Below are 44,355 nucleotides of genomic sequence, written 5' to 3' on the forward strand. Positions count from 1 at the left end.
GTGCCACACCGCCCGCGTCCCCATCGCGGCCAGCGCACCGATCCCGATCCCGGCCAGGACGTCGCCGGGGTAGTGGGCGCCGGTGTACACGCGGGCGAACGCCACCGCGGCGGCCGTCGCCGCGACCGGCACGGCCACCGCCCGCGGGGCCTCCAGCGCGACGCCCGTCGCGAAGGCGGCGGCGGACGCCGAGTGGCCGGACGGGAAGGCGTGCGACGTCGGCAGCTTCCAGCGGATCCGGATCGGCGGCACCAGGTCCACGACCGGGCGCTTGCGGCGGAACGCGTGCTTGCCCAGGAGGTTCACCGCCGGGCTCGCCACCGCGATCGCGATCGAGCCGCGCAGCGCCGCGCGCCGCAGCCGGGGCCGTCCGGCGGCCCCCAGCACGCTCGCCGTCGTGAACCACAGCACACCGTGGTCGGCGAACCGCGACAGCCTCGGCAGGACGTACTCCAGCCCGCGCAGCCGCGCGGCCGCGACCCGGTCGAACGCCCACCGGTCCGCCCGTCCCAGCCTCCGCAGCGGAGGGGATCGCAGCAGGCGGGGCCGGCTCCCCCGGTGGTGCGGTGCACGATGGTCCGGTGCCTGGTGACGGCGGCGCCCTCGGACGGGCCGTGACGGCGCGGCGCGGCGCCGGGAGTGGTTGACGCGCATGACCGGGGTATCCCCAGGGACGGCCACATGATTCCGCAAAGATCTCAAATGGGGGTCACATGCGGGCAGACGGCACGCCGGACTCACCGACTGCAATAAGCTTCCGGCCATGAGTCACCCGGAACGGCTCGGTTCCTCGGGTGGCGAGTCGGTCGGAACGATCGCGGAGCCTCTTCACGTGAACGAGACGCTGGCCGACTACGCCGCACGGCATGGGCTGAGGCAGAGCGCGGCGCGCCCCCCGCTGCCCAAGTACCTCAAGGATGTGTGGGCTCGACGGAACTTCATCTGGGCGTTCGCGTCCGCGAAGAACGTCTCGAAGCACAGCGACTCCCGCCTCGGCCAGGTATGGCAGGTCCTGACACCGCTGCTGAACGCGGCCGTCTACTACCTGATCTTCGGGCTGCTGCTGAAGCTGAGCCGCGGCATCCCGGACTTCATCCCGTTCCTGGTGACCGGCGTGTTCCTGTTCGGCTTCACCCAGCGGTCCGTCACGTCCGGGTCCAAGTCGGTCGGCGACAACCTGTCGCTGATCCGGGCGCTGCACTTCCCGCGGGCGACGCTGCCGCTCGCGTACGCGGTCGTGGAGCTGCAGCAGCTGCTCGCGTCGCTCTTCGTGCTGTTCGCCATCATCCTGGCGTTCGGTGAGCCGCTCAGCTTCTACATGCTGCTGTTCGTCCCCATCCTGCTGCTCCAGCTGATGTTCAACGTGGGCATCAGCATGGTCATGGCGCGGCTGGGGGCGTTCAACCGCGACATCACGCAGCTGCTGCCGTTCGTCATGCGGACGTGGCTGTACGCGTCCGGCGTCATCTTCAGCCTGCCGCAGCTCATGGAGCGCAGCGACCTGCTGAACAACCACCCGTGGCTCGGCACCGTCCTCGAGGCGAACCCCGCGTACGTTTTCCTGGAGCTGAGCCGGTACGTCCTGCTGGGCGAGTACCGGGGATACGTCCACTCGAGCCTCGGCGTGACCTCCGTGACGCATCTGTGGCTGCTCGCGGCCGGCTGGAGCCTGGTCATGCTGATCGGGGGGTTCATGTACTTCTACCGTGCCGAGGAGCGATACGGCCGTGGCTGACACCAAGGTCCGGGGAGCCGTCGAGATCGACCCGAACCGGGAGCCGATCGTCGTGGTGGACGATCTCCACATCGTCTACCGGGTGTTCGGCGCCGGCGGGAAGGGGAACGCCGCCAGCGCGTTCTCCCGGCTCGTCAGGCGGCAGAACCGCCCCACGATGACCGAGGTCCACGCGATCAAGGGCCTGTCGTTCATCGTGTACCGGGGCGAGGCAGTAGGGATCATCGGCACCAACGGCTCCGGCAAGTCGACGCTGCTGAAGGCGATCGCGGGGCTGCTGCCTCCGCACAGCGGCGGCGTCTACACCGACGGCCAGCCGTCCCTGCTGGGCGTGAACGCGGCCCTGATGAAGGACCTCACCGGCGAGCGCAACATCGTCCTCGGCTGCCTGGCGATGGGAATGACCCCGGCGGAGACCAAGGCCAAGTCCAAGGAGATCGTGAACTTCGCCGGGCTCAAGGAGGGGTTCATCCAGTACCCCATGCGGACGTACTCGTCCGGCATGGGCGCCCGGCTCCGGTTCGCGATCGCCGCGGCCAAGACCCACGACGTGCTGCTCATCGACGAGGCCCTCGCCACCGGCGACGCCAAGTTCAAGAACAAGAGCAAGCGCCGGATCGAGGAGCTGCGCAAGGAGGCCGGCGCGGTGTTCCTCGTCGCCCACCAGCTGGACGTCGTCAAGGAGACCTGCGACCGCGTCATCTGGATCGACGAGGGCCGGATGCACATGGACGGCGACCCGGACGAGGTCATCGCCGCCTACACCGAAGCCACCGGGAAGTAGAGCACACCGGCTGGGACCGATGAGGCTGGCGTGGCCGCCGAGGCGGATGTGACTCGGAGTTACCGGATCGTCTCTGGATGAAACGGCAGAGCCGATCTACTTTCGAGGGAGAACCTCAGCGGCGAGGGAGGCTCCCATGGCCGACCGGCTCACCCCCCGAGTGGAGACGACCCCCAGCACCCCGCAGACCGGCTTCCACGGAAGCGGCGGGCACGGGTCCAGCAGGCACGGGTCCGGCAGGAACGGATTCAGCAGGCGCGGTTTCCTGTCCTCCACGGCGCTCGCCGCCGGCGCCACCGGGCTCCTGGCGGGATGCGCCAGCGAGTCCAGCGGACCGCAGGCGGAAGGCTCCGGCGACGCCCCGAAGGAGGTGTTCACCTCCCCGGCGAAGAAGCTGAGCGGTTCGCTCAGCATCCTGATGTGGAGCCACTTCGTGCCCCGGCACGACAAGTGGTTCGACAAGTTCGTCGCCGACTGGGGCAAGAAGGTCGGGGTGGAGGCCCGCGTCGACCACGTCAACACCGTGGACGTCCCCCGGCGCACCGCGTCGGAGATCCAGGCGAAGCGCGGCCACGACCTCATCCAGCACATCGCGCCGTTCTCGCAGTACGAGCCGTCCGTCCTGGACATGGCCGACGTCGTCCAGGAGGCGAACCGGCGCTGGGGACAGCAGCAGGAGCTGTGCCGCAAGTCGAGCTTCAACCCCAACACCGAGAAGTTCTACGCCTACTGCCCCGGCTGGACGCCCGACCCCGGCGACTACCGCAAGTCGATGTGGCAGAAGGTCGGCATGCCGAACGGCCCGGCGAGCTGGGACGACCTGCTGCGCGGCGCGTCGGAGATCAAGAAGCAGACCGGGGTGCCGTGCGGGATCGGGCTGTCCCCCGAGACCGACTCCAACATGGCGGCGCGGGCGCTGCTGTGGTCGTTCGGCGGCTCCGTCCAGGACGAGAACGAGAAGGTCGTGATCAACTCCGACGCGACCGTCGCGGCCGTGGAGTACATGACCCGGCTGTTCAAGGAGGCCGAGACCAGCGAGGTCTTCTCCTGGAACCCGGCGTCCAACAACCAGGCGCTCATCGCCGGCAAGTCGTCCTACATCCTGAACTCGATCTCGGCGTGGCGGACCGCGATGGGCACCAACCGCGAGATCGGCGACGACATCCACTTCGTCCCCGCCCTGCGCGGCCCGAAGGCGTCGCTGGCGGCGCAGCACGTGATCCAGCAGTGGATCGTGCCCACGCACGCGGGGAACCCGGACGCGGCCAAGGAGTTCCTGCTGCACTACACGGCGAACTTCCCGGCCGTGACGTACCACTCCGAGATGTACGACCTCCCGGCGTGGCCGTCCCTGGTGCCGCAGCTGAACGGCTGGCTGGACGACGACCCGTGGGGCGCCAAGCCCGCGAACAAGCTCGGCTTCCTGAAGGACTCCGTGTCGTGGAGCGCGAACATCGGCTACCCCGGCCCGTCCAACCCGGCGATCGGCGAGACCTTCAACACCCACGTCCTGCCGACGATGTTCGGCCGCGCCGCCCGCGGCCAGTCGTCCGCCGCGGACGCCGTCGCGGAGGCGGAGGACAGCATCAACTCGATCTTCGAGAACTGGCGCTCCCGCGGCCTCGTCGGCGGCTGAGCCCGCGCGAACCCGCTGAGCGGAGGCGAGGCGATTGAACACCGTTGAGGTGAAGGGCCTGGTCAAGGCGTTCGACGGGCACCTGCGGGCGCGGCGGGGACGCTCGGAGCGGGTGCTGGCGCTGGACGGCGTGGATCTGGCGGCGGAGCCCGGGGAGTACCTGGTGCTGCTCGGGCCGTCCGGGTGCGGGAAGACGACGCTGCTGCGGACGATCGCGGGCCTGGAGCAGCCGACGGAAGGCGAGGTGCTGATCGGCGGGAACGTGGTGAACGGGCTCCCCCCGAGGGTCCGGCAGATCGCGATGGTGTTCCAGTCGTACGCGCTCTACCCGCACAAGACGGTGATGGACAACATCGTCTTCCCGCTGCGCGCGGAGGGGATGGAGAAGGAGGAACGCGACCGCAAGGCGACGTGGGCGGCGGAGCTTCTGGAGATCGAGCCGCTGCTGCGCCGCAAGCCGCGCCAGCTGTCGGGCGGTGAGCGGCAGCGGGTGGCGCTGGCGCGGGCGCTGGTCCGCGACCCGGCGGTGTTCCTGCTGGACGAGCCGCTGTCCAACCTGGACGCGAAGATGCGCGCGACGGCGCGCGACGAGCTGAAGCGCTTCCAGGAGCGGGTCGGGACCACCACGATCTACGTGACCCACGACCAGGCGGAGGCGATGGGGCTCGGTGACCGCATCGCGGTACTGGAGCAGGGCCGCGTCCGGCAGGTCGGGACGCCGCAGGAGGTGTACGACGACCCGGCCGACACGTTCGTCGCGACGTTCATCGGGTCGCCGCCGATGAACCTCGTCGAGCGCGGCGACCGGCTGGTGGGGTTCCGTCCCGAGCATCTGCTGCCCGTTGAGAACGTCCCGGCGAAGGACCGGGTGACGATGCCGCTGCGGGTCGACCGGATGGAGTACCTGTCGGGTGACCGGCACGTGTACGGGACGGTGACGGGGATCGGCGAGGAGACCCGCGTCATCGCCCGGCTGCCCGCGACGGTGGCGACGCCGCTGGAGGCCGGGGAGACCCGCGAGTTCGCGGTGCCCTCCGACCGGTTCCGGTTCTTCGACGCCGGCGCCGGGACCCGGACGGGCCCGGTGCCGGTCGGGGACGCCCGATGACGGACGCGAAGACCGAGCCCGAGCCGGCCGCGGACCGCAGGCGGCAGGGACGGTCGAAGGCCGGGCTCGCCGACCGCGACGGGTTCCTCGCGTGGGTGATGCTGCTGCCGTCGGTCGTCTACATCATCGCGCTGGTCGGCATCCCGTTCCTGCTGGCGGTCGCGTTCGCGTTCTCGGACGTGACGACCGGCGACCCGTCGTTCGACTTCGTCGGGTTCGCCAACTTCGGCGCCGTGTTCGACGACCCGATCTTCTGGCGCTCCCTGCGCAACACGCTGGTCTTCACCGCGGTGAGCATGGTGCTGATCGTCGTGTTCGGGAAGATCCTCGCGAACATCCTGGTCGCCGACTTCCGCGGCAAGTGGTTCGTCCGGTTCCTGGTCCTGCTGCCGTGGACGACGCCGGTGGCGCTGTCGACGGTCTCGTGGTTGTGGTTCCTGGACTCGATCTTCTCGCCGGTCGACTGGGTGCTGCGCAACGTCGGGCTGATCGACGCGAACGTCGTCTGGCTCGGCAAGCCGGGCACGGCGATGGCGTCGGTGATCGCCGTGCACGTGTGGCGGCTGACGCCGCTGGCCGCGGTGATCGTGATGGCCGGGCTGATCGCGATCCCCCGCGACCTGGACGAGGCCGCGCGGATCGACGGCGCCGGGTTCTGGCGGCGGATGTTCGAGGTGACGATCCCGCTGACGATGCCGGTGATCGCGGTGGCCGCGCTGTTCGGCGCGATCCTGACGTTCACCGACATGACCGTCCCGTACGTGCTGACGCGGGGCGGCCCGACGCACTCGACGGACGTGCTGGCGTCGTGGGCGTACTTCCGCGGCATCGAGGGCGGCGACGTCGGCCAGGGCGCGGCGATCGCGCTGTTCCTGTTCCCGCTGCTGCTCGCGGCCGCGGTCGCGATCCTGCGCGCCGTCCGACGCCTGGAGGCCCGATGACCGGCACCGAGTCCGCCGTCAAGGAGAGCGCGCCGGGGGCGTCCGCCGGCGAGATGAGGCGGCTGCGGCGGCGGTACGGGCGGCGGCACGTGGCCGCCCGGTGCGGGGTCTACGCGGCGGCGGTCACGGCGGCGCTGCTGTGCGCGCTGCCGTTCCTGTGGAGCGTGATCAGCGCGTTCAAGCAGAACCAGGACCTGTACGACCCGGAGAGCAACCCGTTCTTCTTCAACATGCCGGCGACGCCCGACCATGTGACGTTCCTGTTCACCGACACGCCGTTCCTGACGTTCGTGGTCAACTCGCTGATCGTCGGGGCGGCGGTGGTGGCGATCACGCTGGCGCTCGCGCTGCCCGCCGCGTACTCCCTGGCGCGCCTGGACCGCCCGTGGGGGACGCCGATGGGCATCGCGATCTTCATGGTGTACCTGGTGCCGCCGTCGCTGCTGTTCCTGTCCCTGACGCGCGTCGTGGTGGCGCTGCACCTGGAGAACACTCTCTGGTCGATGATCGTCGTGTATCCGACGATCACGGTGCCGGTGTCGGTGTGGCTGCTGATCGGGTTCCTCAAGGCCGTCCCCAAGGACGTGGAGGAGCAGGCCATGGTGGACGGCTACAGCCGTCTGGGGGCGTTCGTCCGGGCGGTGATGCCGCTGGTGTTCCCGGGGATCGTCGCGGTGGTGGTGTTCAGCTTCACGCTCGTGTCCAGCGAGTTCGTGTATGCGCTGGCGTTCGTGTCGGCGAGCCCCGAGATGGTGATCAGTACCGGTGTGCCGACGCAGCTGATCCGGGGGGACGTGTTCTTCTGGCAGTCGCTCCAGGCGTCCGCGGTGATCACGGCGGTGCCGATCGCGTTCTTCTTCAACCTGTTCCTGGACCGCTTCGTCACCGGGTTCACGATGGGGGCCGTCAAGACCTGACACCGCCTGATAGGGATGGAAGGGTTACGGACATCTGACGATCAAGCCCCTACCAGGAGGTCGACATGGCCGGCCAGCCGCCGCTTCCGCACGAGTACCTTCCCGAGGTCCCGTCCTTCACCGTCACCAGCGACGACGTCACCGAAGGCGAACGTCTCCCGAACGGGCAGGTGTTCGACGACTGGGGGTTCAGCGGCGACAACGACTCCCCGCACCTGCGCTGGTCGGGGTTCCCGGCCGAGACCAAGAGCTTCGCGGTGACGTGCTTCGACCCGGACGCGCCGACCGGCAGCGGGTTCTGGCACTGGGTGCTGTTCGACATCCCCGCGAACGTGATCGAGCTGCCCACCGGCGCCGGCTCCGTGGACTCCAAGGTCGGCGTCCACGCCCGCAGCGACTTCGGGATCAAGGCGTACGGCGGCGCCGCCCCGCCGCCCGGCGACCCGCACCGCTACGTGTTCACCGTCCACGCGCTGGACGTGGAGTCGCTCGGCGTCGACTCCGACACGATGCCGGCCGTGGTCGGCTTCAACATCACCGGCCACACCCTGGCCCGCGCCACGATCATCCCCGTGTACTGACACCCGGCTGCCGAAACGGCGACCCGGGCGCCGGCCGGTTCAGCCCGGCGCGGCGTCCGGGACGATCATCGGGGTGCCGGTGACCGGGTCGGGGACGATGACGCAGGACAGGTCGAACACCTCCTTGATCAGGGCGGTGTCGACGATGTCGGCGGGCGCGCCCTCGGCGACGACCCGGCCGTCGCGCATCGCGATGAGGTGGTCGGCGAAGCGGCACGCCTGGTTGATGTCGTGCAGCACCGTGATGATCGTCCGGCCTTCGTCGCGGAGCCGGGCCAGCAGGGCGAGCAGCTGGTACTGGTGCGTGATGTCGAGGAAGGTGGTGGGCTCGTCCAGGAGCAGGTAGGACGTCTCCTGGGCGAGGATCATCGCGACCCACACGCGCTGCCGCTGCCCGCCGGACAGGTTCTCCACCGGCCGCTCGGCCAGGTCGGTGACCCCGGCCGCGTCCATCGCCGCGGCCACCGCGCGTTCGTCCTCTCGCGACCACGTGGACAGCAGCGTCTGGTGCGGGTACCGGCCGCGGGCGACGAGCTGCCGCACCGCGATGTTCTCCGGCGCGACGAGCCCCTGCGGCAGGAACCCGACCTCGCGGGCGATGAGCTTCGGCTTGTAGTCGCGGACGTCGCGGCCGTCGAAGCTCACCTGCCCGGCCGACGGCGCCAGCAGCCGGGCGAAGGAGCGCAGCAGCGTCGACTTGCCGCAGGCGTTGGCCCCGACGACGGCGGTGAACGCCCGGTCGGGGATGTCGATGGACAGGTCCGCCGACACCACCCGGTCGCCGTAGGCGAGCGTGATTCCGGCGGCGTTGAGACGTCCGGTCGCGGCGTTCTCGTGCGCGGCCTTCTCGTGCGCGGCCTTCTCGTGCGTCACGGCTTTCTCGTGCGTCACGGCTTTCTCATTTCCATGATCAGCAGCCAGAGGAGGTAGGTGCCGCCGATCGCCGTGGTGACGACCCCGACGGGCAGCTGCACCGGGGCCAGCACGGTCTGGGCGGCCAGGTCGGCGGCCAGGAGCAGCAGCGCCCCGGTCAGCGCGGCGGGCAGCGCCGGCGTCCCGGCCGCGCCGGCGACGCGGCGGCCGATCTGCGGCGCGGCGAGCGCGACGAACACGACCGGCCCGGCCGCGGACGTGACGGTCGCGGTGAGCCCGACACCCACCAGGATGATCAGCAGCCGGTACCGGTTCAGCGCCACCCCCGACGTGGCGGCGACGTCGTCGCCGAGCGCGGCCTGCCCCATGCTGCGCGACAGCGCGGCCAGCACCAGCGCCAGCCCGGCGATGATGAGGAACGGCAGGCGGACCTCGGCCCAGTCCAGGCCGTTCAGGGAGCCGGCGCTCCAGCCGGTCGCGGCGATCGCGATGTCCAGGTCCACCCGCAGGATGATCCACGAGTTGACCGCGGTCAGCATCGCGTTCACCGCGATGCCGATCACGACGAGGCGCAGCCCGCTGAGCCCGGACTTCAACGACAGCACGTAGACGACGACGGCCGCGGCCAGCCCCCCGGTGAGGGACCCGGCGGCCAGTCCCCCGGCCGTCCCGCCGAACACGGTGATCGCGATCAGGACGCCGGTGTAGGCGCCGGCGTCCAGGCCGATCACGTCGGGGCTGCCGAGCGCGTTGCGGGTGACGTTCTGGAAGATCGACCCGGCGGCGCCGAGGGCCGCGCCGAAGACCAGTGCCGCGGCGACCCGGGGCAGCCGCCACTCCTGGACGACCAGCACCGCGTCCCCCTGCCCGGCCAGCGCCGCCAGGACCTCGCCGGGCGGGTCCCAGGAGTCGCCGCGGCACAGCGCGACGAACGCGAGCCCGAGCGCGAGGCCCGCCAGCACGAGCGACGCCACGGCCGTCCGCCGCTCGATCTGCGCGGACACCCGGCCCGCGCGCAGCACCAGCGTGCTCACAGCCCCACCGCCCCGTACCGGCGGACGACCCAGATCAGCGCGGGCCCGCCGAGGAACGCGGTGACGACGGCCACCGGGACCTCCCCGGTCGGGAGCAGGACCCGCGAGCCGATGTCGGAGACGAGCAGCAGGATGGGGCCGAGCAGCATCGTGTAGACCATCAGCCACGGGATCGACCCGCCGGCGGCGCGCCGCGCCAGATGCGGCACGATCAGCCCGACGAACGCGATCGGCCCGGCGATAGCGGTGGCGGCGCCGGCGAGGACGGTGACGAGCGCGAACACCGCCAGCCTGATCCGCGTGACGCGGGCGCCGAGCGCGTGCGCGACGTCCTCGCCGAGCGCGAGACCCGCCAGGGGACGGGTGACCAGGAGCGCCCCCGCGAGGGCGAGGACGATCACCAGCACCGGTATCTCGAACGGAGTCTGCTCGCGTCCGGCGAGCGAGCCGACCGACCAGAACCGGTACCGGTCCAGGACGTCCGGGTACAGCAGCCGCAGGGCGAGGGAGAGCCCCGACAGCACGAAGGTGAAGGCGACACCGGCGAGGACGAGCCGCAGCGGCACGCTCCTGCCGACGCCGTAGACGACCAGCGCCGCGACCACCGCCCCGGCCAGCGCGAGCGCCAGCCTGGCCGACTGCGACCCGCTGACCCCCAGCACCGTGCCCAGCGTGATCGCGAACCCGGCGCCGGCGGTCCACCCGAGGATGCCGGGCTCGGCCAGCGGGTTGCGGGTAAGCGTCTGGACGAGGGAGCCGGAGACGCCCAGGGCCGCGCCCACGCAGATCGCGAGGATCGTCCGCGGCACCCGGATGTCGCGGACGATCACCTGCTCGCTCGTTCCGGTGTAGTCCACCAGCGCCCGCCAGACCTCCGGCAGCGGGGCCGACCCCGCGCCGACGGCCAGGCTCGCGCCCGCGAGGACCACCATGAGCAGGACCGCCCCCAGCAGGATCACGACCCGCCGCGACACCCCGGACCGGACGGGACCGCCGGTCTTCGCCGAACCGGCCCGTGCTGGTTCTGCCCGTCCTGGCTCGGCCTGCCCTGCTTCGGCAACGGGCGGTAAGGCCGCCCCCCGACCGGTCGGTCGGGGGGCGGCCTTGGCGAGTCCGGCCCGCGGATCAATCCTCAAGATCTGCCACTCCGACTTTCCAGTAGCCGGTGAACAGCGCGTCCATCCCGCCGGCGCCCTCCCCGCCGGCGGCCTCTCCGCCGACGGCCTTGCGGTCCCGCGCCCAGGCGCGCAGCGGCTTGATCGCGCCCGTCTCCCCGGCGGCGAACAGGAACGTCCGGCGGTCGGGCAGGTCGAGCGACAGCACGGCGTCGGCCAGCGGGGACCGCCCGCCGTCCCGGACGAGCCAGGTGACCTCCACCCCGTCGCGGGCGGCGAGCGGGTAGGCGTGGTCGGCGGCGTCGGCGGTCTCGACCACGAGGTGCGCGGACACGTCCGGCGGGGACTCCTCCAGCCACCGGGCGGCGGCGGGCAGCGCGGTGGCGTCGACCGCGAACACGTAGTGGTCGTAGTTGTGCGGGAACGCCTTGGCTCCGGGCGGCCCGGCGATCGAGACGTCCTCGCCGGGCTGCGCTTCGGCCGCCCACGCCGAGGCGAGCCCGCCCGGGTGCAGGACGAAGTCGAAGTCGATCTCGCACGCGTCCGCGTCGTAGCGCCGGATGGTGTACCTCCGGCTGGGCGGCGACGGCTTCGGCCAGTCCAGCGACAGGTCGGGGGTGGGGACGGGCAGGCGCCGCGTGCCGTCCGCGTCCGGGAAGACGATCTTGACGTGGTCGTCGGCCTGGTAGGTGTGGAAGCCCGCCAGCTCCGGGCCGCCGACGGTCAGCCGCACGATGTTCTTCGTGACCTGCTCCCGGCGCAGCAGCCGCCCGGTCCGGATGCAGATCGGGTACCCGATGCGGCGGACCTCCGTGCCGGTCCGGTGGTGCCTCAGGACGCGGCCGCGCGGATCGTGGCGCTCGCTCAGCATGCTTCCCCTCTCATTTCTCCAGCAGCGGCGCGAGCGCCTTGTCGATCTCGTCCAGCGTCCGCATCGCGGACTCGTAGGTCGCCGCCTCGGTGTAGCGGATCCCGAAGGCCTTGTCGTCCTTGACCGCGGGCAGGTTCTTCCACAGTTCGGAGTCGAGGGCGTACTTCACCGACTCGCCGGGCTTGCCGTCCGGCTCCAGCGAGTAGGTGATGGCGTCGGCGTCGCCCAGGCTCTCCGGCAGTTCCTCCACGGACGGGGTCTCGCTGACGTCCTTCGAGCCCCCGCCCTTCTTCTTGACCTCGCCGTAGTAGGTCACGCCGATGTCCTGGGCGATGTTGGTCCCCCAGGACTTGCCGAACTCGCGCATGAACGTCCCGGCGGAGACGTCACCGTACTCGCCGACGTGGCCGAACTTCAGCCCGGAGAGGGCGTCCTCGTACTTGGCCTTGAGCTCGCCCGCCTTCTTCTCGTAGGCGGCCTTGGCCTTCGCGTGCTGGCCGGACCGGCCGGCGGCGTCGGACTGGCGGAACGACAGCTCGCGCCACGCGGACGGCACCGTCGGCCCGATGGCCACGGTCGGCGCGATCGATTCGAGGCGCTTCATGTCCAGGTCGCCGAGGACGGGCGCCGGGACGCCGATGACGATGAGGTCCGGGTCCGCCTTGGCGATGGCCTCGTAGTTGGTCTCGGCGGCCGTGTCTCCCGCGATCTTGTTCATGTCGTCGTAGGTCTTGCGGTCCTCCGGCGTCATCAGCGGCAGGCCGCGCTTCCAGGACGAGATCCCGACCAGCTCCGCCCCCGCCTCGATGAGGACCGGCACCGCGTACCCGGTCGCCACGACCCGCTTCGGCTCGGCGGGGATCGTGATCTTGCCGTTGTCGGCCTCGAAGACACGCGTTTCGGCGGACGCGCCGGACTCGGAGTCGGAGCCGGATCCGCAGGCCGTCGCGAGGACGAGCGAGGCGGCCACCGCGGCGGCGAGTCTCCAGGGCTTACGAGAGTGCATGGTCGCGTTCCTTCAAGGGTGTTCCAAGGGGATATCGGGGTCGGCACCCCGCTGACATGGTCCGACGCATAGTTAGGTTAGCCTTACTTAAAATCGCGCTCATATCGCTGAGAGGACATCCTGTGCCGCCCATAGGTCACGAAGGGAACGATCCGGAATCCTGCGAGGAGTACGGCTACGGCCTCGGCGCACCCGACGGGATCCTCGTGCTGAAGTACCGGTCGGCGGGCGGGCTGACGATGGGCGAGGGCCGCCAGGACTTCCTGCACCAGCTCTACTGGTCCCCGGACGGCGTGCTCGCGTTGCTGCACGGCTCCTCGACCCTGTTCGCGGGCCCCGGTGAGGCGTTCTGGGTGAAGCGCGCGGTGAGCCACGACGTGCACGCGGGCGACCGGCAGACCCTCTACCGGATCTGCCTGCGGGAGACACCGCCGGCCCTGAAGGGCCTGCGCGCGGGACCGGCCACGATCGACGTCGAGGCCGGACGCCTCATCGAGGCGATCTCCCGCCGCGGATGCGACGAGCAGACCGCCCTCGCCGCCCGGCCCCGCATCCTGACCGGGCTCCGCGCGGTGCCCGCCCCGCCGTCGGCCCGCTCGGCGTCCGCCGGACCGGCGTCACCGGACGTCCGCGGCACCGGCTTCGCGCTGACCGTCGCCCGCGCCCTCTCCCACGACCCCGCGGACCCGACCCGCCTCGACGAATGGGCCGAGCGGCTGCGCGTGAGCGTCAAGACGCTGCAGCGCGACTTCCTGCGCGAGTTCGGCATGCCCTACACCCAGTGGCGGACGCGCCTGCGCCTGCAAGCGGCACGCGTGCTCCTGGACTCCCACCCGGTCACCAAGGTCGCCCACCAGGTCGGCTACGCGAGCCCGTCGGCCTTCATCACGGCGTTCGCGAAGGAGTACGGCCAGACCCCCGGCGACTACGTCTCCCGGCCCGCACCGGCCAGGACGCCCCCAACGACCGTGCGGCGATAGCGGACGGACCCGCGTCTGCTCTCCGGCCTGGCGTGCATGAATACCCCGCGAACTGGACAATGTGGGCGTGACACTTAACCCGTTCCCGTCTAGCCCCATCGTCGCGGTGATGTAGCCGTGGACAGAGATATCCTGATGGTGCGCTTTATCCGCAGCGCCGCTGGGGCGATCTTCTTCCTCCTGGTCGGCCTCGGCATGGTGGCGGGCGCCGTCGGCGCACTCGTGGCGTACCTGCCCGACGGTGTCCGTGACCTGCGCGCGTACGAGGCCGCCACGCCCTGCCGCACCGTCCCGATCGAGCCCGCCGACTGCCTGTGGAAGCAGGAGTTCACGGTGACGGAAGTCGACGACCCTCGCGGACGGGGCAGGGGGCGGTACACGATCCTGACGGACGCGGACGGCGACCGGTGGAGGTCGACGTACGGCGACACCGTCCCGGTCTGGGGCGGACTCGCCGAGGGCGACCGTGTCACCGGCACCATCTGGCGCGGCACACTGACCGAGATCTCGAAGGGGGGCGCGACGCAGAGCACCAGTGAGGCCCCGGCCGACATGCGCGCGCGGAGCGCCGTACTCGCGCTGATCCTGCTACCGTCCGGCCTGAGCTTGGCGATCGTGTCCGGCTGGCGGTTTGCGCGGCGCCGCGCGTCCCCCACCCTGACGCCGGGCCAGAGCGCGAGCTTCTGGCTCTCGTTCGGGCTGTTGATGGCCGGCCTGATCTCCCCGATCCCCGCTGCCCTTCTCCCGTACGGCAGCGAGCTCGGGCACGCCGGGTTCACCGCGCTCGTCTGGCTGGCGATCGCCGGCCTCGGCGCGGGTCTCGCCCGCCTCCACACCGTCCGCGAGAGAAACCGTCAACCTGTGCCCTGACCGGATCGGGCCGATTCTCAGACCACCGCCCCGCCTCAGGGCGCGCCGGCGAGGACGTCGCCGACGGCCGTGCGGCGGTAGAGGACGGAGCGGCCGCTGCGCTCCTTCGTGACGAGCCCCGACGCGCGCAGCACCGCGAGATGGTCCCCCACCCCGCCGACGCTCAGCCGGAGTCGGGCGCTCAGCCAGGTGGTGGTGGCGGGTTCGGCGAGCAGGCGCAGCAGATCCGCCCGGGTACGACCGACCAGCCCGGCGAGGGCGTCCTCGCCGCGCGGCGTCCGGCCCTCCCACAGGGCCGCCACTCCCCTGGCCCGGTACATGAGCGTGTACGGCCAGTCCTGCTCGACGGCGAGGGCGAGTTCGGAGAAGACCACGGGCACGAGCATCAGCCCGGCGCCGCCCAGCCGGCGGGTGGCGTCGCCGCCGCCGCGGATGTCCACCTCGATCACGCCGTCGCGCCAGCTCACCTGACGGGACAGGCCGTCCAGCGCCTCGGCCCAGCCGTAGGCGGCCAGGCGTCCCGCACGGTGGACGATGTCGCTCTCCACGATCGACCGCACCACCGCCCAGTCCGGCTCCAGCAGGGCGGTCCACGCGGTCTCCAGGCCGACCGCGAGACGCTCCACCATGTCCGGCGCGTCCAGCAGGTCCCGGACGGCGCCATCCGGCTCCGGCAGGCCCACGAGGTTGCGGCCGATCTCTTCGCGCGCCTGGTCGAGGGGTGTCGCCCGCATCGTGGCGAGCTGTTCGGCGACGGTGAGGTTCGGCCGGGCGGGCGGCGGGCTGACGAAGTCGGCCATGTACCCGAAACGGCGGCGCAGGAACACCAGCGCCCGGATCGCGGGGTCGTCCGCGATCGGCGGGTAGCGGAGGCGGGCCCGTTCCACCCATGGACGCAGCGGGCCCGGCGGCACCCGGCCCGCGACCAGCCCCAGCGCGTTCAGGGTCTCCATCAGCGGCGCGAACCCGAACCGGCTGGCGGCCAAGTCGGCCTGGCCGACCTCGATCCGAAGCATGTTTCGTTCCTCCACGAAACATTGTCCCGGTGCCGCCCGGCCGCCGCAGAGTCTCCCCCATGACCGCTCCCCCACCGTCCGACCGACCACGGGCCGACCCACCACAGGCCGACCCACCACAGGCGTCCGCGCGGTACCGCGACGTCTTCGGCGTCCCGGAGTTCCGGACGCTGTTCTCCCTGCAGACGCTGCAAGTGGGCGGCGACTCGGTCCGCACGATCGCGCTGTCCGTGCAGACCTTCGAGCGGACGGGCTCCCCGGCCGCGGCGGCGCTCGTCTTCGCCGCGAGCATGCTGCCGTACGTGGTGGGCGGCGCGCTGCTGCTCTCGCTCGCGGACCGCGTCCCGGCCCGGCGGCTCCTCACCGGCTACCACCTGCTGCGCCTCGTGGTCACGGCCGTGCTGGCGCTCGGCGGGCTCCCGGTTCCGGCGATCCTCGCGCTGCTGTTCGCCGTGGGGCTGTTCGCACCGGTCGGGGGCGCGACCGTCCAGGCCAGGCTTCCCGTCCTGCTTCCCGGCGACGGCTACGTGCTCGGCCGGTCGCTGTTCACGATGACCAGCGCGGGCGCCCAGATCGCGGGCCAGGCCGCGGGAGGCCTGCTGCTGGCGGCGCTCGGCCCGGCCGGGACGCTCTGGCTGGCCACCGCGAGCGCCGCGCTGGCCACCGCGGTCGCCCGGTTCCGGCTCCCGGACACACCGGCGGTCGCGTCCCGGACGTCCTCCTCGGGTGCGGCGCGCGAGACCTGGCGGGTCAACCGCCTTCTCCTGGGCGACCGCACCACACGCGGGCTGCTGCTGTCCGCCTGGCTGCCGATCTCCCTGGCCGTCGGCGCCGAGGGCGTGGCCGTCCCGTACGCGGGAGGTCTGGGGAGCCCGGACGCGGCCGGGCTGCTGCTGTCGGCGGCCGCGGCCGGGATGTTCGCGGGGAACCTGGTCGTGGGCCGCTGGGTCCGCCCTGGCCTGCGCGAAAGGCTCACGCTGCCGCTGGCCACGCTGACCGGGGCTCCGCTTCTGGTGTTCGTGTTCGATCCGGGTCTGCCGCTGGCCTGCGCCCTGATGGCCGTGGGGACGTCCGGGCTGGCCTACGAGCTGACCGTCCAGCGGCGCCTGGTGGACGCTGTGCCCGAGCGGATCCGGGGACAGGCACTTGGGGTGTCCAACACCGGGCTGATGACGGGACAGGCCGCGGGCATCGGGGCGGCGGGCGCGCTCTGCGAGTTCCTGGCCCCGTCCCACGTCATCGTGCTGTGCGGCGCGGTCACACTGGCCGCCTGCCTGCTCCTGGCGCGCCATCTGCGATGACGGGGGGTGGCGTGCCCGCCGGGGAGGGCGGACACGCCACGGCGGGTTCTTACCGCTCCCAGGGGAAGTGGTCGGCGAAGGCCGGCTTCAGGCCGTCCAGCCACACCGCGTTAGGGTCGTAGCGGGCGAAGAAGGGCTTGCCGACCAGGTCGGCGTCGCGGCACTGGATGAGGTGCAGCGCGAACACCTTCTCCCCGGCCACGTCCACGACGCCGTCCACGCAGACCTTGCCCGGGGTCGCGGACATGGAGGGGCCCCGGACGGTGCGGGCGAGGCCGGAGACGTTCCTGTAGGCCTCCCGGTAGATCTCGTACGCCTCGGCGAGCGGCACCGCGAAGTAGTCCTGCGGGCCGGTGTCACGCTCAACGAACATGTAGTACGGGATGAGACCCATCCGGGTCTGGACGCGCCACATCGTCTCCCAGTCGGCGGCGTTGTCGTTGATCGTCCGGATCAGGGGCGCCTGGGTGCGGATGACGGCGCCGGTGTCGCGGATGCGGCGGCACGCCTCGGTGACCATGAGCGGTTCGAGCTCGCGCGGGTGGGTGAAGTGCGCCATGAACGCCAGGTTCTTGCCCGACTCGGTGACCTGCTCGAACAGGCGCAGCATGTCGTCGGCGTCGGGGTCGGTGACGAACTTCTGCGGCCAGTAGGCGAGGGACTTGGTGCCGATCCGGATCGATTCGAGCTGGTCCAGGTCCAGCAGCGGGTCGATGTAGCGGCGCAGCACCGACTCGCCCATGATCATGGCGTCGCCGCCGGTGAACAGGACGCTGGTCACCTCGGGATGCGCGACGAGGTAGTCGCGCAGCGCGGCGGGCTCGTCACCGGCCATCTTCAGGTCGGGCTCGCCGACGAACTGGGCCCAGCGGAAGCAGTACGTGCAGTACGCGTGGCAGGTCTGACCCTGCTTGGGGAAGTACAGGACGGTCTCGTCGTACTTGTGCTGCATCCCGGGGAGCTTGCCGTCGCCGAAGCTGGGGATGTTGAGTTCCATCTGCCCGGCGGGGTGCGGGTTCAGCTTCATCCGCACCGCGTGGGCGGCGGCCTCGATCTCGGCCTTGGGGGCCTCGCGGCTCAGGAGGTCCGACAGGTGCGCGACGTCCTCGGGCGGGAGCATGTCCTCCTGCGGGAAGACCAGCCGGTAGATCGGGTCGTCGGGCGCGGCCGACCAGTCGATGAGCTCCTCGATGACGTACGCGTTCGTCCGGAACGGCAGGACCGTGGCCACCGCCCGGGTCGCCAGCCGCTGCGCGGGCGACAGCCCGGCGCGCGCGGTGAGCTCGTCAAGGTGCTTCGCCGTGAAGGCGCGGAACTTGCGACCTGTGGGCCGCACTGCGGGCGCCGCGTCGTTCACCAGTGTCACGTGTTGGTACTCCTTGCTGTCAGCGGGGAACCGCACCCCCTGGGTGCGTCGTCACGGACCGTGATCAGGACTGCTCGGGACACCCCCATTCAACCCTTCAGGACGGGTTCATGCCGAATTGATACCCCCTGACCGGTGGGAAAAAAGCTGGTCAAGGGAGTATCCCGACAAATCGCCTGGACATCATCGTTGACGTTCCGCGCCTAGTACAACGACTACGGGACGTCAACTTCTCCGTCAGCGAACGGTGAAGACCGGCAAGGGAACGCCGGGGCGCGCGGTCGCGGCGGACGCTGCCAGTCTTCCCAACCGTTGGCGGTTGGGTGTTCATGGGTGTCGATAGCCGTTCATGAGTGACGTGAGGCGTGGCCATGGAGCCGGTGGAACGAGTGGCGCGCAGTGCTCGGTTCGCTGCGTGCCGGTGGCCGGAGGACATGTGGCGGGACACCAGCGCGACAGCCGCACGCGCAAGTCGATTGCATGTTCGAAGACGATGACTTAAAGTATCCGCCATGTCGCCGCCCGCCATCGTCAAAGGAGTGGACGCCGTCCCCGCGGCGGCCGACCCCGGCGTGGACGATGCCATCTGCCAGATCGGGCAGACCCCGGCACAGCCCGCAGGGCGGGGCGGGCGCCCGCGGCCCCTGCGGCCGATCGATGCGCCGTTCGTCGCGACCGGCCCGTCCGGGGTGGCGATCCGTACCCGGCTCAAAGGCCTCACGCTCCAGGACGACAACGTGTTGCGGGAAGTGGGTGCGCATCTGGGGTCGCTGGCCGGCCGTGACCTCAAGGCGCGCTGCGAGGCTGGGGCGGAGCATGACTCGGACGGGTGGGCGGCGCGTAAGCGGGAGTTGACGGGTGGGTCGTCGGCGCGGTGGGCCGGGAGCATCACCAGGGCCACCCACGACCAGTGGGCGCTGGCTCGTCGCGGCCAGCTCGCGCACCTGAAGAGCTTGGAGGCCGGGATCGCGGTCATCGAGCGGCGGCTGTCGGTCCCGGTCGGGCAGAAAGGGACCCGGCGGGCGGCGGGCGGGTACCGGTCCCGGCGGGAGTGGTTCGCCAAGTCCCGCCGCCTGCACGCCCTCAAAGACCGTCTCGCCGCCGTGCGGGCCGACTGGGACGCCGGGCGGGTGCGGGTGGCGCGTGGCGGCAGACGGCTGCTGAACAATCGCCATAACTTGGACGCTGCCGGGCTGACCGAGGAGCGGTGGCGGGCCCGGTGGGAGGCCGGGCGCCGGTTCTGCCAGGCCGACGGCGAGTCGGGCAAGCGGTACGGCAACGAGACCATCCGCGTCACCCCCGACGGCGAAGTATCGATCAGGCTGCCCGCGCCCTTGGCGCATCTCGCCAACGCGCCGCACAGCCGCTACATCCTGACCGCCCGCGTGCGGTTCGCGCACCGCGGGGACGAGTGGGCCGACCGGATCTGCGCCGATCGGGCGGTGGCCTACCGCATCCACCACGACCCCGATCGGGGCCGCTGGTACCTGACCGCGTCCTGGCAGCGCCCCACCATCCCTGCGGTGTCGTTGGAGGCGGCCCGCGCCCACGGCATGATCGGGGTGGACGCCAACGCCGACCACTTCGCCGCCTACCGCCTGGACACCTGCGGCAACCCGGTCGGCGACCCCATGCGGTTCAGCTACGACCTGTCCGGCACCGCCGACCACCGGGACGCGCAGGTCCGGCACGCCATCACGGCCCTGCTGCACTGGGCCCGGCGCTGCGGCGTGGCCGCCATCGCCATCGAGGACCTGGACTTCGCGCAGGAGAAGACCCGGGAGAAGCACGGCCGACGCAAACGGTTCCGGCAGCTGATCTCCGGCTTCCCCACCGGGAAACTCAGGGCGCGGCTGGTGGCGATGGCCGCTGAGCAGGGCCTGGCGCTCGTCGCGGTCGACCCGGCCTACACCTCCCGCTGGGGCGACCAGCACTGGCGCAAACCCCTCACCAGCAACAAACGTCAGATGACCCGCCATGACGCCGCCTCGGTGGCGATCGGCAGACGCGCCCTCGGACTCCCGATCCGGCGACGGACGACACCACCCCCTGCCCACCAGAGCGATGAGCAGAGGCATCGGACCGCCCAGGCCGAACCGAGTGCCCAAGGGCGTGAGGAAACCCGCCCACCCGTCACGGAACGCGCACACGATGCACGCCCCCGGACCGGGACACACGGAACGCGGGCAACCAGCGCATCCAACACCGTTCGGGATACGCGCAGTACCGGGACATGGGTCCAAAACCCACTCCTGGACACTGGCTAGGAACGGTTTCGCACCGATGTGCGGCCCGGGGCGCGCGACGCCGCGGGTTCGGAAATACTGGCCGGGCGGCGGGGCGAACGGCGAGAGGGGGCCCGGTGGACTCGGACGAGCGCGACGGGCCGGGGACCGTCCCCGCCCCGGTGATCGTCCTGGCCGTGGTCGCGACGATCACCTACACGACGTTCCTGCTCGCGGGCCCGCTCGACGCCAGGATCGACTTCGCCGACGGCTACGTCAGCGAACTGTCGGCCGCCGACCAGCCGTTCCGGTACGTCTACAGCGCGGGCGACCTCGTCACCGGCGTCCTGATCATCCTGGTGGCGCTGGGAGCGCTTTGGAGGCTGAAGCGCAGGCCCCTGACCACCGCGGGCTGGGTCTGCCTGGGCATGTTCGGCGTGTTCGCCATCGGCGACGCGGTCTTCCCGCTGGACTGCGCGCCGAGCCTGGACACCTCGTGCGCGCTGCGGGAGCGCTCCGGGCACCTGTCGTTCTCCCACGGATTCCACGCGTTCACCAGCAGCTCCGTGATCACCTGCTGGATGGCCGCCCTGCTGCTGCTGTCGTCGGCCGCCCGCCGGTACGGATGGTGGCCCGCCCTGGCCCGCTGGGGCCGGCCGCTGGTACTGGTCCAACTCGCGTTCGTGGCGGGTGTCATGGCGTCGATGTACGTGGGTCAGTGGCTCGGGGTCGTCCAGCGTGGCCAGATCACCGTCCTGTGCCTTGGAGTGCTGCTCATCGCCTGGGCCCTGTACACAGACCGGCGGGACGCGGCGCACGGCGCACCAGACGTCTCGCCAACGAGAGAGGGGGCGCGATCGTGAACGGGGCGCGCGAGCAAGTGAACGTGGGGCGCGAGCAGGTACACGTGGTCGAGTCCGGGCCCATGGACGGCGTTCCGCTGCTGCTGACCTCCGGGCTGGGCGGCGCCTGGTTCGACTGGGCGCCGACCGCCGGCCTGCTGCGCGACGAGTACCGCGTGACGGTGTTCGACCGTCCGGGACTCGGCCTCAGCCCGGCCGGGATCGCGCGGCCCACGCTGCGGCGCGACACCGCCACGCTGGAGGCGCTGGCGGAGCGGGCCGGGCAGCCGGTGATCGTCCTCGCGCACTCGATGGCGGCGTTCCACGCCGAGGCACTGGCCAGGGTGCGGCCCGGCCTCGTCCGGGGGATGGTGCTGGCCGACCCGAGCTGCGAGCGCGACCCGCGCGTGACCGTCCGGGCGGCGTCCGTCCTGGCGCCGCTGGCCAAGGCGACCGGCGTCGCCCTCAGCGCGACCCGCCTAGCGAAGGTCGCCGGGCCGTGCGGACGGCGGATGGTCCTCAGCCGGACGAGCCGCCGCGACGAGGCCGTCCCGGACCACGTCGTCCGGTCCGTCTACGGGCGCGGGACGGTGATCGGGACGGTCATCGCGGAGGAACTCGCCTACCGGGAGATGGCCGCCGACCTGGCCCGGCTGCGCGAGCGGCGGCCGTTCCCGCCTATCCCGCTCGTGGTCGTGACGGCCCTGGGGGACGTTGAGAGCCCTGACAAGAAGTGGGAATGGAGCGCGGGGCACGCGCGGCTCGCCGCGATGAGCCCGCACGGGAGCCACGTCGAACTGCCGGACGCCCTGCACATGGTGCCGCTCGACCGTCCCGACGTCATCGCCGACGCGGTCACCGACCTCCGCCGCGCGGAAGCGGAAGCGGGAGCGGTCGGCCCCGCCAAGGGAGCCGCCGTCAAGGGAGTGACGGCGTGAGACGGTTCGCCGTCGCCGTGCCGGCCGTTCTGCTCGTCCTGACGATGTCCGGCTGCACGCCGATGGAGCGGGTCTCCGAAGGGGCGTACCGCAACGCCGTCACCGGCGGCACCGTGGACGAGCTGAAGGCGCAGGGCATCGAGCTACGCGCACGACCCGAGTGCAAGACGCCCGAGACCGGTACCGCGTCGGTGGTGCGCGTGAATTGCACCGCCCAGACCCGGACGGGCGAGCCGGTCGCCGTGGAGGGCACCGCGTCCCAGGCGGACACCGGTCGTCCCCGCGAGTCCTACGTCGTGACCGTCGGCGGACGGGAAGTGCTGCGCAAGGACTGTCTCGGCTCCGGCTGCCGCTGATGGACCCATCAGGGCAACGAATCCGCATACGGAATGAAAAGATCGACCACCTAGCGCATACACCCTCGTACCGTCGGTGACCTTCCCATCGTGGAGATGAGTCGCAAGTTCCTAGACACAGGTCGCAATTTCCTGCAGATGGGCCGCAAGAAGGCCCTGATCCTGGGTGCCGCCGCGCTTCTGGTGCTCGTGGTGGCGGGCGGCGGCGCGTTCCTGCTGCTGTCCGGCGGCGACGAGCTGAACTACAAGACCCAGGCCGCGCTGCGCAAGGCGCTGCCGGTCACGGCCGCGGCCGAGCTGCAGCAGCGCGGAGTGAAGCTGGCGTCGCCGCTGGAGTGCGAGGACCTGCCCGGCTGGACGAAGGAGAAGCTGCGCGTGTCCTGCAGCGGCACGACCACGGACAAGAAACCGGTCAAGGTCATCGGCAGCGGCGAGCAGGAGACGGCCGAGAGCAACTACACGATCCTCGTGAACGGTAAGCCGCTCGTGGAGAACGCGCCCTGCCTGGGCGCCGACTGCGACAACCAGGAGCGTTAGGTCCGCGACGGCCGGAGTGGGGGGCGCCGCGGCGGAGTGACGGTCGCCACTCCGGGCGGGTGGCGTCAAGGCGGGTGAAATAACGTCCTACGATGCGATGAGCTGCGTTCTTGCGGCGCACCGCATTCCCTTTCACCCTCCTGGAGCGGCCATGACCGGCACCGGTGAGCCGCCGCGCCCGGCGGAGCCCCACCGCCCGGCCCCCGGTCAGGCGGCGTCGCGCCGCCAGGCCGCGGTCCGCCCGCTGCCGATCGCGGTCGACACGATGGGCGGCGACAACGCCCCGGAGGAGATCATCGCCGGGGCGGTCGAGGCGGTCCGCGAGCACGACGTCCGGCTGGTCCTGGTGGGGCAGGCCCCGCGGATCCGGCGGGAGCTGGAGCTGTACGGCATCGCCGGCAAGATCCCGATCGTGCACGCGGACGAGGCCCTGGACATGGGCGAGGGCGCGCTGGCGAGCTGGCGCAAGCCCCGCTCGTCCATCGCGATCGCCTGCCATCTGATCAAGCAGGGGCGGGCGTCGGCGCTGGTGTCGGCGGGCAGCACGGCGGGGGTCGTGGCGACGTCGCGGCTGCGGCTCAAAGGACAGCAGGGCGTGATGCGCCCGGCGATCGCGGTGGCGCTGCCGACCCGGCCGCGCCCGACGATCCTGCTGGACGCGGGCGCCACCGCGGACGTCAAGCCGGAGGGCCTGGTCCAGTTCGCCGCGCTCGGCACCGCGTACGCGCAGATCCTGCTGGGCCTCGACCGGCCGTCCGTCGGGCTCCTCACCATCGGCGCCGAGCCGGGCAAGGGCAACAAGCAGACCAAGCGGGCGCACGAGCTGCTCGCCGGCGGCAGCCACGGCATCGAGTTCGCGGGGAACGTCGAGGGCCACGACCTCCTGACCGGGCGGGTGGACGTCATCGTCGCGGACGGCTTCACCGGCAACATCGCCCTCAAGACCATGGAGGGGACGATCCGGACCGCGTTCGCGGAGGTCCGCGACGCGATGACGTCCACCCCCGCCGCACGCATGGGCGCGCTCCTGCAGCGGCGCCGCCTCCAGGACCTGCGCGACCGCCTCGACCCCGACACCTACGGCGGCGGTGTCCTGCTCGGGCTGAACGGCACGGTCGTCATCGCGCACGGCGCGTCCCGTGCCCGCGCCATCACGTCGGCGTGCGAGCTGGCGCACCGCCTCGCCACCGGGCGGATCGTCGAGCGGATCCGCGAGCAGGTCGCGCTGACCCGCACGTCCCGGTTCGGTCGCTGGACGCACGGCGACCGCGACGGCTCCGAGAAACCGGCGGACAGGCCCCCCGAGGAACACGCCGACGGTGCGGCCGAAGGGGCGCAGCTCGCCGTGGAGGCCCGGTCGTCCGGCACCCGCGCTTCCGGCACCCGCACTTCCGGCACGGGCACTTCCGGCGCGGGCCCCGCGGGGGACACCGTCCCGGACCGGCAGGAGCCGCCCGCCACGCCGTAGCCGCCCGCCACGCCTTGGCCGGAGGACATGCGCGCAAAACCGGGTCCGGGTGAGGACGCCGCGCCGATAGCCTTGGAACATGCCCGATCCGCAACTCCTGCTCGCCGCCCGGGTCCAGGCCGCGCTCAGCGCCGCCTTCGGACCGTCGTACGCGGACACCGACCCGGTCATCCGGCCGTCGCAGTTCGCCGACCTTCAGGCCAACGTGGCTCTGCCGCTGGCCAAGAAGCTGGGCCGCCGGCCGCGAGACGTGGCGGAAGAGATCGTCGCGAACCTCGACACCGCCGGGGTCGTGTCGGACGTGCAGGTCAGCGGCCCGGGTTTCGTCAACCTGACGCTCAGCGACGCGTGGATCGCCGCGGAGGCGCAGCGGGCGCTGGAGGACGAGCGGCTCGCCGTCCCCGCGGCGGACAAGCCGCAGAAGGTCGTCGTCGAGTACTCGTCGCCGAACGTGGCGAAGGAGATGCACGTCGGGCATCTGCGGACCACGATCGTCGGGGACGCGATCGCGCGGATCCTGGCGTTCCTCGGCCACGACGTCGTCCGCGACAACCACGTCGGCGACTGGGGCACCCCGTTCGGCATGCTGATCGAGCACCTGCTCGACCTCGGCGAGGACGCCGCCGCGCGGGGCGACTCGTCCGTCAGCGACCTGACCGAGTTCTACCAGGCCGCGCGGCAGAAGTTCGAAGGCGACGCCGAGTTCGCCGACCGGTCCCGCCGGCGGGTCGTCGCGCTCCAGGCGGGCGACGCCGAGACGCTGCGGCTCTGGCAGGTCCTCGTGGACGTGTCCAAGGAGTACTTCAACGCCGTCTACGGGCGGCTCGGCGTCACGCTCGGCGACGACGACATCAAGGGCGAGAGCTACTACAACGACCTGCTCGCCCCGACCGCCCGGGAGCTCGAGGACAAGGGCATCGCGGTGATCAGCGAGGGCGCGCTGTGCGCGTTCCCGCCGGGGTTCACCGGCCGCGAGGGCGAGCCGCTGCCCGTGATCATCCGCAAGAGCGACGGCGGCTACAACTACTCCACCACCGACCTCGCGACGATCCGGTACCGGGTCGACACCGAGCACGTCGACCGGATGGTCTACGTGGTGGGCGCGCCGCAGTCGCTGCACTTCCAGATGGTGTTCGCCGTGTCGCGGATGGCCGGCTGGCTGAACGGCGAGGTCGAAGCCGAGCACGCCCAGATCGGCAACGTCCTCGGCACCGACGGCAAGATCCTGCGGACCCGGGCGGGCGGCACCGTCAAGCTCTCCGAGCTGCTGGACGAGGCCGTCGAGCGGGCCGGCGCCGTGTTCGACGAGATCCAGCACGACGAGCCGTTCGACGACGCGACCCGCGCCGCGATCGTCCGGGACGTCGGCATGGGCGCGGTGAAGTACGCCGACCTGTCGGTGGCGCGCGACAGCGAGTACATCTTCGACTTCGACCGGATGATCTCGTTCAACGGAAAGACCGGCCCGTACCTGCAGTACGCGGCGGCGCGGATCCGGTCGATCTTCCGCAAGGGCGGGCTCGTGCCCGAGGACGCGACGGGCCCGATCGTCCTCGGCCACCCCGCCGAGCGTGCCCTCGCGCTGGAGCTGCTCGGGTTCGGCGCCGTCCTGAAGCAGGCGGGCGACACCGCCGAGCCGCACCGCCTGGCGAGCTACGTCTACGCCGTAGCGGACGCCTACACGACGTTCTACGAGAACTGCCCGGTGCTGAAGGCCCCGGACGAGCCGACCAAGGCGTCCCGCCTGGCCCTCTGCGCGGCGACCCTGCGCACCCTGGTGACCGGCCTGGACCTCCTGGGCGTCCCCACCCCTGAGCGCATGTAAGGCTCAGGTCCGCCCGGCGGCGGCCACCCCGCGCTCGCGGGTGATCTGCTCGCGGACGGCTGGGACCACCTCCAGGGCGAACACGGCCAGCTGTTCGGGGTTGCCGCCGAACAGGAACGAGTCGACGCCGTGGCCGATGGCCAGTTCCGTCAGCTCGTAGATCCACTGGCGTGGCGGGCCGTGCAGGAAGCCCCGCGTGTCCCGGCCGTCGACCGTGCCTTCCAGGACGTAGACGCGGCGTATGTCGGCCGGGTCGCGTCCGGCCGCGGCCGCGGCGTCGTCGAGGCGGCGCTGGCCGTCCGCGAGCCGGCTCGGCGGGACCAGGGACGACGGCGCGATCCAGCCGTCCGCGATCCGGCCGGCGAGGTCCAGGCCGCGCGGCCCGGTGACGCCGAGCCAGATGCCGATCTGGTGCTCGGGCATGGGGCCGCTCTGCGCCGCCGTGAACCCGTAGTGCTCGCCCTGGAAGCGCAGCCCGTTCTGGTCGGTCCAGTGCAGCCGGATGACCTGGACGGCCTCCTCAAGGGCGCGCCGCGCCGCCGCGGCGCCGAGCCGGCCGCCCCCGTACGCCTCGATGCCGTCCCAGGACGTCCCGGCGCCGAGGCCGAGTTCGACGCGGCCGCCGCTGAGCCGGTCCATCGTCGCCATCGCCTTGGCCAGCACGGCGGGCGGGCGCAGCGGCAGGCACGCCACCGCGGGCAGCACCCGGATGCGGGACGTGACGGCGAGCGCCGCCGCCATCAGCGTCGGCGCGTCCGCCGTGTCACGCCGGTACGGCTGGTCGCGGATGCCGAGGAGGTCGAGGCCGAACCGGTCCGCGTCCTGCGCGGTGCGGATCAGCGGCGCGGCCGCGTCCGGTGCGAGGGACACGCCGAACCGCAGCGGCCCGCGCCGCGCTCGGGCCGGGGTCACTGCAAGTAGCCTTCGACCTCGTCCGACGGCCGGACCCGCTCGCCGCCGGGGTCCTCGCCCGCCTCAAGCCGCGCCCGGCGGCGGCGGAGCAGATCCCAGCACTGGTCCAGGGCGACCTCCAGCTGCTCCAGCCGCCGGTGCTCCTCCTCGCGTCCAGGCTCGTCCTCCGCCGCGCCGCCGCGCTGGTTGCGGTCGCGGAGCGCCTGCTCCTCGCCGACGTACTCGCTGATGCGCGCCAGGATGTCCTTCTCGTTCATCGGCCTGTCAGCGGTCACGGTCGCGGGTTTCGGTGAGCCCGCTGAGGAACCCGCCGTCCGGTCGTGCCGGGCGCTGGAGCGGCGCCGCCTTCGGCTCGACCATCGGAGACGCGGGCGGCGCCGTCGCGGCGGTCGACCTGGCCGCCGCGACCGCGCTGCGGGCGGGCGTCGTGCGGGCGGCCGTCGTGGACCTGCCCGTCGTGGACCGGCCCGTGGTGGATTTGCCCGTGGTGGAAGCGCTCGTCTTGGGCTTCGCCGCCGTGGACTTCGCGGACCCCCTGGCCGCCGCCGGCTTGGCGCTCGCGGTCGTCCGGGACGTGGTGGACCTGCTGGCCGCGGTCGTGCGCGACTTCGGCGCCGTCGACTTCTTCGCCGTGGTGGACGGCTTCGACTTCGCCGCAGTGGACGAGCTTCGCGTGGTGGACGACTTGCGCGCCGTGGACGAACTCGTCCGCGCCGACGTCGTCGACCTCGAACCGCCGCTCGCGGCCGATGTCCTGCGGGTCGTCCCGGACTTGGCCGGCGTGCTCTTCTTGGCGGTGCTCGCGCTGGAGCTCTTACTCCCGCTGGTGCTCTTCGTCCCGGTGGACTTGGCGTTCGCCGACTTGGCCGTGGTGGTGATGACCTTCGCGGCCGCGTCCATCGCCTTGGCGGCGTCGGTCATGGCCTTGGTCGCGCTGGTCATCGCCTTGGTCATCGCCGTCATGGCCTTGGCCGACGAGGACGCCTTGGTCGCCACCGACTTCATCTGCGTCGCCGCCGTCTTGGCCTGGCTCGCCGCCTTCGTGACGCGGGTCGCGGCCGTCGACGGAGACGTGCGGGCCGCCGACGTCGACTTCTTCGCCGTGCCGGTCCTGCTCGCGGTCTTGGTCCCGTTCTTGGTCCCGGCCGCGCGGCCGGTCGAACGGCTCCCCGTGGTCTTGCTGCCCGTGGTCTTGCCCGTGGTCTTACTCGCAGTGCTCCTGGACGCCGTGGTCCTGGATGTCGTGGTCTTGGACGACGACTTCGCGGCCGACGTGCTCTTCGCCGCCGGCTTCCGGGCCGTCGTGGACTTGTTCGCTGACGTGGTCTTCGCCGTCTTGGTAGGCACTGATCTCCCCCCAGTGATGATCAGTTACGGGGAGATCTATTCCACACTTCGTCACCCTCTACACACGCAGCGTCATTTGAGATCAGATGCCCACTGGATGCCAGACGGTCTTGGTCTCCAGGAACGCGGTCATACGGGCGGTTCCGGGCTCGCCGTTCCAGTCGGCGCCGTCCGGGCGCAGGACGCGTTTCAGGTTCTCGGCGGCCTTGCCTTCGAGGTCGGAGACGTCCTCGGGCGCGGCGCCGGTGAGGTCGATGGCGTTGACGTCCATGTGGGTGGCCAGCCAGGGCGCGATCTCGGCGCGGTGCCCGGTGAGGATGTTGATCACACCGCCGGGCAGGTCGGACGTGGCCAGCACCTCGGCCAGCGTGATCGCCGGCAGCGGCGCCGGTTCGGACGCGACCACGACCGCGGTGTTGCCGGACACGATGGCCGGGGCGACGGCCGACACCAGGCCGAGCAGCGGCGAGTCGGGCGCGACGACGGCGACGACGCCGGTGGGCTCAGGCGTGGAGAAGTTGAAGAACGGGCCGGACACGGGGTTGGCGGACCCGGCGACGGCGGTGAGCTTGTCGGCCCACCCCGCGTACCACACCCACCGGTCGACGGCCGCGTCCACCTCGGCGGCGGCCTGCGGCTTCGTCAGGCCCGTCCGGCGGAGTTCGTCGGCGAACTGGTCGCGGCGTCCCTCCAGCATCTCGGCGACCCGGTAGAGGATCTGGCCGCGGTTGTAGGCGGTGCGGCCCGACCAGCCGGGGAACGCCTTGCGCGCGGCGACGACCGCGTCACGGGCGTCCTTGCGGGACGCGCGGGACGCGTTGGCGACGAAACGCTCCTTGGCATCGGTGACCACGTACGACCTGCCGGACTCGGACCGGGGGAACGCGCCCCCGATGAACAGCTTGTAGGTCTTGCGGACGGCGAGACGCTCGGCCTGCCCCGGCCCGGACGACTTGGACCCGGACGACTTGGACCCGGATGACTTAGACCCGGATGACTTAGACATTGAGGTAGGCCTCCAGTCCGTGGCGTCCGCCCTCACGGCCGAACCCCGATTCCTTGTAGCCGCCGAACGGGGACGCCGGGTCGAACTTGTTGAACGTGTTGGCCCAGACCACCCCGGCCCGCAGCCGCTGCGCCGTCCACAGGATCTGCGAGCCCTTCTCCGTCCAGATCCCCGCCGACAGCCCGTAGGGGGTGTTGTTGGCCTTGGTCACGGCCTCCTCCGGCGTCCGGAACGTCAGCACCGACAGCACCGGTCCGAAGATCTCCTCCTGCGCGATCCGGTGCGACTGCGCCACGTCGGTGAACACCGTGGGCGCGAACCAGAAACCCTGCCGGGGCAGCTCGCACGGCGGCGACCAGCGCGTCGCCCCCTCCTGCTCCCCCGCGTCGGAGAGTTCCCGGATCCTCGCGAGCTGGGCGGCGGAGTTGATCGCCCCGACGTCGGTGTTCTTGTCGAGGGGATCCCCGACCCGCAGCGTCGCCATCCGGGCCTTCAGCCGCTCCATGACCTCCCCGGCGACCGATTCCTGGACGAGCAGCCGCGACCCGGCGCAGCACACGTGCCCCTGGTTGAAGAAGATCCCGTTCACGATGCCCTCGACCGCCTGGTCGAGCGCGGCGTCGTCGAACACGATGTTGGCGGCCTTGCCCCCGAGTTCGAGCGTCAGCCTCTTGCGGGTGCCCGCGACCGTCCGGGCGATCTGCCGTCCGACCTCGGTGGACCCGGTGAACGCCACCTTGTCGATGCCGTCGTGCGCGACCAGGGCGCGGCCGGTCTCCCCCGCTCCGGTGACGATGTTGACGACGCCGGGCGGCAGTTCGGCCTGGCGGCAGATGTCGGCGAACATCAGCGCGGTCAGCGGCGTGGTCTCCGCGGGCTTGAGCACCACGGTGTTCCCGCACGCCAGCGCCGGGGCGATCTTCCAGGCCAGCATCAGCAGCGGGAAGTTCCACGGGATCACCTGCCCCGCAACGCCCACCGGCTTCGGGTCGGCCCCGAACCCGGCGTGGCCCAGCTTGTCGGCCCATCCCGCGTAGTAGAAGAACCACGCCGCCACCAGCGGCACGTCCACGTCCCGCGACTCGCTGATCGGCTTGCCGTTGTCGACCGACTCCAGCACCGCCAGCTCCCGCGAGCGCTCCTGGATGATCCGGGCGATCCGGTACAGGTACTTGGCGCGCTCGCGCCCCGGCATCGGCCCCCACACCTTGTCGAACGCCGTCCGCGCGGCGGCCACGGCACGGTCGACGTCCGCCTCGTCCGCGCACGCGACGTCGGCCAGCACGCTCTCGTCGGCGGGGTTGATCGACTTGAACGGCTCGCCGTGCCCGTCGACGAACTCACCGTCGACGAACAGCCCGTAGGAGGCGCGGATGTCGACGACGGCCCGCGACTCGGGCGCCGGCGCGTACTCGAAAACCCCGCTCTTGGAAGCCCTGCTCTTGGAAGCCCCGCCATCAGAAACCATGATCAGTCCAGGGTGAAGTAGTCGGGTCCGGAGTACACGCCGGTGGCCAGCTTGCGGCGCTGCATCAGCAGGTCGTTCAGCACGCTGGACGCCCCCAGCCGGAACCACTCGGGGGCCAGCCAATCCGGACCGGCGGTCTCGTTCACCAGCACCAGGTACTTGATCGCGTCCTTCGTGGTCCGGATGCCGCCGGCCGGCTTGACCCCGACCTGCCGTCCCGTGGACGCCCGGTAGTCGCGGACGGCCTCCAGCATCACCAGCGTCACCGGCAGCGTCGCGGCCGGCGACACCTTCCCGGTGGAGGTCTTGATGAAGTCCGCGCCGGCCCGCATCGCCAGCCACGAGGCCCGCCGGACGTTGTCGAGCGTGGCCAGCTCGCCCGTCTCCAGGATGACCTTCAGGTGCGCGTCCCCGCTCGCCTCCTTGACCGCCACGATCTCGTCGGAGACCTTGGCGTAGTCGCCGGACAGGAACGCGCCCCGGTCGATCACCATGTCGATCTCGGCCGCGCCCGCGGCCACCGCCGCCCGCGTGTCGGCCAGCTTCGCCTCCAGCGGCGCCCGCCCCGAAGGGAACGACGTCGCCACGCTCGCGACGCCGACCCCCGTCCCGGCGAGGGCCCGGACGGCGACGTCCACGAGGTCCGAGTAGACGCACACCGCCGCCACCCGCGGTGCCGACGCGTCCGCCGGATCAGGATGCGCGGCCTTGGCGCACAGCGCCCGCACCTTCCCGGCGGTGTCGGCGCCCTCCAGCGTGGTCAGGTCCACCATCGAGATCGCGAGGTCGATCGCCTCGGCCTTCGCCGTCGTCTTGATCGACCGGGTCGCCAGCCTCGCGGCCCGCTCCTCGGCCCCCACCTGATCCACGCCCGGCAGCCCGTGCAGAAAGGCGCGCAACTCGGCAGCGCCGCTAAGAGTCTCCGTTGACACGCTCCCCAGCATCGCCGAACTACGCGCTCGGCACAAAACAGGCGGCTAACGAAGCGGTGTCAACTAGTTAAGCGGTGTCATCTAGTTAAGCGGCGTCGTCCAGTTAAGCGGCGTCGTCCAGTTAAGCGGCGTCGTCCAGTTAACCGGTTTCGTCTAGTTAAGCGGTGTCGTCAGTGAAGCGGTGTCGTCGTCCACTCGGCGGGGTCGGTGCCCAGCGGAGTGATCCGCCGGAACAGCCCGGTCACCCCGCCGCTCGCCTGGAGGCGCCGCAGCGGCTCGCCCGCCGCCACGATGTTGACGTCGAATCCGTCCACCCCGAACACCCAGAGCGTCTGCCGGTTCGACGCCTTGCCGGTTCGCGGCCCCGGATGCGGGAGCCGCGTGTCGAACGCCGGGTGCCCATCGATGGTCGTGTTGGGCTTGAAGTTCTTCCTGGCTTGCGGGCGGGACGCGGACAGCATGACCGTCAGCTGATCGTCCCCGCGCGAGGTCCCCAGCGCGATCATGGCCTCCGGCCGGGTGCCGACCCACGTCTGCGTGACCTTGAGCCCGTCCGGGATCCCGGACACCCGCATCGGGAACGCCACCGGCTCGTTCCCGCCGAACTTCACCCCCGCCGCGACGCGGTGGACGGTCGCCGCGTCGGCCACGGCCCGGTCGTTGACCGACAAGAGCGCCCAGCTCTCCGGCCGGTACTCCCACCGGAACTCCGCCGCCACCTGTTCCGACCCGGGACCGCCCGGCTTGATCGACCAGTAGGCGGGCCTCCCGTTGACCGGCGCCGCCTTCGTCAGGCGCCCCTTCCGTGCTCCCGGCAGCAGCGGGATGCCCGGCCGTTTTCCGGGAGGCATCACGGTCAACGCGATGGGCGCGCCCCCCGGCCCCCGGCCGGCATGCACCTCGTAGGTGGGGTTCCGCCCGCTTTCCCGCGTGACCCGTGTCCGCGCGTAACCGGCGGGCAGCCACCCGAACGCGGCCTCCTCGACCAGCGGACTCGGGTACGCCGGCGGCTCCACGACCTTGTCGGGGCGCTCTTCGTGGGACGACGGCAGCACCGCGACCACGGCCACCGCCGCGGCGGCCCCCGCCGCCACTACGACCGCCGCCGCTCTCCGGGCCCGCCGCATCAGCCTGATCCGCCGTCCGGCGACCACCGCCGCCGCGACGTCCACGGCCGGTGGGGGGCCGGGCGATCCGGCGAGGCGCTCCAGTTCCGCCTTGAGATCGTTCACGCGAGCCTCTCCCCTTCGGCCACCGGAGCCAGTACGCGGCGCAGCGCGTCCAGGCCGCGCGCGCTCTGGCTCTTGACCGTCCCCGTGGAGCAGTTCAGGACGTCGGCCGTCTGCTCGATGGACAGGTCGCAATAGAAACGCAGCACCACCGCGGCCCGCTGGCGCGGCGGCAACTCCGCCAGCGCCGCCCGCAGATCCATCCCGCCCGCGTGGTCGGCGGGTTCGACGGCGGCGTCCGGCGTCCGGTCGACGACCCGGACCCGCTGCCGCCAGCCGCTCCGCTGTTCGGCCAGGAACACCCTGACCAGGACCGTCCGGGCATACCCGTCGACGTTCTCCGCCGCCGACGCCCGCCGCCAATGCACGTAGAGACGCGTGGTCGCGGACTGAACGAGATCGTCCGCTCGGTGCCAGTCCTGGCACAGCAGGTAGGCGACCCGGCGTAACCACGGGATCCGGGCCGTCACGTAAGCGGTGAACTCCTCGTCACGACTCGCCATCCGCACACTCCTCGCCGGCTCCACACCCACCTGATGCACCGGACCGCGCAAAAGGTTGCACCGAGGTCTCATCGTCCGTATTGACACGAGGAAGGTCTACACATCTAAAGTACTAGCATCCTAGTTAAATGGAGGTGGCGGTGATCGAGTTCCATCTGGATCCCGGTTCGGGGGTGTCGCCGTACATGCAGCTCGTCCGGCAGGTGCGGCACGCGCTGCGACTCGATCTGCTGCGGGTGGATGATCAGCTGCCGACGGTGAAGGACGTGGTGGCGCAGCTCGCGATCAACCCGAACACCGTGCTCAAGGCGTACCGGGAGCTGGAGCACGAGGGACTCGTCGCGCCGCGTCCCGGCCTCGGGACGTTCGTGACGCGCACCCTCGCCGGCGAGTCGCTCGGCGCGCACGGGCCGCTGCGCAAGGACCTGGAGCGCTGGCTCGCCAAGGCGCGGCTCGCCGGCCTTGACGACGAGAGCATCGAGGCGTTGTTCATGACTACCTTTCGGTCCGCCCGGCAGGAGGACATAGCGTGACCGCCGCCTTGCAGGCCCAGGGGCTGGGCAAGAAGTACGGGAAGCGGTGGGCACTGTCGGATTGCACGCTCGACATTCCGGCGGGACGGGTCGTCGGGCTCGTCGGGCCGAACGGAGCGGGGAAGACGACGCTCCTGAACCTCGCGGTCGGCCAGCTCGCGCCGTCCGCAGGCGACATCCGGGTGCTCGGCGGGCGTCCGGCGAGCGGGCCGGAGCAGCTCGCCAAGGTCGGGTACGTCGCCCAGGACACACCCACCTACGCCGGGCTGAGCGTCGCCGACCACCTGAAGCTGGGTGCGCGGCTGAACCCGCGCTGGGACGACGCGCTCGCCCGTGACCGTGTCGAGCGGCTCGGGCTCGACCCCGCGCGGCGGGCCGGGAAGCTGTCCGGCGGGCAGCGGGCCCAGCTCGCGCTCACCCTCGGCATCGCCAAGCGGCCCGAGCTGCTGATCCTCGACGAGCCGGTCGCCGCGCTCGACCCACTGGCCCGCCGCGAGTTCCTGCAGAGCCTCCTCGAAGCAGTCGTCGAGCACTCGCTCAGCGTCGTGCTGTCGTCCCATCTGGTGTCCGACCTGGAACGGACGTGCGACTACCTCGTCGTGCTCGTGGAGTCGCGGGTCCGGGTGGCGGGGGACGTCGACGACCTGCTCACCGCCCACCACCGGCTGACCGGGCCGCGCCGCGACCCGGCGACGCTGCCGGCGCAGCAGGAGGTCGTGTCCGAGAGCCACACCGACCGGCAGAGCACGCTCATCGTCCGGACCGAGGCCCCGATCCACGACCCCGCGTGGACGGTCGGCCGGCTCGGGCTGGAAGACCTCGTCCTCGCCTACATGACCCCGACCGCCACGGCCCGTCCCAAGCTGGAGGCGATCCGATGATCTGGCTGACGTTCCGGCAGTTCCGCGTCCAGGCCGCGGTGGTGTTCGGCGGGCTCGCGATCCTCGCCGCCGCCCTGGCCGTCACCGGCCCCGGCCTCGCGGACGAGTACGCCACCGGGATCTCGTCCTGCACCAGCCAAGAGGCGTGCAACGAGTTCTCCCGGCTGTTCGTCACCGGGCACCAGGCCTCCTACGGCGCGCTGCTCGTCATCGTGATCGGCCTTCCGGGCCTCATCGGCGTCTTCTGGGGCGCGCCGCTGGTCGCCCGGGAACTCGAAGCCGGAACGCACCGCCTCGCCTGGAACCAGAGCGTGACCCGGACCCGCTGGCTGGCCGTCAAGCTCGGCCTCGTCGGGCTGGCCTCCATGACGGCCGCCGGGATCGCCGTCTTCGCCGTGGACTGGTGGTCGGACCCTATCGCCGAGGCCGCGATCACACGCTCGTCGCGGATGACGCCGCTGCTGTTCGACGCGCACGGCATCGTCCCCGTCGGCTACGCGGCGTTCGCGTTCGCGCTCGGCGTCACGGTCGGCGTGCTCGTGCGCCGCACTCTGCCCGCCATGGCGATCACCCTCGCGGTGTTCGCCGCCGTCCACGTCGCGGTGCCGCTGTGGGTCCGCCCGCACATCATCCCGCCGGAGAGCGGCACCGTCGCGATCACCTCCCACAACCTGGAGTCGCTGATGCTGAACGCCGACTCCATGACCGTGCGGACCAGGGCGGCGACGGGAGCCTGGACGCTCTCGAACCACACCGTGGACGCGTCCGGCCGCGAGGTCGCCCACCTGCCCGTCTCCCTGGGCACGGGACCGTGCGCCCCGCGGGCACCCCGGCCGGGCGCCGAGCCTCGGCCTCCCACCGGGCCGCCCCAGGAGTGCTTCGACGCACTCGCCCAGCAGGGCTACAAGCAGAAGGTGGTCTACCAGCCCGCCGAACGCTTCTGGCCGCTCCAGTGGGCCGAGACCGGAGTGTTCGCCGTCCTCACCCTGGGCCTGACGGGATTCTGCTTCTACTGGACTCGCCGCCGCCTCTCCTAGAAGTCGCTCATCACCGCGGGTCCGTCCGCGTAGCCGACGCCCCAGAGGGTGGACGGGCCCGCGAAGGTGATGTCGAAAAGCCCCCCGGCGGGGAGGGCGACGGGCTGCCAGGCACCACCGGCGTACCGGTAGAGGTCGTGGTTGCCCAAGGTCACCCACGGGGTGCCCGAGCCGTCGATGGCCAGGTCCTCGATCCGGAGGTTCTCCGGACCCGGGATCACGGTCCAGCCGTCGCCGTCCCGGTGCGCCAGGTGGTGCGCTCCGGCGACCCAGAGTTCGTTCTCCCCGGCGGGGCGGACCAGGCCGAGCCATTGCTCCCCGGGCAGGTCCGGCAGTGCGGCCGGCGTCCAGGAGGCGCCGTCGAAATGCAGCAAGGCGGGATACCGGCCGGTACCGTCCGCGCCTCTCCTTGAGCCGGCCACCCACACGTCGGTGGCCGTCCGCGCCTGGAGATCGTTGACCCCGGTCCGCCGGTCGGGGAGATCCATGTCCGCCCAGGCGTCCCCGTCGCGCCTGAGCAGGTGCGGCTCGTCCGAGTCGGGGGAGACGGGCTGGGTGATCCACGTGCCCGCCGGGCCCGTGCTGAGCATCCCGACGGAAGCGCTGGACGGCCGGTCGACCTTCTGGAACGACGCCCCGTCGAACACGGCCAGATACTCGTAGAAGTTGCCCCGGCCGCCTCCGATCCACGTCTGGCCCGCGCCGGTCGCGACCCGCTCGATCATGCCGTTGCCGGTCCATCCGTTCAGCGGGTACTCCGTCCAGGACGAGCCGGTCCAGCGCCGCACGACCGGGTTGCCCGCGCTGTAGAGGACGCAACTGAAGTCCCAGAGCACGCAGTAGGCGCCCTGTCCCCCGGCGATCCACACGCCGCCCGCGTCATCGGAGGCGACGCTGTTCAGTTCGGCCCTCGGCCAGAAGAACGGCAGGGGCACCGTGTGCACGTCGTTTTCTACCGCGTGTTCTACCGCGTGCGCCGTCACGGGAAGGGCCAGCAGGGCGGCGCCCGCGATCGCGGCGCTCGCGAATATTCGTCTCATGAGGTGCGCACCGCGGCGGCGTCGTTGCCCTTGGCGCCGGCGCCCCAGATCGTGGAGGTTCCGGGGACGGCCGCGATGGCGTGCAGCCCGACGGCGGCTGTCGGGACGTCCTGCCACGCACCGTCGACGTACCGGAACAGGTACGACGGGCTCGCGGGCATCGCCACCCACGGGACTCCCGATGCGTCGACGACCAGGTCCCGGCTTCTCCAGCTCTCCTCCGGGATCCGGACGACGGTCCAGTCGTCACCGTCCCAGTGGGTAAGGAACTCCGTGGTGATCGCCCAGACATCGTCCGGACCGACCGGCACGACCTTGACGAACCCGTGGTCCTCGACGTCGGCCGGCAGTTCGGGTGGCGGGACGCCCGTCCAGGACGTCCCGTCGAAGTGCGCCGCCGCGGGCAGCCGGCCGGGAGTGCCGGCCTCGGCGGCGCGGGCCCCGACGAGCCAGACGTCGGTGGCGGTGCGCGCCTGGACGTCGGTGATCGTGTGGATCTCGGCGGGGAGCTCGACGCCGGTCCAGGTGGATCCGGTGCGCTTGTACAGGCTGTGGCGCCCGGTCCAGACGGCGGCGCGCTCGGCGAGCCAGGTTCCGGCCGCGCCCGTGCTGATCCGCTCGACCCGGCCGGACGGCGTGGCGACCTTCTGGAAGGACGAGCCGTCGAACCGCGCCACGTAACCCTGCCAGACGTCGCCCGTGCGACCGCGGCCCGCGATCCAGGTCTCGCCCGCGGCGGTCTCGCCCGCGGCGGAGGTGACGTGTTCGATCGGGCCGTTGCCGGTCCATCCGTTCAGCGGGTACCCCGTCCAGGACGTTCCCGTCCAGCGCCGCACGACCGGGTTGCCCTCGAGATCGATGACGCACTGCTCGTAGTAGGGGAGGCAGAAGACGCCCTGCACTCCGGCGGCCCACACGTCGTCCGGGCCGGTCACGGCGACGTCGTGTAACTCGGACCTGGCCCACAGGAAGGGCAGGGGGACCTCCTGCGCTTCGGGTTCCGCCGCGTGGGCCGTCATGGGGGCGGAAAGCGTCGCGGGCACGGACAGTACGGCGGCGACCGCGATCGCCGCACTCGCCAGGGAGCGCCTCATGCGCACACTATGAACCGCCTCCACGAAACGCGCCAGTGGCAACTGGCACAATTTTCCTCAGGTGGTCGTGCGTGGAGGTGAGCCCGTCAGGGCGTGAGAGTCAGCGTGCGCTGGATCTCCTCTGCGGTGGCGCGCATCCGGTCGGCCGATATCTCGACCTTGGAGAGCTTGGCGGGACGGCAGGAGATGGCGACGGCGCCGAGGACGGAGCCGGTCACGTCGGTGACCGGGACGGCGGCGCAGACGGTGCCGAGGGCGTACTCCTCGCGGTCGACCTGCATGCCGCCCGGAGGTTCGAGGGAGCGGAACAGGCGCCCGGGATCGGTGATGGTGTGCGGTGTCAGGTCGACGAGCGGGTGCCGGGACAGGTAGTCGCGGCGGGCATCGTCGTCGAGCTGGCTCAGGACGCACTTGCCGATGGCGGTGGCGTGCGCGGCGTCCTCGAAGCCGACCCACACGTCCACGCGGGGGGTGCGCGGGCCGTCGGCGATGTCGATGAGGCGGATCTCGTCGTCCATGTGCATGCTGAAGTACGCCGCGACGCCCAGCTCGTCCCGCAGGGCCATCAGGGTCGGGCGGATGCGGGCCAGCAGCTGCTGGGTCCGGCTCTGCCCGTGCAGGCTCTCGACCCGCTCGCCCAGCACCCATACGCCGTCCGACAGCCGCGTCGCGTAGCCCTCGTGCGCGAGGGTGCGCAGCAGGTGGTAGGTGGTGGCGAGGGGAAGCCGGGCCTCCCGGGCGAGCTGCTTGGCGGGCGCGCCGTTCGGATGCGACGCGACCACCTCCATGAGACGCAGCGCGCGCTGCACCGAGGCGATGAGAGTGGGTTTGCGTGCCTCATCCATTACCCACAGCGAACCCCTCTGGCCTGGTCCGGTCAAGGCCTCGGCGATGGTCGGACCCATTGCATCACTTCCGACGTGCGCGTGAAGCGTGTTTCCCGAATCGGCCACGGGATATGGCGATCACATGTTCAGGACTACTCAGAAGTACAACCGAAGAGTAACTTCGGGGCGAAGGCACGCCGCATCCAAGAACCCGAGATCAGCCCCGGCAACAGCCGGTCGAAACCGGGGACGTGGGGGGCCGTCCCCTGCCGAGGAGGACGCATGAGCCAGAGCAGCCACGCCGGCGGGCACGCCCACGTCGACGAGCGGACCGCCCGGAAGGTCGCCGAGGAGGCGCGCGAGACCGAATGGCGGCTGCCGAGCTTCGGCAAGCAGCTGTTCCTCGGCGACTTCCGCCTCGACCTCATCGACCCGCACCCCCGCCCGGACGGCGAGGCCCGCCGCAAGGGCGAGGAGTTCCTGGCCCGGCTCACCGAGTTCTGCGCCACCAGGATCGACCCTGCGCAGATCGAGCGCGAGTCCCGCATCCCCGACGACGTCATCGCGGGCCTGCGCGAACTCGGCGCGCTCGGCATGAAGATCCCCGAGAAGTACGGCGGCCTCGGGCTCAGCCAGCTCTACTACGGCCGGGCCCTGATGGTCGTCGGGTCGGTCAACCCCGCGCTCGCCGCGCTGCTGTCGGCGCACCAGTCCATCGGCGTCCCGCAGCCGATCAAGCTGTTCGGGACGCAGGAGCAGCAGGAGGAGTGGCTGCCGCGCTGCGCCAGGCAGGTCAGCGCGTTCCTGCTGACCGAGCCCGACGTCGGCTCCGACCCGGCGCGGCTGCGCGCCACCGCCGTCCCCGACGGCGACGACTACCTCCTCAACGGCGTCAAGCTGTGGACGACCAACGGCGTCGTCGCCGACCTCGTCGTCGTCATGGCGCGCGTCCCCAAGTCGGAGACGCACCGCGGCGGCATCTCCGCGTTCGTCGTGGACACGTCCACGCCCGGCATCACCGTGGAGAACCGCAACGCGTTCATGGGGCTGCGCGGCATCGAGAACGGCGTCACGCGCTTCCACGACGTCCGCGTCCCGAAGGCCAACCTGATCGGCAAGGAGGGCGCGGGCCTGAAGGTCGCGCTGACCACGCTCAACACCGGGCGGCTGTCGCTGCCCGCGATCTGCGCGGCGAGCGGCAAGTGGGCCGCCAAGATCGCGCGGGAGTGGTCGAGGGAGCGGGTGCAGTGGGGCCGGCCGGTCGGCGAGCACGAGGCCGTCTCCCGCAAGATCTCGTTCATCGCCGCGACCGCGTACGCGATGGAGGCGATGCTCGACCTGTCCAGCCAGCTCGCCGACGACGAGCGCAACGACATCCGGATCGAGGCGGCGCTGGCGAAGCTGTGGACGTCGGAGATGGCGTGCCGCGCCGCGGACGAGCTGATGCAGGTGCGCGGCGGGCGCGGCTACGAGACCGCCGAGTCCCTCGCGGCGCGCGGCGAGCGCGGCGTGCCCGTGGAGCAGGTGGTGCGCGACCTGCGCATCAACCGGATCTTCGAGGGCTCCAGCGAGATCATGCATCTGCTGATCGCCCGCGAGGCCGTGGACGCGCACCTGTCGGTGGCCGGTGACATCATCGACCCGGACGCGACCACCGGGCAGAAGGCGCGGGCGGCGGCGAAGGCGGGCGGGTTCTACGCGCGCTGGCTGCCGACGCTGGTCACCGGCTCCGGCCAGCGCCCGAAGGCCTACGCCGAGTTCGGTCCGCTGGCCAAGCACCTGCGGTACGTCGAGCGGGCGTCCCGCAAGCTGGCCCGCTCGATCTTCTACGCGTCGGGACGCTGGCAGGGAGGCCTGGAGCACCGGCAGGGCTTCCTCGGCCGGATGGTCGACATCGGCGCCGAGCTGTACGCGATGAGCGCCGTGTGCGTCCGCGCGCGGGCCGACTCGTCGGCGGACGGCCCGCTCGGCAGCGCCGGCGCGGGCGGCGAGGGCCCGGCCACGGCGCCCGGCGCGTCGGCCGTGCTGCTCGCGGACGCGTTCTGCCGGCAGTCGCGCATCCGCGTCGAGGAACTGTTCGACGGGCTGTGGCGCAACACCGACGCGATGGACTCGAAACTCGCGCGGGCCGTGCTCGCGGGCGACTTCGCCTGGGTGGAGGAAGGCGTCCTGGACCCGTCCATCCCCGGGCCGTGGATCGCGCCGTCCGAGCCGGGTCCGAGCGAGAAGGAGGACGTCCACCGCACCATCGGCTGAGCAGGGCGAACTCCCGCCCGGAACCGGCCGGGCGACATGCGTGCGGACGCCGCGGGGCGCGCGGCGTCCATGCGCCTGCGGGCGGCGGGCGTCGGGGGCGGAGTAGACTGGCCCGATCTTCGCGCCAGAGATCGACCGTCCCGAGCGGGTCAGGTCACCGATCCGGCGAACGAGAATCCAGAGCGCCCACGCACCCAGCGAGCGGGAAGTATGCAGTCACCTGGTCAGAAGAAGTCCATCGCAGGCACCCTCCTCAACCTCGTCGGCAGCCGCCCGAAGGGCTCCGCCCCGGCCGCCGCCGCCCCCGCTCCTGCTCCCGATCCAGCGAGCGGGGGCAAGGACGGGGACGTCGTCCAGCCCGCCGCCGGGGAGGGGGCACTGGAGAACCATCTGGGCGGGGACGAGGCCCGCAACTACCGCAAGTACGAGTACGACACGATCGCGCCGCACGTCGGGCGGTCCATGCTGGAGGTCGGCTCGGGTCTCGGGCACTTCTCCGAGCAGTTCGCCGGACGCCTCGACCACCTCGTCGTCAGCGACAACGACCCGTACTGCGTCGGCCAGCTGCGCGAGCGCTACGACGGCAGCGACGACGTCGAGGTCATCGACCTGGCGCTGCCCGCCGACATCGTGATCCGGCGGAAGGTCGACACCGTCGTGATGATGAACGTCCTGGAGCACATCAAGGACGACGTCCAGGCGCTGCGCGACCTCGCCGCCGTGACCGAGCCCGGCGGCCGGATCGTCATCTGGGTGCCCGGCTACATGCAGCTCTACGGCGACTTCGACCGCAAGGTCGGGCACGTCACCCGGTACACGCCGAAGACGCTGGAGGCGTCCGTCCGCGAGGCCGGGCTCGAACCCGAGGTGCTCAAGCCGATCAACTTCCTGGGCGGGATCGCCTGGTGGTTCGCGGTCCGCCGCGGCGGCGCCGGCTACCCCGACCCGAAGCTCGTCAAGATCTACGACCGGACGGTCGTGCCGCTCACCCGCACCATCGAGCGCGTGGTCAAGCCGCCGTTCGGGCAGACGGTGTTCTGCGTCGCCCGCGTCCCGCGCTGACGCGAGCACGCACGCGGCAACACAGGCACCCGGCAACACAGGCACGCAAGTACACAAGCACGCAGGAACACGCACCCGGCAACACAGGCACGGGCGAACTCCCGGAACGGGGACGGGTCACGGAATGCGACCCGTCCCCGTCGCTTTTTTCCTACGCCCGGAACCGGTATGTCGTCCGCCGCCTCCCGGCCTCCCCGCCACGACACTGGGCAGTGGCCGGAACGGTCCCGGGCCGCCTCTCCTGGCGGAGAAGCACCGCCTGCTTCCGCGGACCGCGGGCCGCGAAGGCCGGCCACGAAGTTCCCGTGTGGTCCGACGGTTCGGGGCGGGGGTCCCGCGGAGGGGAGACCCCCGCCCCCGAATCAGACGCAGGACGCGGGTCAGGCGACGGGCGCGGTGTCCTGCCCGGTCTCGGCATCGGTGGTGAACAGCGCCAGGCGGTGCGCGGTGGCGGCGGCCTCACCGCGGCTCGTCACGTCCAGCTTCCCGAGGATGTTGGAGACGTGCACGCTGGCGGTCTTCACCGAGATGAACAGCGCGTCGGCGATGTCGCGGTTGCTGCGGCCCTGGGCGACCAGGCGCAGCACCTCGTACTCGCGCGGCGTCAGCCCGAGCGGCGCGGACGACTCCCCCGCGCGGGACGTCCGGGTGCGGCGCAGCAGGTCGGCGACGCGCTCGCCGAGCGGTACCGCGCCGAGGCCGTCCGCCAGGCCCGCCGCCGTGCGCAGCCGGGCCGCCGCCGCCTCGTGGTCGCCGCCCGCCAGCGCGGCCTCCGCCGCGTGGAACAGCGCACGCGCACGGTAGTACGGGTTGCCGAGCGACTCCCACGCCGCCGCGACCTCCGTCCACGCGGCCAGGTCGAGGACGCCCCGGGCGCGGGTCGCCTCGGCGCTGAACGTGAGGTGGTACGCCCGCTGCAGCGGGCCGTCGGCGGCGAGACCGGCCGCGCGCTCCTCGATCCGCCGAAGATCGTCACCGGAGTCGGCCGTTTCGGCGCAGGCCGCCGCGCCGGTGATCAGCACCGGCCAGCTGTAGCGGGCGTCGTCGGGCAGGCCCGCGTTGTCGAGGACGGGACGCACCGCGTCCAGCGCGGCCTCAGGGCGTCCCTCGGCGAGCGCCAGGCTCGACTCGAGCCAGAGCGTGCTGAAGTAGTCCTGGGTCTTCAGCCACTTCATCTTGAGGTTCAAGATCTCGCGGGACACGACCAGCCGCTCCCTCGCGGTGGCCAGGTCCCCGCGCGCCAGCGCCACCCAGCCGGACAGGACGAGCAGCGACGTCCTCGTCGTGACGGCCGGGTCCTGCTCCATGGCGTGGTTCAGGACGGTGACGGCCTCGTCCCACCGGCCGAGCGAGACCAGCGGCTCGGCCTGGTTGATGGACAGGAACGTGCCCTGGGTACGGGCCACTCCGTACTCGCGGGAGAGCTCGATGCCGCGTCCGGCGACCGCGACGGCTTCCTCGTGCCGGCCGACGCCCTCCAGGAAATGGGACTTGATCACATGGCACCGGAGCATCACCCGGTGGTCGCCGGTGCTCTGCGCCGACTTCTCGACCTCGGCGAGATGGGAGTCGTCGGTGTAGTCGATGTCGGCGCAGAACTGGGTGATCAGCGCCTCCGCCTCGACGAGGGGGTCGGCGAGCGCCCGCGCGATGGCGAGGGACTCGGCCGCCGCCGTGCGGGCCTCGTCGATGTCGGGGGTGAGGCGGACGTAGTTCCCCAGCGTGGACAGCGCCCGAGCGCGCATCGCGGTCGGCGGGTCGGCGGGCAGCATCGACACCGCGGCGCGCATGTCCTCGACGAATCCCGGGCGGGCCATCTGGTAGCGCATGCGGCCGCGCAGCACCAGCATCATCGCCACGCGGGCCGGGTCCCGGTCGCCGGCTTTCGCCCAGTCCCCGCCCC

41 protein-coding genes and 1 pseudogene are annotated in these 44,355 nt (G+C 71.7%); 22 read left to right on the forward strand and 20 right to left on the reverse strand.

The features are described 5' to 3' along the window. Positions 1 to 654: phosphatase PAP2 family protein (locus E1285_RS14050; RefSeq protein WP_132151977.1), on the reverse strand; the 654-nt coding region annotated here is incomplete at its 3' end. A gap of 178 nt (positions 655 to 832) precedes the next feature. Between E1285_RS14050 and E1285_RS14055 the strand changes: the two genes are divergently transcribed. From E1285_RS14055 to E1285_RS14085, 7 genes are all read left to right on the forward strand, one after another. Further along, positions 833 to 1,735 carry an ABC transporter permease gene (locus E1285_RS14055; RefSeq protein WP_243722766.1) on the forward strand — a complete coding sequence of 301 codons (903 nt, stop codon included), beginning with the start codon at positions 833 to 835 and terminating at the stop codon, positions 1,733 to 1,735. Then, positions 1,728 to 2,519 (forward strand): ABC transporter ATP-binding protein, encoded by a 792-nt coding sequence (locus E1285_RS14060; protein ID WP_243722767.1) that lies wholly within the window; start codon positions 1,728 to 1,730, stop codon positions 2,517 to 2,519. Before E1285_RS14055 ends, E1285_RS14060 begins: the two co-directional genes overlap by 8 nt. A 136-nt stretch (positions 2,520 to 2,655) precedes the next feature. Continuing rightward, positions 2,656 to 4,155: an extracellular solute-binding protein gene (locus tag E1285_RS14065; protein ID WP_132151981.1), complete on the forward strand. Its 1,500-nt coding sequence runs from the start codon at positions 2,656 to 2,658 to the stop codon at positions 4,153 to 4,155. A 34-nt stretch (positions 4,156 to 4,189) separates the two neighbouring features. Then, on the forward strand, positions 4,190 to 5,263 hold the full coding sequence (locus E1285_RS14070) for an ABC transporter ATP-binding protein (protein ID WP_132151983.1): 1,074 nt from the start codon (positions 4,190 to 4,192) through the stop codon (positions 5,261 to 5,263). Then, complete coding sequence (locus E1285_RS14075) at positions 5,260 to 6,204, forward strand: sugar ABC transporter permease (RefSeq protein WP_207946586.1); 945 nt, start codon at positions 5,260 to 5,262, stop codon at positions 6,202 to 6,204. Before E1285_RS14070 ends, E1285_RS14075 begins: the two co-directional genes overlap by 4 nt. Beyond that, positions 6,201 to 7,121: a carbohydrate ABC transporter permease gene (locus E1285_RS14080; protein ID WP_207946587.1), complete on the forward strand. Its 921-nt coding sequence runs from the start codon at positions 6,201 to 6,203 to the stop codon at positions 7,119 to 7,121. Before E1285_RS14075 ends, E1285_RS14080 begins: the two co-directional genes overlap by 4 nt. A gap of 65 nt (positions 7,122 to 7,186) precedes the next feature. Next, complete coding sequence (locus E1285_RS14085) at positions 7,187 to 7,702, forward strand: YbhB/YbcL family Raf kinase inhibitor-like protein (protein WP_132151985.1); 516 nt, start codon at positions 7,187 to 7,189, stop codon at positions 7,700 to 7,702. Positions 7,703 to 7,741: 39 nt separating this feature from the next. On the opposite strand, the gene E1285_RS14090 is transcribed toward E1285_RS14085, so the two are convergent. From E1285_RS14090 to E1285_RS14110, 5 genes are all read right to left on the reverse strand, one after another. Next, positions 7,742 to 8,593 carry an ABC transporter ATP-binding protein gene (locus tag E1285_RS14090; RefSeq protein ID WP_347814079.1) on the reverse strand — a complete coding sequence of 284 codons (852 nt, stop codon included), beginning with the start codon at positions 8,591 to 8,593 and terminating at the stop codon, positions 7,742 to 7,744. Next, positions 8,590 to 9,609, reverse strand: a complete 1,020-nt coding sequence (locus E1285_RS14095; RefSeq protein WP_207946588.1) for an iron chelate uptake ABC transporter family permease subunit — start codon at positions 9,607 to 9,609, stop codon at positions 8,590 to 8,592. Before E1285_RS14095 ends, E1285_RS14090 begins: the two co-directional genes overlap by 4 nt. Then, entirely contained in the window at positions 9,606 to 10,568 is a 963-nt protein-coding gene (locus E1285_RS14100; RefSeq protein WP_243722768.1) for an iron chelate uptake ABC transporter family permease subunit, read from the reverse strand. Before E1285_RS14100 ends, E1285_RS14095 begins: the two co-directional genes overlap by 4 nt. Positions 10,569 to 10,734: 166 nt before the next feature. Continuing rightward, positions 10,735 to 11,595: a siderophore-interacting protein gene (locus tag E1285_RS14105; protein ID WP_132151987.1), complete on the reverse strand. Its 861-nt coding sequence runs from the start codon at positions 11,593 to 11,595 to the stop codon at positions 10,735 to 10,737. Positions 11,596 to 11,605: 10 nt separating this feature from the next. After that, a complete protein-coding gene (locus tag E1285_RS14110; RefSeq protein WP_132151989.1) occupies positions 11,606 to 12,601 on the reverse strand; it encodes an ABC transporter substrate-binding protein in 996 nt (331 codons plus the stop codon). 122 nt (positions 12,602 to 12,723) lie between these two features. On the opposite strand from E1285_RS14110, the gene E1285_RS14115 reads away from it, so the two are divergent. After that, a complete protein-coding gene (locus tag E1285_RS14115) occupies positions 12,724 to 13,581 on the forward strand; it encodes an AraC family transcriptional regulator (RefSeq protein ID WP_243722769.1) in 858 nt (285 codons plus the stop codon). Positions 13,582 to 13,716: 135 nt separating this feature from the next. Then, a complete protein-coding gene (locus E1285_RS14120) occupies positions 13,717 to 14,451 on the forward strand; it encodes a hypothetical protein (RefSeq protein WP_132151993.1) in 735 nt (244 codons plus the stop codon). Positions 14,452 to 14,486: 35 nt separating this feature from the next. Here the strand turns inward: E1285_RS14120 and E1285_RS14125 are convergent, their stop codons facing one another. After that, positions 14,487 to 15,467 carry a winged helix-turn-helix domain-containing protein gene (locus tag E1285_RS14125; protein ID WP_132151995.1) on the reverse strand — a complete coding sequence of 327 codons (981 nt, stop codon included), beginning with the start codon at positions 15,465 to 15,467 and terminating at the stop codon, positions 14,487 to 14,489. Between the two features lie 59 nt (positions 15,468 to 15,526). Here E1285_RS14125 and E1285_RS14130 point away from each other — a divergent pair, with 59 nt between their 5' ends. Next, positions 15,527 to 16,768, forward strand: a complete 1,242-nt coding sequence (locus E1285_RS14130; protein ID WP_132151997.1) for an MFS transporter — start codon at positions 15,527 to 15,529, stop codon at positions 16,766 to 16,768. 49 nt (positions 16,769 to 16,817) lie between these two features. On the opposite strand, the gene E1285_RS14135 is transcribed toward E1285_RS14130, so the two are convergent. Then, entirely contained in the window at positions 16,818 to 18,134 is a 1,317-nt protein-coding gene (locus E1285_RS14135; protein WP_207946589.1) for a lysine 2,3-aminomutase, read from the reverse strand. A 512-nt stretch (positions 18,135 to 18,646) separates the two neighbouring features. Here E1285_RS14135 and E1285_RS14140 point away from each other — a divergent pair. From E1285_RS14140 to argS, 7 genes and pseudogenes are all read left to right on the forward strand, one after another. After that, the gene (locus E1285_RS14140; protein WP_243722770.1) at positions 18,647 to 20,401 is read left to right on the forward strand and encodes a transposase; all 1,755 of its coding nucleotides are present in this window, start codon (positions 18,647 to 18,649) and stop codon (positions 20,399 to 20,401) included. Positions 20,402 to 20,496: 95 nt separating this feature from the next. Further along, entirely contained in the window at positions 20,497 to 21,222 is a 726-nt protein-coding gene (locus tag E1285_RS14145) for a DUF998 domain-containing protein (RefSeq protein WP_243722771.1), read from the forward strand. Continuing rightward, positions 21,219 to 22,139, forward strand: coding sequence for an alpha/beta hydrolase (locus E1285_RS14150; protein ID WP_243722772.1), 921 nt, complete (start codon positions 21,219 to 21,221; stop codon positions 22,137 to 22,139). Before E1285_RS14145 ends, E1285_RS14150 begins: the two co-directional genes overlap by 4 nt. Next, positions 22,136 to 22,495 carry a hypothetical protein gene (locus tag E1285_RS14155; protein WP_132152001.1) on the forward strand — a complete coding sequence of 120 codons (360 nt, stop codon included), beginning with the start codon at positions 22,136 to 22,138 and terminating at the stop codon, positions 22,493 to 22,495. Before E1285_RS14150 ends, E1285_RS14155 begins: the two co-directional genes overlap by 4 nt. Before the next feature lie 96 nt (positions 22,496 to 22,591). After that, entirely contained in the window at positions 22,592 to 23,032 is a 441-nt protein-coding gene (locus E1285_RS14160) for a hypothetical protein (protein ID WP_243722773.1), read from the forward strand. A gap of 151 nt (positions 23,033 to 23,183) precedes the next feature. Next, positions 23,184 to 24,257 (forward strand): annotated as a pseudogene (plsX, locus tag E1285_RS14165) (phosphate acyltransferase PlsX); the annotation flags it as partial. A 322-nt stretch (positions 24,258 to 24,579) separates the two neighbouring features. Further along, positions 24,580 to 26,325: an arginine--tRNA ligase gene (argS, locus tag E1285_RS14170; RefSeq protein WP_132152003.1), complete on the forward strand. Its 1,746-nt coding sequence runs from the start codon at positions 24,580 to 24,582 to the stop codon at positions 26,323 to 26,325. 3 nt (positions 26,326 to 26,328) lie between these two features. On the opposite strand, the gene E1285_RS14175 is transcribed toward argS, so the two are convergent. The 8 genes from E1285_RS14175 to E1285_RS14210 all read right to left on the reverse strand — a co-directional run bounded on the left by E1285_RS14175 (position 26,329) and on the right by E1285_RS14210 (position 33,722). Beyond that, entirely contained in the window at positions 26,329 to 27,237 is a 909-nt protein-coding gene (locus E1285_RS14175; RefSeq protein WP_132152006.1) for an LLM class flavin-dependent oxidoreductase, read from the reverse strand. Continuing rightward, a complete protein-coding gene (locus tag E1285_RS14180) occupies positions 27,234 to 27,494 on the reverse strand; it encodes a DUF2630 family protein (protein WP_132152058.1) in 261 nt (86 codons plus the stop codon). The genes E1285_RS14175 and E1285_RS14180 overlap by 4 nt, the downstream gene beginning before the upstream one ends. A 7-nt stretch (positions 27,495 to 27,501) precedes the next feature. Continuing rightward, complete coding sequence (locus tag E1285_RS14185) at positions 27,502 to 28,584, reverse strand: hypothetical protein (RefSeq protein ID WP_132152008.1); 1,083 nt, start codon at positions 28,582 to 28,584, stop codon at positions 27,502 to 27,504. Between the two features lie 82 nt (positions 28,585 to 28,666). Then, positions 28,667 to 29,590, reverse strand: a complete 924-nt coding sequence (locus E1285_RS14190) for an aldehyde dehydrogenase family protein (protein ID WP_132152010.1) — start codon at positions 29,588 to 29,590, stop codon at positions 28,667 to 28,669. After that, positions 29,583 to 31,058, reverse strand: a complete 1,476-nt coding sequence (locus E1285_RS14195; protein WP_132152012.1) for an aldehyde dehydrogenase family protein — start codon at positions 31,056 to 31,058, stop codon at positions 29,583 to 29,585. Before E1285_RS14195 ends, E1285_RS14190 begins: the two co-directional genes overlap by 8 nt. A gap of 2 nt (positions 31,059 to 31,060) precedes the next feature. Beyond that, positions 31,061 to 31,990, reverse strand: coding sequence for a deoxyribose-phosphate aldolase (gene deoC / locus E1285_RS14200; RefSeq protein ID WP_243722774.1), 930 nt, complete (start codon positions 31,988 to 31,990; stop codon positions 31,061 to 31,063). 170 nt (positions 31,991 to 32,160) lie between these two features. Next, positions 32,161 to 33,222, reverse strand: a complete 1,062-nt coding sequence (locus E1285_RS14205) for a hypothetical protein (protein WP_132152016.1) — start codon at positions 33,220 to 33,222, stop codon at positions 32,161 to 32,163. Beyond that, positions 33,219 to 33,722 carry a SigE family RNA polymerase sigma factor gene (locus E1285_RS14210; protein WP_132152018.1) on the reverse strand — a complete coding sequence of 168 codons (504 nt, stop codon included), beginning with the start codon at positions 33,720 to 33,722 and terminating at the stop codon, positions 33,219 to 33,221. Before E1285_RS14210 ends, E1285_RS14205 begins: the two co-directional genes overlap by 4 nt. 128 nt (positions 33,723 to 33,850) lie before the next feature. Between E1285_RS14210 and E1285_RS14215 the strand changes: the two genes are divergently transcribed. Genes E1285_RS14215 through E1285_RS14225 form a run of 3 tightly spaced genes read left to right on the forward strand, consistent with a single transcriptional unit; the run spans position 33,851 to position 36,173 of the window. Next, positions 33,851 to 34,255, forward strand: coding sequence for a GntR family transcriptional regulator (locus tag E1285_RS14215; RefSeq protein WP_207946590.1), 405 nt, complete (start codon positions 33,851 to 33,853; stop codon positions 34,253 to 34,255). After that, a complete protein-coding gene (locus E1285_RS14220) occupies positions 34,252 to 35,136 on the forward strand; it encodes an ABC transporter ATP-binding protein (protein ID WP_132152020.1) in 885 nt (294 codons plus the stop codon). Before E1285_RS14215 ends, E1285_RS14220 begins: the two co-directional genes overlap by 4 nt. Next, on the forward strand, positions 35,133 to 36,173 hold the full coding sequence (locus E1285_RS14225; protein ID WP_132152022.1) for an ABC transporter permease: 1,041 nt from the start codon (positions 35,133 to 35,135) through the stop codon (positions 36,171 to 36,173). Before E1285_RS14220 ends, E1285_RS14225 begins: the two co-directional genes overlap by 4 nt. Here E1285_RS14225 and E1285_RS14230 read toward each other — a convergent pair. The 3 genes from E1285_RS14230 to E1285_RS14240 all read right to left on the reverse strand — a co-directional run bounded on the left by E1285_RS14230 (position 36,170) and on the right by E1285_RS14240 (position 39,152). Continuing rightward, entirely contained in the window at positions 36,170 to 37,213 is a 1,044-nt protein-coding gene (locus E1285_RS14230) for a hypothetical protein (RefSeq protein WP_132152024.1), read from the reverse strand. The two genes, E1285_RS14225 and E1285_RS14230, sit on opposite strands and share 4 nt — an antisense overlap. Further along, the gene (locus tag E1285_RS14235; RefSeq protein ID WP_132152026.1) at positions 37,210 to 38,307 is read right to left on the reverse strand and encodes a hypothetical protein; all 1,098 of its coding nucleotides are present in this window, start codon (positions 38,305 to 38,307) and stop codon (positions 37,210 to 37,212) included. The genes E1285_RS14230 and E1285_RS14235 overlap by 4 nt, the downstream gene beginning before the upstream one ends. Before the next feature lie 86 nt (positions 38,308 to 38,393). Beyond that, positions 38,394 to 39,152 (reverse strand): IclR family transcriptional regulator, encoded by a 759-nt coding sequence (locus E1285_RS14240; RefSeq protein ID WP_132152028.1) that lies wholly within the window; start codon positions 39,150 to 39,152, stop codon positions 38,394 to 38,396. Positions 39,153 to 39,416: 264 nt separating this feature from the next. Between E1285_RS14240 and E1285_RS14245 the strand changes: the two genes are divergently transcribed. Both E1285_RS14245 and E1285_RS14250 read left to right on the forward strand, forming a co-directional pair. Next, entirely contained in the window at positions 39,417 to 41,390 is a 1,974-nt protein-coding gene (locus tag E1285_RS14245) for an acyl-CoA dehydrogenase family protein (RefSeq protein ID WP_132152030.1), read from the forward strand. Between the two features lie 210 nt (positions 41,391 to 41,600). Continuing rightward, entirely contained in the window at positions 41,601 to 42,452 is an 852-nt protein-coding gene (locus E1285_RS14250; RefSeq protein WP_132152032.1) for a class I SAM-dependent methyltransferase, read from the forward strand. 380 nt (positions 42,453 to 42,832) lie between these two features. Here the strand turns inward: E1285_RS14250 and E1285_RS48165 are convergent. Next, positions 42,833 to 44,355 (reverse strand): helix-turn-helix transcriptional regulator (locus tag E1285_RS48165; protein ID WP_132152034.1); only part of this gene is annotated, 1,523 nt, incomplete at its 5' end.

Source organism: Actinomadura sp. 7K507, from assembly GCF_004348425.1.
Lineage (GTDB): Bacteria > Actinomycetota > Actinomycetes > Streptosporangiales > Streptosporangiaceae > Spirillospora.

Coding starts and splice junctions, on each gene's coding strand:
- E1285_RS14065 (WP_132151981.1), top strand. CDS start 2,656: ATGGCCGACCGGCTCACCCCCCGAGTGGAGACGACCCCCAGCACCCCG.
- E1285_RS14075 (WP_207946586.1), top strand. CDS start 5,260: ATGACGGACGCGAAGACCGAGCCCGAGCCGGCCGCGGACCGCAGGCGG.
- E1285_RS14080 (WP_207946587.1), top strand. CDS start 6,201: ATGACCGGCACCGAGTCCGCCGTCAAGGAGAGCGCGCCGGGGGCGTCC.
- E1285_RS14085 (WP_132151985.1), top strand. CDS start 7,187: ATGGCCGGCCAGCCGCCGCTTCCGCACGAGTACCTTCCCGAGGTCCCG.
- E1285_RS14105 (WP_132151987.1), bottom strand. CDS start 11,595: ATGCTGAGCGAGCGCCACGATCCGCGCGGCCGCGTCCTGAGGCACCAC.
- E1285_RS14110 (WP_132151989.1), bottom strand. CDS start 12,601: ATGCACTCTCGTAAGCCCTGGAGACTCGCCGCCGCGGTGGCCGCCTCG.
- E1285_RS14120 (WP_132151993.1), top strand. CDS start 13,717: ATGGTGCGCTTTATCCGCAGCGCCGCTGGGGCGATCTTCTTCCTCCTG.
- E1285_RS14125 (WP_132151995.1), bottom strand. CDS start 15,467: ATGCTTCGGATCGAGGTCGGCCAGGCCGACTTGGCCGCCAGCCGGTTC.
- E1285_RS14130 (WP_132151997.1), top strand. CDS start 15,527: ATGACCGCTCCCCCACCGTCCGACCGACCACGGGCCGACCCACCACAG.
- E1285_RS14140 (WP_243722770.1), top strand. CDS start 18,647: ATGTCGCCGCCCGCCATCGTCAAAGGAGTGGACGCCGTCCCCGCGGCG.
- E1285_RS14160 (WP_243722773.1), top strand. CDS start 22,592: ATGAGTCGCAAGTTCCTAGACACAGGTCGCAATTTCCTGCAGATGGGC.
- argS (WP_132152003.1), top strand. CDS start 24,580: ATGCCCGATCCGCAACTCCTGCTCGCCGCCCGGGTCCAGGCCGCGCTC.
- E1285_RS14180 (WP_132152058.1), bottom strand. CDS start 27,494: ATGAACGAGAAGGACATCCTGGCGCGCATCAGCGAGTACGTCGGCGAG.
- E1285_RS14190 (WP_132152010.1), bottom strand. CDS start 29,590: ATGTCTAAGTCATCCGGGTCTAAGTCATCCGGGTCCAAGTCGTCCGGG.
- E1285_RS14195 (WP_132152012.1), bottom strand. CDS start 31,058: ATGGTTTCTGATGGCGGGGCTTCCAAGAGCAGGGCTTCCAAGAGCGGG.
- E1285_RS14210 (WP_132152018.1), bottom strand. CDS start 33,722: ATGGCGAGTCGTGACGAGGAGTTCACCGCTTACGTGACGGCCCGGATC.
- E1285_RS14215 (WP_207946590.1), top strand. CDS start 33,851: ATGGAGGTGGCGGTGATCGAGTTCCATCTGGATCCCGGTTCGGGGGTG.
- E1285_RS14225 (WP_132152022.1), top strand. CDS start 35,133: ATGATCTGGCTGACGTTCCGGCAGTTCCGCGTCCAGGCCGCGGTGGTG.
- E1285_RS14230 (WP_132152024.1), bottom strand. CDS start 37,213: ATGAGACGAATATTCGCGAGCGCCGCGATCGCGGGCGCCGCCCTGCTG.
- E1285_RS14235 (WP_132152026.1), bottom strand. CDS start 38,307: ATGAGGCGCTCCCTGGCGAGTGCGGCGATCGCGGTCGCCGCCGTACTG.
- E1285_RS14240 (WP_132152028.1), bottom strand. CDS start 39,152: ATGGATGAGGCACGCAAACCCACTCTCATCGCCTCGGTGCAGCGCGCG.
- E1285_RS14245 (WP_132152030.1), top strand. CDS start 39,417: ATGAGCCAGAGCAGCCACGCCGGCGGGCACGCCCACGTCGACGAGCGG.
- E1285_RS14250 (WP_132152032.1), top strand. CDS start 41,601: ATGCAGTCACCTGGTCAGAAGAAGTCCATCGCAGGCACCCTCCTCAAC.